Below are 57,671 nucleotides of genomic sequence, written 5' to 3' on the forward strand. Positions count from 1 at the left end.
TGGTCATCAAGAACTTGCCATTACGCGACATTGACACTATTGCGACCGACATTTTTTGATGAATACAACGCTTTATCTGCCCGCTTAAATATCTCTAAGAATGCTTTATCCTGAGAACGTAAGGTTGCAACGCCAATACTAATGGTTATCGAAGGAGTTTTTTGTTCTTCGTACTGTTGCTGAGCCTCTCTTAACCGTTCAGCCAGGACATAAGCAGAGTCAATATCAGTATCGGGTAATAAAATAGCAAACTCTTCACCACCAATTCGAGCCAATACATCTGCCTCCCTAACATGTTCATTGCATATATTGGCAACGCGCTTAATCACCTCATCCCCCACTAAATGGCCATAGGTATCATTCACTTTTTTGAATAAATCAATATCAATAATCATTAATGAGAATGGTTGAAAATAGCGAGTAGCACGAAAAAACTCATGTTCGCAAAAAGACGTAAATGAACGACGATTAAACAAACCCGTTAACGGATCGGTATTAGCAAGCCGCTCTAATTTTGAACGTAAATGATAAGCAGCAGTAATATCGGTAGAAATACCAATAAGGCCAATTAATGTGCCTTTGTGGTTATATAAGGGTTGTTTAACTTCGTGATATACAATTAGCGAGGCAGGGGTATCAACAATAATATCGTCAGATAGTTTGCTTTGAGAATTAAGCACTTTAGTGTCATTCACGTGCAATATATCTACAACATTCGCGGGAAAGTAATCGCTATCTGAAGTGCCCTTTAGCTTTTCAAGCGTCACGCCAAAGTAATCTAGCGTCAGTTGATTCGCATAAACATATTTGCATTGAGTGTCTTTTAAATAAATATAAGCATCAACTTGATCAAGGATAAGCTCATAGGTATCTAACATCATCTTTTTAGTTTGCTGCTGACGGTATCGGTTTAAGTTCACAAACAGCAACAAAACGATGGCTAACAATAAAATGAAAATTAATAATCCAACGATTTCAAGCGACATGAGCATTCCTTAGCTACCATCTATATCCATATACGCCATTGATGTTGATGACGCCGACCGAACAATATACTCTTATTACATACAGTTAACCATACCGTATGCGAATATGGGCAAGTATAAAAAGATCTATTGTGACAATCAAATAATGAATGCAAGATTCAATTTTGAAGTACGCTGTATATTATTGAAATATCACAATATAGATTCTAATTATCGGGCTGAAATCGACAATATAGGAGCTCAAGTCCATTTAACCTTAGTTCCGGATAATAAACAGCCATCAAACGGCCATCCATTTTGCTAACTAACCTCAACTCAAAACAAGCGTTAAGGTTAGATATTGTCGATACCACTGACTTAAAGTAATAAATAACATTAACGCTTATAAATAACTCCGTTCTTCATCACAAATGACACATCTAACAGCGCTTTAATTTGCTCAAGAGGACTTTTCTGCATCGCAATAATGTCGGCATATTTTCCAACCTGCAGCGTGCCAATCTTATCTGTCATATCAATCAGTTTTGCCGAATTAATCGTTGCACTGATTAAAATATCCTCATTGCTCATACCGGCTTCGCTCATCAATACTGCTTCTTTAGCATTGTCACCATGATGTGACACTCCACTGTCGGTGCCATAAGCAATGTTAACCCCAGCTTTATAAGCCGCACTGAAGTTGTTCATCATGTCACCACCAACACGTATTGCTTTAGCTTTAATGGCTGGAGACATAAAGTCAGCCCCTGCGGTATTAGCCATTTTCACTACCGTGTCGCCCGCCAACAATGTTGGCACTAAAAACGCGCCACTTTTCTTCATTAATTTAATACTTTCTTTATCGGCGTAACTGCCATGTTCAATACTGTCGACGCCGGCGCGCAACGCTGCATTAATGCCTTGGGCAGCATGGGCATGGCTGGCCACTTTACGGCCTAAAGCATGCGCAGTATCAATAACTTCCTTAAGTTCGTCATCGTCCATTTGCTGACCAGTACCCGTATTGGTGTCAGATAACACTCCTCCGGTAGAGGTGATTTTAATCACATCAGCGCCAAACTTAATCGCCCGACGAGTCGCGCGGCGGCAATCATAAGGTCCGTCACAAATAGTCTTAGAGGTAAATTTATCAAGTAAATCAGGGCTCATGCCATCCACATCACCATGACCTCCCGTTACCGACACGCCACCAGATGCAATAATTCTCGGGCCATCAACCCAGCCTTTATTAATGCCGTCGCGTAATGCATAAATCTGTTCCGGTTTCGCGCCTAAGTCTCGTACCGTTGTGAAACCTGCTAACAAGGTTTTCTTGGCAAAATAAGCACTGTGCATCGCCACGTCAGCATCCGACATTCGCAAAACCTCGCTATCATTATTTGGCCCTAACTCACCCTGTAAATGAACATGCATATCCATCAGCCCTGGCATAACAAAGCTGTTTTTTAAATCAATAATCTCAATATTGTCATTCTCGTCCACCACCGGTGCAGACTGATAGCCTGAAGTGATAGAAGTGATAACCCCATCTTTTATCACTACAGTTTGCTGAGTTAAAGGAGACTCACCTGGCGTAGTTAATAATGTACCAGCATAAATAACGTTAATATCGGCAGCCTCTACCGCCGTAGATGCCATCGTTAATCCGAATACCGCTAAGGCGATAGTGGTAATAGTATTATTATTCATGGAAACTCTTTTTTTAATTTTAATTGGTTAAGTTTTCTACACTGCCAAAAATGCTGTTATGTTACAAGAGAGTAAAATATCGTGTTACATAACGATTAAAAAATCGTTTCGTCATTAACAAACAGTGAATGAATATAGAATGAATATTGCAATTTTTGGCGCGGGTTCAACAGGCTGTTATTTAGCGGGTCAGTTATGTATATCAGAGTTACAAGTCAGCTTAATTTGTCGCCAAGCAATTAAGCAAAAAATCATCGCCAATAACGGCATTACCTTGACCGATTATAACGGCTTTAAACAAACTATTATGCCGCAAGCGTTGATCACCGATATCAACCAAGAATCGTCAATCAATGGCAAATTTGATGTAGTATTCGTCACCTTAAAATGTCATCAAGTTAGCAGTATTGCCAATCAATTAATGGCGATTACTCACGACAACAGCAGCATTATATTTATGCAAAATGGCTTAGGCAGTTTTGACAGCATTAAAGACTCGCTCGATCATTACAGCTTACTCCAAGGGATCACGCCATTTAATGTGCTGCAACTGCCCAATGCTGTGTTTCACAAAGGCACAGAGGGTGTGTTTACCTTGCAAGCAAACCCTCATACCATAGCAATTCAATCCGCACTGGTTAACCACGAATTTGGTTGCGACATTGAAGCAGACTTTACCCCGATGATTTACGGAAAATTACTGTTAAATCTCAATAATGCGTTAAATGCGGTCACCGACTTGCCAATTAAACAGCAATTAAGTCATTACAAAAATCGCCGAATATTGGCTAAAGCAATGAAAGAGTGGTTAGCGGTGTGCGAGGCGGCAGATATCCAATTACATCAATACACCAAGGTTAAACCCTCCTGGTTACCCACCATTTTATCGTTGCCAAATGTACTCTTTACTGTTTTAGCTAAACAGATGCTCGACATCGATCCCAAAGCACGCTCATCAATGTGGGAAGACATTCAAGCAAAACGAAAAACGGAAGTTGATTACATCAATGGCGCGGTGGTCAGTATGGGCAAAAAATACGGTATAAAAACACCAGTCAATCAAGCGATAGTAGAACAAATAAAACTGCTAGAACAACGACATTAACCAAATGCCGTACGCGATATCGTTGTCGAGAAAAATGTAAATTTATTGTAAGATTTTACAACAACAATATAATTGACGTAATCGCACGATACAATAAAACATGCAGAAGTAGTACGCCCAAAGATGGCTCTCAATAAAAGTCATCGTGACGTAATCTTTATTGCTTATAACTTAACGCGATTAACCAATCGGAAATTAATTACAGATGAATGACAGCACTTTCTTTTTTGGCGATTGGCAAATTAATCCACAAAGTAATAGCGTTCAGTCTGGCGATGTTATTCGCAGTCTTGAACCCAAAGCCATGGATGTGTTGCGTTTACTGTGCCAACACCAAGGGGAAGTGCTAGCAGCAGACGATATTATTAACCACTGCTGGAACAGCATCGCCATTGGTGATAATCCGCTGCATAAAGTCATTACCCAGCTGCGTAAAGCATTAGGCGATCAAGCATCTAATCCGCAGTACATAGAAACCATTCGCAAACGCGGTTATCGCACCATTGCCAGTATTGAATTCCCTGTAGGTCACCATGCCAAAGCCGTAACCCAGCAGTGGCAAGGCGCCTCGCCTTTTCCGGGTTTACGCGCATTTGACACCAACGACTCCAACGTATTTTTTGGCCGAAGCGAGCAAGTTGACACCTTATTAAATCGTATCACTAAACAAGTTGAATTTGGCCGAGCCTTCTGTTTAATCCTCGGCCCCAGCGGTACAGGTAAATCATCGCTCATTAACGCCGGCATCATGCCTAATTTGATGTCCAAAAATGGCTTTAACGGTGTTGGCGTAATTGATAATGCCAACCTAGATTTAGCCGATGTCACTAAAGGCAGGTTAATTATCGATATCGCCAGTGCGATGCTCGACTGGGAAATCAATGACCAAGCGGTGTTTACCGACTGTAGTGCCGATATGCTGGCAAACAAACTGCAAAACGACATCAACGCCGTTATTGAATATTGTCAGCTAGCTTTAGCCAAATACTCATCAATCAATGATGACCATGCCCCCAAATACAGTCGCCCCCATTTTTCATTGTTTATCGACCGTTTAGAAATCTTATTAGCGTCGCCATTATTTACCGAATCCGAACGTAACAATGTATTAGATATCCTCGAAACGCTTGCGGTTTCAGGGGTAGTATTAATGATTAGTGCTTGCCGCAATGACTTTTACCCCCAAGTCGTTAGCCACCCAAGCCTAATGGCAGGCAAAGCTAATGGCTCACATTTCGATTTATCGGCCCCAACCCGATCAGAGCTGATGCAAATGATCCGCTTGCCGGCCAATGCAGCTAACCTCACATGGACACTCGATCCCGATACGGCAATGCCGTTGGACGAAATACTTTGCAGTGAAGCCGCCTCAAACCCCGATGCTCTGCCCATGTTGCAATACACCTTGCAATCACTGTATTTAAACAAAGATGACAACAATCAATTATTGGTGTCGGTATACCATTCGCTTGGGGGGATTGAAGGCGCCATCGGTAAAAATGCCGAAGAAGTGCTCAACCAATTAAACAACAGCGAACGCGCCGCACTGCCTAAAATACTGTCGATGTTAGTCACCCTAACCGAAGATGAAAAATCAATCACCAGCAGCACCGCCCGCTGGAGCGATCTCAGTAGTGATGCCGAAATAAACCTCGTCAAAGCTATGGTTGATAACCGTTTATTTGTTTCCCATCTGCAACAAGATCAACCCTGCTTTAGTATTGCCCACGAAGCACTATTAAGGCGCTGGCCCCGCGCTACCCAATGGATAACCGAGCACAAGGACAGTTTAGCGATTAAAAGCCGTTTACAGCATCAATCCAACCGCTGGCTGGCGGAGTCAAAAAGTAATGCTTATTTACTGGCAGAAGGTAAACCATTGGCAGAAGCAAGCACATTGCTCAATAACCAATTGTTTAACCTGGAGCCTCAAGAACTCGCCCTCATCCAAGCGTCTAGCAAACAAGCCAACATCGGACGCTGGCGCCGCCGTGCAGTCATGCTAGCCCTTGTGGCACTGACATTGATTTCTGTCGCCATGAGTGTTCGCAGCATTGAGGCCGAAACCCAGGCACAACAAAAACGCCTAGCGGCAGAAAACTTACTCGGTTTTATGGTGGGTGAATTCGCCGACAAAATGCGCGGTATTGGCCGCATGGACTTGCTCGATGGTATCAGCAATAAAGCATTGGAATATTTCAGCGATTTTTCTGCCGACGATGCCAGCTATTTAAGCTTTGAAGCCCAGTTTCAACACAGCCAAACCTTAGAGGCCATGGGCGAAGTGGCCTATTCTCGCGGCAATACCGACGAAGCCCGCAGCGCCTTAATCGCCGCCCGTGAGCGCATGCAGCCGTTACTCGAAATACAACCTCAAAACCTTAGTTTACTTAAAACCTTAGGCGCTAATGCCTATTGGATCGGTCTGCTTGAGTACGATAAAAGTGATTGGCTTGCCACTCAACCTTGGTTTGAACAATATTTAACATACAGCCAAGCCATGTATCAATACGCGCCAGACGATGACGATGCGTTAATGGAGTTGTCGTACGCGCAAAACTCTCTTGGCTCGATACATATGAAGCAGCAAAACTTTGCTGCTGCACGAGAGGCATTTGAGCAATCATTACAGTTAAAACAAAAAGCACTAGTTCAAGACCCAAGTAATAGCAAAATGATTGCTGATGTGGCCAATGCACAATCATGGATTGCCAGTGCAGCCACCGCCCAAGGCGACATTACCGCGGCGATACAAATACACCAACAAATTCAACAGCAGCTGTCCAATCAAGCATTAGAAAAACAACCTTATTTACTTGACAGGTTATCGAGCAGCTATCAAATACTGGCTAATTTATTAAATTACCAAGGCCACCAACAACAGGCTTTTGAAAAAGCACAGCTTAGTTTAGTCGCAATTACCGATGCCCTAAAACAAGATCCTGATAATGATATTTGGAAGATCCAACAATATTACGCCTACTTGAATATGCTGGCATTCAGTACTAAACCCATTGAACACACCATGGGTCACAGTATTGACTCATTAGCTACCATGCTTGATGAAGACATCACCTTAAAAACATCTGCTAAAAAAATGGATGTGTGGGCAACCTATCAACTGGCTACAGCAAATTATTTAGCATCACAAGGATTATTGTCAGATAGCCTAAACTATGCCCAACAGGCAACAACCTCTTTTAATCAATTAATCAATGAGTTTAAACAAAATTCTTATTACTTGGCTCGTTTAGCCCAAAGCAATATGTTAACAGCAACATTGCTGACTCAATTAGGCCAGCCACAACAAGCCAACTCTCTGTGTCTGCAAACTAAAAAACAATTGGCACTGATTGCCGACAAAAATAATGAGCCCAAATTTACCGTGCCCTTCGCTAAGGCCCTCGATTGCCTCGGTGAGCTAACACAACACCCCAATTTAGTTCAACTGCTAGAAAGCTCAGCCATAACCGATTTTAGGTTTAATCCTAAAACTAAAAAACCTAACCTCTAACCCAACAAAATGGAAAATATAATGTCAAATACCCAAAACACAACAACATTTTTTAACCTCACCGTTACCTTAGAAAACGGCGAGCCGTTTTTCAGTTATACCAATCACGATGGCACCCCTAAAAGCGGTGATGTTATCATTACCAAAAACTGTACTATCACGTACCAACTTATTGATCAAACGGGCAAAGGCCTTAAATTTGTCGGCGCGGCGTTTATGACCCCATTTGACGGCATTATTGATGCAGTCAGTACTGATGGCAGCTTAATACACTTAACCGACTTAGATGAAGTATCGGGCAACACCCAATTTCAATTTGTGTTGTCGAACACCAGCAATACCTTATTGGTACTCAGCCCAGACCCTGAAGTGATCAACCGCGAACATAATTAAATAAGTAGAAAAATGATAAAAGCTCAGACTTGCCCTGAGCTTTTATCTTGTTCAGCATAATTAAAACAACCAATAATTAAACCTTGATAAAACTGCTGGTGTTATCTATTAACATAACCCGAGGTTGGACTTACCTTTTACCCGTTAACCGAACTCAAAAACCAATCATTTCTCAACAGACCGATGAGCAAACGCCTGTAAAATAACGGTCTCGCTACCTCCTAATAACGGCTCAACATCTGTCAACGATGCAACCAAATACAGCTGCACAAAAAGCTATTTAAGCTAAGAACACTATCGATTTTAGTGAGACAAATCCTAAAAACCAGCAACAAAATCAGCTTGTATCCAAGGTACATGCAATAGAGTCAACTCAATCACAACAAATTCACACAATAAATAGCAACTTTAAACAGTTTAAAATCAACAATTTAAAAGCAGAAGGTTACCGAAAGGTAAATAAGCCTTATTCCTAATAAAGTGTTTGACATCAACAAGGGGTTACCAATACCAAACGCTTAAGGGAATGCACCATGTTTACCAATGATAAATTAACAGAACTCAATGCCACGATTTCTCGTGTGACTAAATTAACAGACTCATTTGCTAAATTTCCCCGTTCAATAAAAATACCATTGCGTCTTGATGATGAAATCCTATCCGACTCATCATTTACGGATGTCGCTTTTGATGCCACTTCAGCAAGTCATAATGGCAAAATGGCAGTAGCAGATAACCTACAAATTAGCACCTTGCTCAATGTGATCACGGCGATTTCAGAAGCGATTTTTGTGATTAACTCTGCCGGTGTGATTGAGATGATCAATCCGTTAGGCGCTAAATTATTCGGTGCCCCAGCCGAAATGTTAATAGGTCAAACTTGGACCGATTATCTACAAAGCCCTTTTAAAGATGAGTATCAATCTTTATTTTCCTTGTGGAATAGCGCCAGCGATGAAGCCAATAAAGTGACTCAGTTTAATCATGGTCCTAAAGAAATTATTATTAATCGCGCCGACAGCACGTTACTCGAAGCAGACTTATCATTGTCATGTTTACCGTCGATGCAGATAGGATCTGAGCCGTTATTTATAGGCATCATGCATAATCTCACTACGCATAAAGCCGAGTACAACAAACTGCGCCACTTAGCCCATACAGACAAATTAACCGGCCTTGCCAACCGTCACGCTTTTGATGATGCCCTGCAAACCAACTGGAACGACAGTATTAACCACGACCAACCGCTGTGTTTAATCATTATCGATGTCGATTATTTTAAAATGTTTAATGACCAGTATGGTCATGTTAACGGTGATAAATGTTTGCAAAAAATTGCTCAAGTACTGGCAGAGGTGCTCCCGTCTAACAATGCGATGGCTGCCCGTTATGGTGGTGAAGAGTTTGTGGTCATTTTGCCCAACAGTAATCCGTTAACAGCAGAATACATTGCTAAAAATATTCAACGTCGTATTAACCAGTTAAGCTTTACCGATATAGGGTTACCTGCACAAACCAAAATCAGTGTCAGCCAGGGCATTGCCTGTGAACGCAGTGGCCAATACCGCACGCCAACCGCACTGGTTTGCGCAGCAGACACAGCACTTTACCGTGCCAAATCAACTGGCCGTAACCGCATCAATATGAGTAGCTAATAACGAATGTGAGAAAACCGCTTAATAACAGGTTTAATGAGTGGCTATAACGCGGTTTAGATTGGTAAGTTAAATAAAGTGATACTCGGTTACAGTGTTAAAGTTCACTGAGTATTTAGGTACTGGCAAGGCCAACACCGAAGTGAAGACCAGCAGCAATAATCGTTAATGTAGATGTTAGTGTTAAGTTAGTACTAGCACGAGGCTAATGTGAGTCAGTAGGTTGAATGACAGGATTACGATTGGAATTGCTGTAACTGGCATAAAGGACCAATAACCCAGCCCCTAAATACATCGTTAAACTATACACTCCAGCTACCACAGCATAACTGGGCATATGCAGTAAACTGATGCAAATAAGCATTGCCATAGTGGAGTTTTGTAAACCTATTTCAATGGCCAACGTTAGACTATCTTTATGGCTTAATTTGAATAGTTTGGCAGTAATTACGCCCACCATCATGGCAAGCAAATTTAACAACATGCACGCAATAAACACCTCGTTAAAAGCGTCGCTGATAATGTCACGTTCTTGAATCACCCCCCCTGTAATCATCAACAATAAAAACACTAATGCAAAGCGCCTAAAATACACCTCCACCTTAACAGCCCAATCGCGATAATAACGCCGCACAATCATGCCAAACATAATCGGTAGCAAGGTAATCACCAATAAACCTAATGAAATACTGCTTAATGACACTTCAATATCATGGCTATCACTAAAATAGCTAACCGCAAATTGGATGATAAACGGTGCGGTAAAAACACATACAATACTACTCAGTGCAGTCAAACTCACCGACAAAGCCAAATTAGCCTTAGCAAGATGACTTACAACATTTGAGGTTGTGCCACCGGGGCAGGCAGCCAAAATCATTAACCCTATCGACATCGCTGGCGATAAGTCCATCAACAAACAAAGCGTAAAAGCCAACAAGGGCAACACGATAATTTGGCCAATAAAGCCGCCAATAATCGGCATTGGAGTTTGCCATAAACGTAAAAATTCAAATTGAGTTAAACTTAAGCCCATGCCAAACATAATGAAGGCGAGCGACAATGGCAGCAGTATTTCGGTAATAATCGAACCTGTCATAGGGAATTGCATCCTTGCTCGCTAAGCAGACTTAGCGAGTATCATAAGCATCAGTACAGAATACGTTCTTGCGAAATATAGCTGCATGAATACGGTTTTATCAAAATCAAACCGCCCTTTGGCGTCGTTAACAGGCTTAATCTAAAAAGCTGTTATCTTGCGCCAACATGACCTGATACAAAGGTTGAAAATTACCCCATGTCACTAAATCTGAGCCATTAATTTGGCGAGTTTTAGTCGCAATTTCATGGCCAATCAATTTAAGTTCACCCGCCGCCTGTGCCAATAACTGGCTATGGCAGCAACTGTCTAACATGACAAAATTAGCCGTTGCCGCATCAACAGACTTGCCTACGGTAAGCAAACCATGATTTTGCAATATCACCGCAGCATGACCTTGTAGCGCCACTGCGATCATGTCGCCTTCAGATAAATCGGCGACCACGCCGGTAAAAGTGTCAAACACACTGTGGTTTTCATAAAACATGCATGCGTCTTGAGAAATAGGTTTAAGTAACTCACCTAGTGATGAAAATGCACGCCCATAAGTAGTATGGGCGTGAGCCACTGCGTTGACATCGGGGCGCGCATGGTGAATACGCGAATGAATCGCAAATGCGGCATTATTGATTGGGTGCTTACCCTCCAAAATATTGCCTTTATGGTCAACTCGCACTAAATCAGAAGCCCTAATTTTAGAAAAATGCACCGCTAATGGATTAACCCAAAACGACTCAGGATCAATACAATCACGCAAGGTGATATGCCCTGCTAATCCTTCGTCGAATCGGTAATGGGCAAATACTCTAAATGCCGCCGCTAGACGCTGTTTTTCATATTGTTGTTGCTGCTGTTTATTATCAAATTTTGGCGGTAACGGCATTGGATATTTATCTGTGCCAATGGTCATCTTTTGAATTTGCTGTGCTTGAGTGTCATTTATAGCGGTCATGTTGAGTCTGCTTTTATTGGTTTAGTTTGACTTTAATTTAACCAAGCCTAAAATAAATTCAAATGATACTAAATCATAGATAACTATTAATATGCTGCATAGTAAGATTGATTTAAACTTATTCCTCATTATGAGCACGGTATATCAGCACGGCAGCATTACTGCTGCGGCCAGTAAGCTACACCTTACACAACCGGCTGTGAGCCATGCTATTGCTCGGTTGCGCGACAAATTTAACGATCCGTTATTTGTCCGTCATGGTCGTAAAATGGTACCGACAGCACTGTGCCAAAAAATGATTCCCGACGTGCAACAAGCGCTGCTGTTACTCAATAATACTGTAAGCCAGCCCGCTACATTTGACATACAACAGCACAAACGCGAGATAAAACTGGGCTTAAGAGACATATTAGAGTCAATGTTCTTTCCTATTCTTATGCCTGATTTACTCAATAACACTCCCAACATCACCTTAAACAGTCGTCAAATTAAACGCACTGAACTTGAGCCGTCACTGGCGCAGCAAAGTTTAGATATTGTTATCGATGTACTGATGCCAACCCATAAAGATATTTGCAATACTCTAATATGCAGCGAACGATTTTCATTAGTGTGTCGCCAAAACCATCCGATTTTACAGCAGCTCACCCTCGCTAATTATGCCGCCGCATCTCATGCATTAGTGAGCTTAAAAGACTTCAGCATCGACACCGTCGACATGGCGCTTGCCCATCAAGGCGTTAGCCGCAATATTGCATTACGTTGCGAGCATTACTTTGCCGCCATCAGCGTGATCTGCAAATCAGATTTGATCATGACCATGCCAAACACCTACGCCATGTTGTTACAACAAACCATGCCAATTGTAGTATCACCATTACCCTTTGATGTGCCAGAACTGGCGGTACACATGTATTGGCATCAACAAGCCCAAGACGATCCGGTAAATCAATGGTTCAGAAACAAACTGCTTAATATCTCAGCACAGTTGTTTTAGCACTATTGAAAATAGGTAATAAACAACGAGAAATAAATAAACCGTAAACATAAGCAAAAATAAAAACCCTTTTTTATATTTGCACCGTTTACACTCATAACAGACCCACTTTACCTGTGTGAAAACAGTATTTAGCTAACCATTAGCGGAGTTATCAATGAACAAAATATTACTCACAAGCATCATTTCTGCTTCATTATTTACCTTAACCGCCACCAGCAGTTTATCGACAGTGCAAGCGGCCGAGCTCAGTTTTGCTCATATTGAAACAGTGGGAACAAGCACCATTGAAGCTGCAGCAGACATGGCTATTATCAATGTTCAAGTATCTATAGAAGCCGATAGCGCTAAAGCAGCTAAAGACAAAGCCGACGAAGCCATCAGCCAATTTATGCAACGATTACTCAAGGCTGGAGTCGACAAAAAACACATTCAAAGTGCTAACTTACAACTTAATCCGCAATATATGTATGTGCAAAATGAACCGCGTAAACTCACGGGTTATAACGCTAGTCGTCAAATGACCATTACCGTAATTGACCTTAACAGCTTAAATGAATTACTCGACAGCGCTTTGGTTGAAGGGATTAATAACGTTAATAATATCGAACTAAAGTCGAGCCAAGAAACCAAAATCATTGCTCAAGCTCGCCAAGCCGCGATTGATGATGCCAAGCAAAAAGCTCAATCTTTAGCAAAAGGCTTTGGTGAACAAATTGCAGGGGTTTGGCAAGTAAGATACTTTCCGCAACAAGCCAATCAGCCAGAAATGTACCGCGCCAGCATGAAAATGAATGCCGATGTAGCGCAAACCTATCAACAAGGCCAAGTCGCGATTAGCGACAGAGTTGAAGTGGTTTTTAGATTGAAGTAACAATAAACAAGCGGGTTGAATATCATTTATTCAGCCTGCTTTTTTGTAACAGCAATGGTTGTAACAGCAATGGTTGTAACAGCAATGGTTGCAACAGTAATGAATCCTCTCACCACAACCAACTGTCCGCAATCGTGAACAATGACAACAAATCATCACTCTCCTAGCAATAATTACGAGATAAAACCACAAGTAGTTAATTGTTTATTATAACATTAATATAAAATACACATTTAATCGCAATAAAAATGATCTAAGTCACATCTGAAAATCACTCCTCAAATTAAACTTGATACATAGACTGTGGATGCCAGAGCAAGGTTATCAGCTTAATCTGCCATTGCTTACATTAACCCCATTTTAGGTTTAGTTGTTTATCCCTATTGACGCCCTACTCGTCCCATCCTCAAAGGCATTAGACTTTGCCCGTAACTCAAAAAATGAAAAGGCTTTGCAATGATTGATATCACTATCGACGGAACAACACTTTCGCTTCCTAAAGCTGACAGCTTGTTACAGGCAGCAAAAAACGCCGGTATTAACATCCCTAGCTTATGTGATTATTCTCATCGCCAAGAGAGACAACACTGCAATTTGTGCCAAGTACAAATCAAAAACCATGATGGTAGTTTACGATGTGTTCGCGCCTGTGAAACACCGCTAGAAACTGGTTTAGAGGTCATTACTCAGTCGAGCCACTTAAGCCATCTTCGTCAACAAGCACTCAAAGATATTCTGAGTGATCACTTTGCGGATTGTGAAGCACCTTGCCAAACTGCCTGTCCTGCCGGCGTTGACGTGCAATCGTATCTGTATCATATCGGCAGAGGCGATCATAAAGAAGCCGTCAAAGTCATCAAGCAAACCTTACCTTTACCCTTGTCTATTGGCCGTGTTTGCCCCGCTTTTTGTGAAGCCCAGTGTCGCCGCGGGCTCGTTGATGAACCTGTGGCGATTCGTCAATTAAAACGTCATGCAGCAGACTTAGATTTACAAGATGCAGAGTCTTATGTTCCTCCAAAAGCACCCGCTACCAACAAGCGCATTGCCATTATCGGCAGTGGCCCTGCAGGACTCACCGCGGGCTATTATTTGTCTAATAATGGCCACGATGTGACGATTATGGAGTCGGCTCCTAAAGCAGGAGGCTGGTTACGTTACGGCATCCCAGAGTACCGCTTACCTAAAGATATACTGGATAAAGAGATTGAACTGCTCACCCGTAATGGACTTAAGATTGAAACGGGAGTTGAACTGGGTCGTGATACCAACTTAACCGAATTAGTGGCCAATTATGATGCGGTTTGCCTCGCGATTGGGGCGCAAAAAGCCGTGCCAATGAATTACCCTGGCAGTGATTTAATCGGCTGTTATTTAGGTGTGGACTATTTACGCGATTATTGCACGGAAAAAAAATTCATTACAGGCAAAAAAGTGGCCGTCATTGGTGGCGGTAACACTGCGATTGATTGCGCCCGTACCGCTGTGCGCGATGGCGCTGATGTGACCTTAATCTATCGCCGTAGCCGTGATGAAATGCCAGCTGAACCCTATGAAATACATGAAGCAGAAGTCGAAGGGGTTAAGTTTCATTTTCTCACTAATCCTCTGGAAAACCACAGTGATGACCAAGGCCGGGTTAAATCCGTCACCTTTGCTAAAATGGCGCTCGGCGAACCCGATGAATCTGGTCGCCGCTCTCCCAAAGCGACTGGAGAAACCTTTGAAGAAGCATTCGACACCGTAATACCTGCGGTATCTCAACAAGTGGATTTAGCCTTTTTAGACCAGCCAGAAAATCAAATAGACACTGGTCATATTGCCCTCACCCGCTGGCATACCTTCCTTGGCTGCGAGCAAACCATGTCTGCAGGGGTAGAAAAACTATTTGTTATCGGTGATTCCCGCACTGGCCCTGGTACTGCTGTTGGTGCGGTGGCAGATGGCCGCAAAGCCGCTGAAGCCATTGAAGGATTGTTAACTGAAGGCTTAACTTGTCATTTAGAACCTGGACTATTTAACTCACGAAAGGCCAACAAAACAGCCTCGTTATCTGCTGAGATATACCCAGAGACAGCCAAGCGTCGCCGCTTAAAAATGCCAGAGCTAAACCAGCTCAATCGAGCGCTTAACTTTGCCGAGGTAGAACTAGGATTCATTCCCGATGAGGCAATGAAAGAAGCGATGCGCTGTTTGGAGTGCGCTTGCCAAGCCAATACCGATTGTAAATTACGCGATTATGCCACCGAATATAAAGTCGACGGCAAAACACTGGATCAAACTCAGGCGCGTAAATTTAAAGTCGATAACAGTGCGCCTTTTATTACTTTCGATGCTAATCGCTGTATCAGTTGCGCCGCTTGTATTGATGCTTGCCATCAACAAAGTGGTCATAACGTTATCAGCTTTGAAGCCAATAGTTATCAAGCACTACCCGATGCTGCAACAACAGGCATTAGCCGCAACGCCCCTCGTGTTGGCTTTACTGCGTCGATGAATGACAGCGATTGTGTGCAATGCGGTAACTGTGTTCAAGTTTGCCCTACTGGCGCTTTGGTTGATGCCCGCGATAAAACCCAAGGTAGCGACAGAGCGTTAACCAAAACCTCAACCGTGTGCACATATTGTGGCGTTGGTTGCCGGGTTGAACTGCATGTCGACCAGGACAAAAATCATGTAATGCGAGTATCTGGCGATACTCAATCAGTGGTCAATGAAGGCATGTTATGTGTTAAAGGGCGCTCTGGTTTTGATTTTTTAAACAGTCCTAAACGCCTTACAACGCCATTAATTCGCAAAAATGGTCAGCTGCAACCCGCCACTTGGTCTGAAGCCATTAGTTATATAGCACAGCAACTTCAACCGATTAAATATGCCGCTGGGCCAAGCAAGTTTGCTGCATTGTCTTCAGCTAAATGCACCAATGAAGAAAACTATTTAATGCAAAAGTTCACCCGTAGCATTATGGGCACCAACAGCATTGATCACTGCGCACGATTATGTCATTCATCGTCTGTCGCAGGGCTATCCGATACCATTGGCGGCGGGGCCATGACCAATGATATTCCCAGCATTAAAGACTCAGATGTGATTTTTATCATCGGCTCCGATACCACCAGCGCCCATCCTATTATTGCCTCGCATATTAAACGAGCCGTTAGCCAACACGGCGCGCGCTTAATTGTCGCGGACCCAAAGAGAACGGCTATTGCAGACAGTGCCCATTTATATGTATCACATAAGCCGGGCACAGATGTGATGCTACTGAATGCCATCATGCAGCAAATTATCATCAATAACTGGCAAGACATGCACTACATCAATAGCCGTATTGAAGACTATGAATTGCTCAAGCAAGAAGTGATGAAACCCGATTACAGCTTAGCCAATGCAGCCCTAATAACTGGCGTGAGTGCCGAAGATATTGCCACTATGGCAAAAATGATTGGTACGGCGAATAAAACCGCATTGTATTACGCCATGGGGATTACTCAACATACTTCGGGTTATGACAATGTGGTGTCCACCTCCAACTTACAGTTACTGTGTGGCAACATTGGCGTAACGGGCGCCGGACTAAACCCACTGCGCGGCCAAAGTAATGTTCAAGGCGCTTGTGATATGGGCGCGTTACCCAATTATTATCCCGGTTACCAAAAAATCAATCCGACTAATAACGCTAAATTTGCCAAAGCTTGGGGCAACACATCGCTAAATTCAGAGATAGGATTAGCAGCAACTGAAATCATGCAGGCGATTGTGAAAGGTAAACTCGATGCTCTGTATGTTTTGGGAGAAAACCCAGTGCTAAGCGATCCGGACCAAGCTCACGTAATCGCTGCACTATCCAAAATTAAATTTATGCTGGTGCAAGATATCTTTTTAACCGAAACCGCGCAGATGGCTCATGTGGTATTACCCGCAACCGCCTTTGCCGAAAAAGATGGCCATTTCACCAATACAGAACGTCGGGTACAACAATTACGTGTCGCGTTAACCCCTCCGGGGGATGCGATTGTAGACTGGAAAATTATCCAAATGATTGCCAACAGCCTTGATGCTAATTGGCATTACCACAGCACCAAAGATATTTGGCAAGAAATTAACCACGTCACCCCGCAATATCAAGGCCTTACCTGGCAACGACTTGAACACAAGGTAGATGGTATACAGTGGCCATGCTTTGATGAAAACCATCCTGGCACACCGATTTTGCATACCGAAACATTTTTACGCGGTAAAGGCAGAATGATGCCAGTGAGTTATCGACTACCTGCCGAAATGCCCGATAGCGAATATCCATTAACCCTTTCAACAGGCCGTTTACTGGAACAATTCCATACTGGCACTATGACGCGCAAAACCCCGGAACTGGATATTAAAGGCTCGCCCAGAGTAATGATTTCGATTTTTGATGCCGAGCAATTGGGAGTCAATAACGGTGATATGTTGAAACTGAGTACTCGCCGCGGAGAAATAGATATAGCCGCCTTTGTGACTAAGCGGGCTCAGGTAGGAGTATTATTTTTACCATTCCACTTTGCCGAAGCCGCAGCCAATAAGCTGACCATTAATGCATTGGATCCCATTGCAAAAATTCCAGAATATAAGGTGTGTGCTGTTAAAGCAGAAAAGTCACTGCTGCCAAGTGTTGGATGACAAGCGGTAACGAGCGATATCAAGCGATGACAAACGTCTAGGTGCTAGATCCTTCTATCCGTGAGCGCAGCGTTCGCGTGTTATCGCTTGTTATCATTTCTTAAACTATCCCTGTCCCAGAGATAATGAGCGGTATCAAGCCAAGCGCCTAGGTGCTAGATCCTTCTATCCGTAAGCGCAGCGTTCGCTTGTTATCGCTTGTTATCATTTCTTAAACTATCCCTATCCCAGAGATAATGAGCGGTATCAAGCGATAACAAGCCAATCGCCTAGGTGCTAGATCCTTCTATCCGTAAGCGCAGCGTTCGCTTGTCACCGCTTGTTATCATTTTTTAAGCTATCCCTATCCCAGAGATAATGAGCGGTATCAAGCGATAACAAGCCAAGCGCCTAGGTGCTAGATCCTTCTATCCGTAAGCGCAGCGTTCGCTTGTCACCGCTTGTTATCATTTTTTAAGCTATCCCTAGTAGGTTTAGCGCAACAATAACAATGGGATGTGGCTTTTACTGATCATCCGTGTCGTGTTACTACCAACAAAAAACTCACGAATACGTGAATGACCATAAGCACCCATTACCATTAAATCAATTTGGTGTGCTAGCTGGTAAGCCTCTAGAGCAGTTTGCACTTCGCCCTGACAAACCGCAGTTGTTACCTCAAAACCAGCTTCAGTAAGAGAGTCTGCAACCGAGGTCAATTCGGTTAGCGCTTGAGACTGATTGTCAGACACCATCACTAAATGACATCCGAGCCCTTTAAGTAGTGGGCTGCTAATCACTCGTTCAAGCACTGTTTTCGAGGTGGCGCTGCCATCATAAGCGATCATAAAACGGCTTGGCATTGCAAACTCAGGCATCACCACTAAAATCGGCTGCTTAAGCGTGCGAATAACACTTTCTAAATGACTGCCAATCGCTTGCGCTTGATCTTGATGCTGCTCACCTTGACGACCAATAACCACCAGTCTGGCATCGGCTTCTTGCTCAAGCAGCGTTTCCACTAAATCCCCATGGCGCTGCAGTGTTTGCACCGTCACAGAAGGTTGCGCCGCTACAATGCTCGTTTGAGCATCTTGTAGCATATATTTACCTTGTTCGAGCGCGAGTTTACTCATGCGCCCTTCAAGTTCAACCATCTCAGCAAGTAAATGCTCTCGGCTACCAAGGCCAATATTTCCCGACAGATTTAACTCTGTAGGATAGGCAGACTTATCCAATACATGTAATAACGTCACAGGGGCGTTCAACTGCATAGCCGCCCACCCACTAGCATCAGATACCGCGCGTGTTGCTTTTGAACCGTCGATACAGGCAATCACATTTGTCATCATTATTATCCTTTTATGGTGTTACTAAGGGCTTAGTGACCTGACATCATTTTTTCAACGTCTTCGGGTTTATCATGCACACCAAATTTATCCACAATGGTAGCGCTGGCTTCGTTAAGACCAATTAACTCAACTTCAGTACCCTCGCGGCGGAATTTAATCACCACTTTATCGAGCGCCGATACCGCAGTAATATCCCAAAAATGCGCCAAAGATAAATCAATAGTGACTTTTTCAACCACTTCTCTGAAATCAAATGAGTTGCTGAACTTATCTGCTGAGGCAAAAAAGACTTGGCCAACAATTTGATAATGACGGCCGGCTTCTGCGGTGGTGTCGGTGCTTTTAACCACCATAAAACGACCCACTTTATTAGCAAAGAATAACGAGGCAAGTAACACACCTACAAATACCCCAATCGCTAAATTATGGGTAGCAACAACCACAACAACTGTGGCGACCATCACAAGATTGGTCGATAAAGGATGATGTTTAAGATTACGAATAGAATCCCAAGAGAAGGTTCCAATAGACACCATGATCATCACGGCAACAAGTGCAGCCATAGGGATCATTTTTAACCAATCACCTAAAAACACGATCAAGATAAGCAAAAACAAACCGGCAGAGAAGGTCGACAAACGCCCACGCCCGCCTGATTTAACGTTGATAATAGATTGACCAATCATGGCACAACCTGCCATGCCGCCCATTAAACCAGCACCGATATTAGCAATACCTTGGCCTTTACATTCGCGGTTTTTATCACTTGGCGTATCGGTTAAATCATCAACAATGGTCGCTGTCATCATTGATTCCAATAAACCAACAACAGCAAGACCCGCTGAATAAGGGAAGATGATCATTAACGTTTCAAGGGTTAATGGCACTTCTGGCCAAAGGAAGATTGGTAACGTATCAGGAAGTTGTCCCATGTCGCCTACGGTACGGATGTCTAATCCCATGTAAACCGCAAAAATGGTTAAGCCGACAATACAAATTAAAGGTGACGGCAACGATTTACCAATAACAGGGATTAATGGGAATAAATAAATAATACCCAGTCCTGCTGCGGTCATGGCATATACATGCCATGTCACATTAGTAAGCTCTGGCAACTGTGCCATAAAAATTAAAATGGCGAGTGCGTTCACAAAGCCAGTCACCACTGAACGCGAGACAAAACGCATCAAACTGCCAAGCTTTAAGTAACCTGCTGCAATTTGAAATATGCCGGTCAATAACGTTGCTGCTAATAAATACTCAAGACCATGCTCTTTAACTAAGGTCACCATCAATAGCGCCATAGCACCAGTGGCCGCAGAGATCATTCCAGGACGTCCACCCGTAAACGCGATGACCACAGCGATACAGAATGAAGCGTACAAACCCACTTTTGGATCAACCCCAGCAATAATAGAAAAGGCAATAGCCTCAGGAATTAACGCTAGCGCGACGACTATACCTGCTAACAGATCTCCACGGATGTTGGAAAACCATTCTTTTTTCATGTTTTGTATCATGTATTTTACTCTGTTTTAATGTTAGCCAATATGCCAATAACATATGTTAACGCCTGATATATCAGCGTGCGTCAGCGGTGAAATTAACTCATTAATGCGACAAAATGATATTGGATAGTGATATACAACAAAAACTACCAACATGGCAGCAATTACGGACGGATCTTAACGATCCAAATAGGGAGGGAAAACTAATGCGGCTTAATATTCATTATGGAAAAACGACCTCGGCAATATGTGTAAATTAGGCTTAAAATTTATTAAACGCGCAGTGCATAAAAATGCAGCGGCAAGTATAAAGGGTTGCATAAGTAAAATCAAAGCGTTTAAACAGTAACACCGCGGACACGTTTGCTGGTTTAGAGCCTTGTCAGAGCAGTTAAAGTGGATATAAAACTCAGCTATCACCTTTTAATGCTCACAGTCTAATCCCTATACCCCCCCCCAGTAAACTTGCCATTTTGCACAATTATCGGTAGTTTTACTGTATTGAAAGACGTAAAAATAATAACAAAGGATTACGGATGGGAAACATACTTTGGGTGGCCTCTTACCCAAAATCGGGTAACACTTGGGTACGCGCATTTTTAGAAAACTATATTCAAAATCAAGATCAACCGATTGATATTAATACCATGCACACCATTTCGACGGCAGAGTCGGCCGCGCATCGTTACCAGCATTATTTACCAAAAGACAAAACGGCCACCACCGAACTGACTTTAGAAGAAGTCAGTGTACTAAGACCACAGGTTCAGGCTGATATTGCGCATCAAGCTAATGGCACCACATTTGTAAAAACCCACAACTACCTAGGCGAATACAACGGTCATCCACTGCATAACTCCTCTGTCACATCAGGAGCAATTTATGTGGTTCGTAACCCATTAGATGTGGCAATCTCAATGGCCAATTACTTTGGTTACAGCATCGATGAAGCCATAGCTTATATGGGTGAAGAAATGACAGGCACGCCAAATGAAGCACCGCATGTGCCGCAAATTATTACCTCTTGGTCTATGCATGTGTCTAGCTGGACTGCCGATGACGCATCAAAGCTGATTTTACGCTATGAGGATATGCTAGATGATCCTAAAAAGGTCTTCCGTAAAGTAGAATCCTTTTTAGGTTTGAAAAAAGATCCTGTCCGCCTGAAAAATGCCATTAAGCACTCTTCTTTTGCTCAATTGAAAGCCCAAGAAACTAAACTCGGCTTTGTTGAAAAACATGAAAATGCTAATGCCTTCTTTAGGAATGGTGGCAAGCATCAGTGGAAAACCAAACTGACACCAGAGCAAGTACAAAAAATTGTTGCTACCCATTACGAGCAAATGAAGCGCTTTAAGTATTTACCTGCTGGAATGTAATGCCAAATAAAAAGCATTAAAGCCTGGCTTAGATTGTTCATAAAAAAACGTCCTATTGCAGTAGCAATAGGACGTTTTTATTGGATATCACTTTCAGTTTTTCAGCATACTAAGTGCGTTTACGGTAAGCCATAACAAGCAACACAATGCCAGTAAATAGAAACGGTAAACTTAACCACTGGCCGGCACTGAGCATTGACTCATGATATGCAGCTTGACTAACTTTCACACTTTCAATCGCGATACGCGCGCTGAAGACCAGCACCAAAAACAGGCCAAATATAGCCCCGTGTTTTTGCTTCATATTGGTGTATTTATAAATGGCGTATAGGCCGATAAATATTAATAAATAGGCAAACGATTCATACAACTGCGCAGGATGGCGCGGCAACATATCGATGCGCTTAAAGATAATGCCCCATGGCTCAGTTGTTGGTTCGCCCAAAATTTCTGAATTAGCAAAGTTCGCCATACGCACAAAAAAGCCAAATATAGCCGTCGCGATAGCTAAACGATCAAGTAAAAATAAAAACGGTAACTTCACTTTTCGTTGGTAAAAATACAGACCTAATATCGCTCCTAACCCGCCGCCATGGCTGGCAAGCCCACCTTCCCAGATCGCAAATATCTTCAGCGGATGAGCAAAGTAGTATCCAGGGTCATAAAAAATACAATGAGCTAAACGCGCCCCAACAATAATGCCAATAACGCAATACACTAATAGATTATCAAGAGACTCAACATCTAAGCCTTCCTTTTTATAAAAGTGCTTCATCACCTGAAAACCAGTGGCTATAGCCAACGCAAAAAGCGCGCCGTACCAATGTACGGTTAATCCCATAAACGAGACTAATATAGGATCAAAATCCCAAACGATGTGTTCCAAGTTACCTACTCCAAATTGATATGGTGTTTTGTCGCGTTATGCTAAAACAACTTTACGACAGATGATACATAGATACTTAAGCGAAGAGAAAGTTTCATTAACTAATCAACATTGAAGCGCTAAATAAGGTAACATTTAGCGTTATTTACTGCTGATAAACTGCATTGTTAGAGTTAACCAAATGATGGCCGATAAAACCGAATACCATATTGATATTACCGAGCACAGAACTGACGCCATTGAGCTATTGGCGCAAGTCAGTAGCCTGAGTAAGCAAGTATTGAAAGATGCTATGCAAAAAGGCGCTATTTGGCACAGCCATGGTAAACAAACTAATCGTATTCGCCGTGCAAAAAAACCTTTGCAACCGGGTGACAAGCTGCATCTTTATTACAATCAATACATTCTAGATGAACAAGTCACACCCGCTGAGTTATTGTTTGATGAAGCTGAATACAGCATTTGGTACAAGCCCTATGGTATGCGTTGCCAGGGCTCAAAATGGAGCGATCACACCACCATTAATCGCTATGCTGAATTAAATATGCAGCCGCAGCGCAATGCCTTTATTATTCATCGCCTAGACCGTGCCGCCACCGGTTTATTAGTACTGGGACACAGCAAAAAAGCCACTGCCGCTATTGCTAAGCTGTTTGAAACTCGCGAATTGGAAAAGTACTATCAAGTGATTGTTGAAGGTGAGTTTCCGAGCAAACCCGTTACCATTAATACTCCAGTCGATAATAAACCGGCGTTATCACACGCCACCTTACTGACCTACAACTCAGAGTTGAATCAATCCAAAGTACAGGTAAAAATAGACACGGGTCGTAAGCATCAAATTCGTATTCATATGGCAAGCTTAGGCCACCCCGTTGTAGGCGACCGTTTGCATGGCAATGGCGACGAGCACTCGCCCGACCTTGCACTGACATCGTGTTTTTTCCGTTTTGTTTGCCCATTAAGCAACACGCTAAAAACCTTTGAACTGCCAGAGCATTACCGACCAGCATTTATTACCCATTAAGCAATGAAGTAAATAAGCAATTATTGTGCTTACACATAACAAACAATATTGTTCATCAACATCAATGGAACCACACACTATGCGTCATATCATCGCGTTACTTTGTCTTACTCTTAGCCCTATGGGCATCGCCGCTAGTTTACAACTGCCAGACAGAGCCGAAACGGTATTAGTTAATGGTAAAGCCTCACAACAGCAATCGAGTGTAAAACTGGACTTAAGCATGCCCGATAATATGCAACAAATCGCTTTTCGCTATCAAGCCCGTTATCGAGATAATGGCAGCCAAAATAATTTTATTTCTGATGTTGTTATTTTGCGTTTTCAGGCCAGCGAGCAAAACTATCAACTCACTTTGCCGACCATTAACTCTGCCTCACGCGCCAATCAATTTAATGATCAACCCACTATAACGTTAACCGACAATACGGGTAAAAGCATTGTATTTACTCAAGATAAACTGATGAAATCAGGCTTACAAATTGGCCGTGATTTTGCTCAAGAAATCGCGCAATATAATGGATCTGGTGCCATAGCTGCAATTGCATCAGCTAAACGTATCAACAAAAAAACAGCTACTGCAGCGCCCGTAGTACCAATAGCACCAGTAGTACCAGTAGTAATAGTACCAGTCGCAAAAACGACTGAGGTTACCGCAAGTAACAATACCGCCGACACTCAGGTTAATAAAACTGAAGATATCACCCAAGCAGAAGTCAGTAGAATGCTCGATTATTGGTATCAAAAAGCCAATCCTAATACCCAAGCAGAGTTTAAAGCCAAAATAAATTGATCATGATGGGTATTATCGAACGAAAGTAAAACCTAGAGTTTAAACTTGAATAGCTCGACACTCATTCTTTTGAGACTAATGATTTTGAGACTAATGATTTCGAGGCTCACTCTTTTGAGACGAACTCGTTCAAGAGCAAATGTTTTACGATTAAATGTTTGAGATGAATTGTTTGAGATGAATTATTTGAGATGAATTGTTTGCGGCAAAATGTATACGGCGAACTCTTTGTAGCAGATTGTTTGCTGTGAAATGCTTATTGCAAAATGTTGGCTGCGAAATGCTTGCTGCATATTGCTTGCTGCCAATGGTCATTAAGCTAACAATCTCATCGACTATTTTACGGCAAATATACGTTAGCGTTGGGCACAAATATCAGCAAACGTAGCTTTCAATAACCGTTGTAAATCAGCAGGACTTAGCGAGATATCTACGCCTCTTTTGCCGGCGCTAATGTAGATACGTTGATGCTGCTGTGCAGAAATATCGATAACTGTCGGCAAAGGCTTTTTTTGCCCTAATGGGCTCACACCACCCAGTACATAACCGCTAGAACGCTCAACGACTAACGCCTCTGCCATGTGGGCTTTTTTTGCGCCTGCGGCTTTGGCGATTAACTTCATACTCAGCATCGACGACACAGGCACAACCCCAACCACCAGCGCTTGGTTATCTAAGCTCACCACCAAGGTTTTAAACACTTGTTCCGTTGGCACGCCCAATTTTTGCGCTGCTTCTAAACCATAAGATTCACTATTAGTATCATGATGGTACTCATGCACTTCAAAATCTATTTTATGCTTTTTGGCTATCTCAATTGCTGGGGTCATGATAATGCGCTCATTTATGGATTCACCGCCAATACTTTGCTTGGCTGATAAAAATGCAGATATCGCAGACAAACATAACTGACAACCACGGTAGCGACAAGCAATTCAAATTCAGCTAATGCATTAATTTGCTGTACATATTCCGCTGCCATGCCAACACTTTGCATCCAAACAGACATTTTAAATAATGCCGTTGCCCCAATCACCATCGGAAACGTAAATGCGGCATAGCCGGGGCTAAAGGGTAAACGCATCAGTTTGAAAAAACACAAATAGATAATTGAGGTCATTAACACCCCAATACCAAATAATAGCCCAACAATTACCGGCGATGGTTGTTCAATTACCGTTAAATAGCCCGCCAAAGATAAACTTGCTGGCGCCGCTAAAATCGCTAAAGTAGGTTTGGCTGCATCTGGGATTTGTTCTGTAAATATAAGACGATAAATCATCATCGGTAACATTATGGCATAACTCAACATGCCAAAGATTAGCGCAGCATGAGCAACCCACGCTAGATGAATATTGCCTGAAAACGACACATCGGCCACCACAATACCAATGGGCGGAATAAACCAACTAGGCACCATATGATGCAGTGAAAATTGTTTACTGCGATGATAAATAAACCCGACCAAAAAGCTGATGTGCAGCAATACTGCAAATGACCATAATAAATCACCTGCGAGTGCAGAGGCATAACTCAGCGAATTCGACACCACCATTAACGCCATTGCAAAAGTAGGTACCACGCTGCCGACCACTGGATGAGCAAGATCCTGGCGTAATAAATCTGAATGTAATAAAAATTTAGCACTTAAAATCAGTAATAATACACTTGCGATGGCAGCCCCAACCCACTGACTATAATGATGTAAATCAACGAGGGTTTCCCAACTCCAACCTAAACTTGCAATTCCCAACGCTAATCCAGCCATAGGGGTTGGAACTGCCGTTAGTGTTTGTTTTACCGCTCGAATCATTACAACCTCAAAACAACCCATCAGAGAATAAGCTTATATTACGCTTGCACTTTGTTTATATATATCCAATTATATGAAACATACGTTCATAAAAATTGAACGAAATATTTATCATACCAATAACGATGAAAATAAAAATGAAACCGTTCACATTAACTTTATAACCATCAAACTCACTCTATATAAAACTAAGCGGCGCTATGCACATTTCATTAAAGCAGCTCAACGTGTTTACCAGTGTTACCCAACATAAAACCTTAACCGCTGCAGCTGAGGCACTGTATTTGTCTAAAGCCGCGGTGAGCATGGCACTGGCAGAACTCGAAAAACAATTGGGTCACCCGCTATTTGATCGGGTCAATAATCGCTTGGTGCTTAATCAAGAAGGACACAAGTTATTACCACTGGCCGATGAGCTGCTTAGTAGAGCAAATAATATCAGTCAATTGTTTGATGCAGACCACGCTTTTACGGGTCAATTGAAAATAGGTGCCAGTGACACCTTAGGTAATCATGTTGTACCTGGGTTATTGAGCCAATTTAGACAGCAACATCAACATTTCTCACAAAGCGTGGTGATTTCAAATTCACGCTTAATCTGCCAAAAGCTGCTGGATTACGAGTTAGACATTGGCTTGATTGAGGGTAAAAGTCATCACCCAGAGCTCATCGCCACTCAGTTTAGCCATGATGAAATGTGTATTATCGCTGCGCCTCATTTACCCATAAGTCAGCAAGCACAATGGACGTTTAACGATTTAGAACAAAGTGAATGGATATTACGTGAAGCAGGTTCTGGCTCGAGAGAGTTTTTTTTACGTACTATTGCACCGCAAATAGAGTCATGGCATGAAGTGTTTGAACTGAATACCACTGAAGCATTAATTAACAGTGTCGCCGCCGGACTTGGTTTAGGGTGTTTATCTGCTTTGGCGGCACAATATGCGATTAACGATGGCCGTGTGGCTCAGCTTGATTCTCCAATTAAGGGGAATCATATTAATATGCAACGACCGTTTTGGTTGGTGGTTCACAAAGATAAGTATCACAGCCCGCTGTTGAAAAGCTTTATTGAGTTTTGTCATCAATGGGATAATACATAAAACGATTCTTTTATGGGTTCTAGTTCTGCTATTTATGGCCTGCGGCCACTAACGTCGTGGCGCTTCACCCACACCAGACCTAGAGGAAACCAACGGCTGTTCCCTCTTGGAACTCCCAGCCGCCCCGCAACATTTTCGCTATTTACAAAACAAGAGCTGCGAAAAGTCGCCATGGGGATTGATCCAGCTTTTAACTTCATCTGTAACCGTCTTCGGCCTTATTCAAAAATGCTATCGCTTCCGATGGTACATCCTGTACCGCGAAAGCTAGCCTGACGTCCTGTCAGGCTCACGCTATTTTCTTCAACGGCCTCAAGTTCAGAGTTAAATTTAGACTTTTGCAAGCGTTACTAACTCGTTTGTGGACAGAAATCGTTTAGTGGTATTGCTCTAAACGACTTGTGCTAAATTAGAAAAAGTATCTTGGAACATCAAACCTATGTTATATGTATTCAAATAGCTTCGCTCTCAAATCAGTAGACTCTACACTAGAACCCATAAACGAGATTATTTGCTCGATATAATCTTTGTTAGTACCTACTAAATACTGATGGCACTGCTTGTATGTAGCCATTGCCAAGTAAGTTGTAAAGAGTGGTTCAAGATCCATTGTCTGATTAATAGTTGGTGAAAAGGTTATTAACTGATTATTTGACAAAGGCATAATAAACTTAGACTTAAAAGCAAACATTTCACTCGTTTCTTCAAAGATTAACGGGTTATCTCCCGTTAAAAAGTTATTCCACCCCCCATGCTCTGGCGAAACATGATGAACTTTCCATGACTCATAATCGCTATCGTGAACTCTGAGATCAAACGTCAGGAGTGGTAGCATAAAACTACGAAAGTAATGTCTGAAACCTGAATCTGTTTGAATTGCTGACTTTATTTCTTCAACTTCGCCAAGATTAACCCCATTGAATGTAATTCGATTTTCAAATTTAGTTAGGTCCAAATTCTTGATATAGCTTTCAGCTATAGGATCTAAAACAGGCATTCTCCAGAATTGAAATGCAATGAAGACCTTAAGTAAATATATTCCCTCTTCTGAGATCAACTCATCAGCCGATATTCCTCTGCGGACTAAGTTAAAAAATTGTCCGAGTGGAGCTTCTATTGTGCCATATGCTTTTTCCAAAGCATCAGTACGCACACCGTTTAGGTTGATCGTATTTCTATGCTTTTCAAATAATACTGTGCGAGGTGTTTGTTTATCTTTTTTGAACGAATTTAGTTTTTTATCAAATACTTGGATGCGTCCTGATTCTGTAGCAAAGCCTCGCAAATACAACTGTGGGACATAATGATGATTGATTGAACTCACAACTTACCTCATTCATATAAAGCTTTGTTATAGATCATCGCTACATCGGTATTTTTCAACTCGATGTTGCTCTGTAGTGGCAGAGTAGAGGATTAGCGTATTTTCCCACATCGTTAGATGTTATATGTATGAGGAAAAGTAAGTCAAATTAGCGAGTTCAAAAACAGGCTTAAACTCTAGCTGATACACTTTGGTACAAAAACGAGTTGGTTTTTGACTTAAAAATGTACAAATTTAACTCTGAACTTGAGGACGTTGAAGAAAATAGCGTGAAGCTCACATGGATGTGAGCTTAGCTTTCGCGGTACAGGATGTACCATCGGAAGCGTTAGCATTTTTGAATAAGACCGAAGAAGGATTCAAACGAGGCCAAAAGCTAGATTAATTTCCGTCGCGACCTTTTCGCTGTTCAGAAAATGTTGCCGGAACGCTGAGGGTTTGCAAAGGGGTACAAGCGCTTTACCCATTTGCTCTGGTGTGGGCGAAGCGCCACGACGTTAGTGGCCACAGGCCATACCTTAAATTCACTTTTAGCCAAAAACGTTTTAAAACAGACTCAAATCACATAGCCTGTAACTGATAACCCTGTATGTTTTTTAAATAAAATGCGCTCAAATCTTACCGAGTAACGGCTATGGCCTAATACAAATTCAACCATTGTTTGCCTAATCAATATAACCACCTATGCACCGGATAAAGCATAAAAAAAACAGGCCGTTTAGGCCTGTTTCGATTAATCACCCACCAAATATCACTTAGTAAGCAACGCTAATACGTTGATTAACATGCTTAGCATTTTCGGCTTCATCAAGCATTGCATTGGCATAATCCATTACTGATACTCGGCTTTGGCCTAGTGCATCGGTAAAAAATTCGTTGCCGCCTAAACGGTACGGGCCTTCTGACTCACCGGGGAAAATAATCGCTGCTGGGCTCACGTAAGTCCACTCGATAGCAGAATCTGTATCACGGAACACGGCTAGTGCTTCACCTTGGGCGATGGCTTCGGCTTTATAATCTTCAGGAAACTCTGGTGTTGACACTAACGTCACGCCTGGTGCGACTTCTAAACTACCTGCACCGCCAACCCATAACAAACGCGGTGTGCCAGCTTTAGGCAAGTGTTGCAATAATTGCTTAGCGGTTTGAGCCACTACGTTATGGTTTTGTGCGGCGCGACCACCGATTGACGCTATAACAACATCAACGTCGGCAAATGCGCTAGCGATGGCATCGCTTGTCATCGTGGTTAAATCAAGCGTACGTACGGCCACATCTTGAGTGACTTTACTGGCGTCGCGCACTACGGCAACCACTTCATGGCCTCGGCTTATCGCTTGTTGCATGATAGTGCTACCAATCCAACCTGTTGCGCCTAATACTGCTAATTTCATTTTGTGTCTCGCTCTATTAATTATCAATGGAGCTAGTTTAGTGGGTAATCTTTTAGAGATAAATATCGATTATTGCGCTTAATTGTATCATTTAAAGATACAAATTAAGGTGTAAAATCATTACGTAATAGTGTCCTTAAAAGCAATCTAAACGGCAGGCTAGTGCGTATCTAATGGCTCATTCATCATGAGATTTTGGCGCCATGCCCGACACAATCAAACAAGCTATTAATATTGTCTGGTTTAAACGCGACTTGCGCTTGTCTGATCATCAACCGCTCGTCGATGCGTTTAACCACAATTTACCCTGCTTGCTCATTTACACCTTTGAGCCATTTATGCTGGCTGACTCGCATTATAATGAACGCCATTGGCGCTTTGTGTGGCAGTCGCTGCAAGATATGAATCAACAACTGCTCCGATTTCACGGACAGGTGTATATGTTCAGTATGCCGATGATTGACTTACTAGATGAGATATCCCAAACATTTGAAATTAAAAATATTTATAGTCATCAAGAGATAGGTTTACACAACAGCTTTGAACGCGATAAAACGGTTGCTCGCTGGTGTAATCAACAGCAAGTTAATTGGCAGCAGTCGCCTACTGGAGCTGTAGTTCGTGGCCGAAAAAATCGTCAGTCATGGGATCTGCACTGGCAACAAGTAATGAACAGCCCTATTGCCATCCCCAACTGGCAACAATGTCAGTTGCAAAAACTCGATAATCATCAAGACCCGACTCTTGATCATGCCATCATGGCACACAATGATCAGTTTCAAATAGGTGGCCCCAAAGCAGCCAGAACAATACTGAGCAGTTTTTTAACCCTTCGGGGTAAAGACTATCAACGCAGTATTTCTAGCCCGAGCTTAAGTCGGACCCATTGTTCACGCTTATCGCCTTATTTAGCGTGGGGAAACATCAGTCTAAAGCAGGTATATCAAGCAACATTAACACGTTATAACGAGGTGCAAACCAGCAATAAAGCGTGGAAAAAACCGTTATTGGCGATGATGTCTCGTTTACATTGGCATTGCCATTTTATGCAAAAATTTGAAAGCCAATGCAGCATGGAATTTACCCCGGTTAACCCTGGGTATGTTGATTATCCCTACCGTACCGACGACAAAGTGCAGCAAGATATTCAACGCTGGGCTGACGGCCAAACGGGGATCCCTATTATCGATGCCTGTATGCGTTGTTTAAAAAAAACCGGCTATATCAACTTTAGAATGCGCGCCATGCTAGTCAGCTTTGTGACTCACCATCTCAATATTGCCTGGCAGCATGCCAGCTTACCGCTAGCCAATTATTTTCTCGATTTCGAACCCGGGATCCATTATCCGCAACTGCAAATGCAAGCCTCGGTCACAGGTATTAACACCATAAGGTTATATAACCCCGTAAAGCAGTCACAGGACCAAGACCCACGCGGTGAGTTTATTCGATTGTGGTGCCCAGAGCTCACCAATTTACCCAATGAGTATATTCATCAACCTTGGCAACAACCGCCTATGGAAGCGATTTTTAACGACATTATCTTAGGTCGTGACTATCCAGAGCCAATGATTGATTTAACTCAAGCATCACAAACTGCCCGCGATCGTTTATGGTCGTATCGCGAACAACCTCAAGTTAAACAGCACATTGTTGCGGTATTAGCCCGTCATGTACGCCCAAAGCCCAAACAGAAGAAGGCTCGCCATGACACATAAAAAACCACATTTAGCCCATAAAATCTGTTTGGTATGCCAACGCCCTTTTGCATGGCGTAAAAAATGGGCCAAAGATTGGGACAACGTTAAATATTGTTCTGAACGCTGTCGCCGACATAAATCTGAATAAAGGTAATCACCATGACGACGCTTTACACCCATGCTTCACCAACATTATTGCCGGAAACCAGCACATTGAGACTCATCTTGGGCGATCAACTCAATGCGTCACACTCCTGGTTTAAACAAGTCGATCCTAATGTGGTGTATTTGATTGCCGAGTTGGGACAAGAAGCAAGCTACGTCACTCATCATGTGCAAAAGGTCTGCGCCTTTTTTGCCTCTATGGCGCAATTTGCACAGGCCTTAGCCAAGAGTGGTCATCAAGTGATGTACCTAACATTAGATGACACACAGCACTATGCAGATCTCCCTGCATTACTTGAACACATAACCACAACCCAGCAACTGACGATATTTGAATATCAACAGCCTGATGAATATCGCTTAGCGCAACAATTGAGTGAACTCGCACTGCCAAAGGTGAGTAAAAACAGCTACGACACAGAACATTTCTTACTGCCATTTGCCGATATTCAGCTCGAATTTACACCGAATAAACACGTGAAAATGGAGTTTTTTTATCGACGCATGCGCAAACGCTTTAATCTATTAATGCAAGAGGGTGAACCATTAGGTGGCCAATGGAATTTTGACCAGCAAAACCGTGCGAGCTTTAAAAAGAATGACCTTGCTGATGTTCCTGCGCCCTTGGTATTTGCTAACGATGTCAGTGATATTTTAGCCCGCCTTAAGCGCCATAACATCAACACCATAGGTAAGGCAGAAAGCCAATTATTATGGCCAGTAAATCGACGCCAATCGCGTGAGTTACTCGACTTTTTTTGCCAGCATTTATTGATCCGCTTTGGTCATTTCCAAGATGCGATGACCGAAAATAGCCGTGCGGATTGGAGCTTATATCATTCAAGGCTATCGTTTGCGCTTAACGCTAAAATTATTTCCCCCAGTGAAGTGATTAATAAAGTCATCGCGCATTGGCAAGCGCATCAACATGATATTTCACTGGCTCAAGTTGAAGGTTTTGTTAGGCAAATACTTGGCTGGCGTGAATATGTCCGCGGTATTTATTGGTGCAATATGCCCAACTACGCCACTAAAAATACCTTACAAGCACAGCGGCCGCTGCCAGGGTATTTTTGGACCGCCAACACCAAGATGAATTGCATGCACCACGCCATAAAACAGTCGCTCGATTATGCCTATGCCCACCATATTCAAAGATTGATGGTGACTGGCTGCTTTAGTTTACTCGCGGGTATCAATCCAGATGAAGTCGACCACTGGTATTTAGGCATTTACATTGATGCCATCGAATGGGTCGAAATGCCCAATACGCGCGGAATGACCCAATTTGCCGATGGCGGAATTGTGGCTACAAAACCTTATGCCGCCAGCGGTAACTATTTGAACAAGATGAGCGACTATTGCAAAACTTGCCATTACAATGTCAAACTCAAGACAGAACATAACGCCTGCCCATTCAACAGTTTATATTGGCATTTTATTCAACGCCATCAAGACCAATTTAAACGCAACCCTCGCATGGCAATGGTATATAAAAACTGGCAAAAAATGGATGTGCACATGCAACAGGCCATTATTGACAAAGCCGATAATTTATTGGAAAAGATAGAAAGCTTATAACCTTTAACTGTCGCGATAGGATAATCTTATGGACAAAATATCTGCTATGCGCAGCTTTGTAGAAGTCGCCAGTTGTGGCAGCTTTACCCAAGCCGCTGAGCAACTCGGTTTAAGCCGTTTACAAGTATCACGGCACATTAAAGAAGTTGAACAGTGGTTAGCGTTACGATTATTACACCGCACCACTCGCCGAGTAAGCCTAACCTTACAGGGCGAAGAAGCGCTTAATTACTGCCAGCGTATTTTAAGTGAAGTCACCGCCATGGAAAGCCGTGCAATTAGTCATAATAACGAACTAGTGGGCACTATCCGTATCGCTTCGCCCATTGGCCTTGGGCAACAAAAACTGTATGACGTGGTTGAGGCTTTTTGCCAACAAAATCCGCAAGTGAATATTCAATTGTTACTGTCGGATAATGTCTCGCAATTGGTGAACGACAGAGTCGATATCGCCCTGCGTTACACCCACCAGCCTGATGAAAGCTTAATCGCCAGACGCTTAATGCATATCGACAGTGTCATTTGCGCCTCCCCCGACTACCTAGCCAAACATTCGACCATATTGTCAGCCAGTGACTTATTACAACACAACTGTTTACGCCACTCGAGCCAACCACGTTGGGAGATAATCGATGAGTCTCGAACCTGTTTACTTGATGTGAGCGGTAATTTACAAGCCAATGACATGGGCGTATTGATCAATGCGGCATTACGTGGCAACGGCATTTTGTGCTTGCCGACTGATTTAGCTAACCACTATCTTGAACAAGGTGAATTGCTTGAAGTGCTGCCCAACATCACTGCGCCGGGTAAAACGTTGTGGGCGGTTTATTTGTCGCGTAGTTATCAGCAAACCGTCGTCAGAGCCTTTATCGACTTTACCGCTAATGCTTGGCAGCAAGACATTAAAAAATGGCAAGCAAGCTAGAATGACTGATTGAATGATTGAATGACTAATCGCTACTAAGTAATTTCTATTTTGCACACTCAATTTAGCATTCTCAATTTAGTACTCTCGACTCAGTACTTTCTATTCAAGAAGCAATATTCTATGAGCCTTGATGGAACCGTCTTAATGAATAAGCCCTAATGAATAGGCCCTAACGAATAAGCCCTAATGAATAATATCCAGCAATAGTTGTTGTAATTGTTGTGGTTGATCAAGGCTGGCATCGTGGCCGCAATCATCTATTTTATGTAATTGTGTTTGATAAAATACCGCTAACTGTTCGCTACATTTGGGATGAGCTAACTTATCTTGATTGGCGACAATCACGCTAACCGGTATGTCATTCAATATAGGACTGTGAAAACGGGCCGAGGCGTACAATTGGCGTAATCCATTAATAAATGATGTATGGCATTGCAACCTTAGTAAGCTCCAAGCATTAATCACTTCAATACTTTGACCCAAATGCCTGCTGGTAAAATCTAATACCGTTGCCTCTAGCCAATGGCTTTTGTCATTATCCACTTGATTCGACAAGCTGGCACGTAAAGCCCTCGCGAGCACAGCCACCGATGACCTCATTAACCCCAAACATTGGAATCGTTTATACCAAGGTGACAAGTTAGCCGCACTGCTGTTAATTAACACCACATGCTGAACTCGCGAGCGACACTGCGCCGCCATCGTTAGCGCCAGCATACCTCCCATAGACAACCCAACCAATACCACCTTAACTTTGCTTGGTAGCATGCCCTGTTTTAGTAATGCGTCATCGATTTGTTGCCACACCGCATCACAATAATCTTGCATTTCACCTGGGCTAGACTGATTAACTAACAGGCCATTACCCGGTAAATCGACGCTAATAACATTGACCGAGTGTTGAGCTAAACGCTGATCAAAACCATACCAATGGCGGCTGTCGCGCATTAATCCTCTAAGCAAAACTAAGGTGGTCATTGCTTATCCTCACATATCCTCATTTAGCTTTTTTAGACCAAAAGCGATTGGCTTGTTGAGTTAATTGTGTCAGCTGTTTAGGTTTGATTTGTTCAATAATTTGCGCATAAGCCGCATCGATAATGAACTGCATTAATACCACGTGACGTCGTAAAATGCGTTGATGTCGGTGTGTTTTCTGGGGATTAAAATAACCGGGAAAATTAAATAGCTGACGCGGATTTTTACGCACCCAAGCCCACGAGCCCATTTCTAACGTTAATGGAATAAACGGTTTTCCACTGAAATTAGTCGCGACTAAGTAATCCCAAATATCACCATGAGTGCGATAAAAATGACTTTGCGGCGCTAACCGATAATGGCTGTGGTGAGGGTAACCCTTTTCGAATAACTGCATTAAATGATAAATATAACCTATGTCAGCAAACGGTTGCCTGGTATGTGCATGAGGAAACCACACATGGTCTAGCAAACCAAAACCAGAATGAGCATCTAAGGCAATAACACTGCTACTCTGTTGCTGTAATTGTTGCACATAGTTTACCAATGCTTGGGTTTCTAGCTCCATGCCGTTTTGACCACGATACCAAGGCAAGCGTGGCGAAAGTCGCTGACCGCCAACAAGAAAGGTCACATCTTCATCTGAATCAATGGGTGCATTACGCATTAAATCAACATTGTTGCCATTGCCTCGGCTGCCTCGCAAAAAGCCAACCGGATTCACTACAGGTACAAAGGCTAAACGCACATGTTTGAGTAATTGCTGTAAATGAGTATCCCAAGGTAGCCGATTGAGTAGGCTGTCTAAAAAAGCCAACACAACTTGTGCACCAATGCGCTCAACACCATGTACCCCACCAACAAATAATACTGTTGGGCACGGTTGCTGTTGTTGCCCAATTTCAATGGCGGTTACCGATAATTTTTCGCCTCGATAATACAAATCAGCTAACGACTTATGCCTAAATTGGTGCTGATGTTGTGCAATTAAACGCTTTAACGTGTCTATCTCGAAAGAATGCTCAAATGAAAACTTAGCCATTAGCCACTTTTTACTGTCACCAAATGATCTTAATAAGTTAACCAATAATTAAGACAAGTTAATGACAATCGAGTGAAAAACCAAGTTCACACATTGCTTAACAATGTTTACATAAAGTAAACAAATCAATATAGATCATATATTTAGAAATCTATTATCCGCTTTGGCGACTCAACTCACATTCGCCACAATGCAGAGGTTTTATCATCATCTCAAGAAAGTAAAACAGCGCAGGCACTGGATAATGAGCACAATTGAATCAATCACCTTAATGTTAGCTTTGGTGTATAGCACCAGCTTACTGTATTGGAGTGGCAAAAAATGGGGGGCGCTCGTTAGCGCAGCATTATTACTTGGTGCGACCCTAGCAAGTTTTTTCTGGCCATTACTACTGATATTATTGGTAGCAGTATTAGTCGTCACCGCATTAGGACAATATCAACCTGGGTTTGCCAATGCAGAAGGCCGGCCCAATGCAGTACGTGAGATTTGCCAACATTTCTTTGCCCTTTCGATGTTATTGGTTGGAGTGCAATATGCCATCAATGCTGGATTATTGTATGCCGGAGAAACACCCTGGTTAATGAGGCCTGATGTCGGTGATGCATTTTTACCTATTGCGGGCGGCATAGAACTCAAAGCTATTTTAACCCTCAGATTGTGGGATCAAAACCATCCTGCTGCGGTAGTGATGCTGTGTGTAGTATTGCTCACCGGTGTAGTATGTAAGCGAGCATTTTGTGGTTGGGCTTGTCCGTTAGGATTAGCAGGTGAGTACCTTTATAAACTGAGAAAACGTGTTATTCATGCCGAGTTATTACCGCCGGCGTGGGTAGACTGGCCACTCAGAATGGTTAAATATTTATTATTAGCGGCACTGCTTTATTTGGTTATTTCGATGCCATCAGCAAGCATTCCAAACTACTTAGCGGGTAATTACCACAAAGTGGCTGACTTAAAAATGGCAGTGTTTTTTATGATGCCATCAATGGTGGCCTTAATCGGTTTTGGAATGATCTTTGCCTTAGCCGCATGGCGTCGCCAAGGTTTTTGCCGTTACATTTGCCCTTATGGCGCTCTGTTGGGTATTGTAAGTTTTTTAAGCCCGTTTAAAATTCGTCGTGATACTCAACATTGTTTAATTGAAACCAAAGGCATGAATTGTGATAAGTGCACTCGTGCCTGCCCTGCCAATATATCGGTGCATACTCAAAAAAATATCCGCTCAGACGAATGCCAAGCTTGCATGCGTTGTGTGTCTGCTTGCCCTAAAAAACAAGCGCTGCAATTTAGTACTCGTAATGGTATCCCGCTTTCGGCCAGAGGATTACTGATTGTGTTACTGACTATTATGTTTATGTTACCGCTGTTTGCTTACGTGAGTGGCTACTGGCACAGTCAAACACCTAGCGATATAAAAATGGAACTGATTCAGAAACTGGACCGTATTGGTCATTAATTTACGTTTTCAAATGGGCAACAAAAAGGGCTGCACAATGCAGCCCTTCAATTAACTAACAATTACCACAACCATTAACTTACTTAGTAGTAATCACTTTGCGTTTATTGTGCGCAATAATCAGCGCAATAAGACATATTACACCTACAACAATACCCACTGGCTGACTCAGAGCTTGCGGCAATCCAAAACCTATACCTGCGGTCATGATGTACGACACTGTCACACAAGTACCAATAATCGCTGGAATGCTGACAATCCAATGGAAGGTACCGCGATCAAACAGGTACTTAGTCGCAAGCCACAATACGCTAGTTGATAACAACATATTTGAGAATGCGAAATAACGCCAGATTAGAGTGAAATCAATCTTAGTCATAAAATAAGCAATAATCAGAATAGGAATGGCAACCAGTAAACGGTTTCTGACGCTTTGCGGAATTTTAAACGCATCAATAATGGTTAATCGCAATGCTCTAAACGCAGTGTCACCTGAGGTAATTGGGAAAACCGCAACCGCGATAATTGCCATAATACCACCCGCGACACCTAAGTAAGTGGTCGCCACTTGGTTAACAACCATACCAGGGCCACCAATATCGAGAACACTCTTAAGTTCGATATAACCACCAGGGAAAGCTGCGATACCTGCAGTAGCCCACACACATGCCACAACACCTTCCGCAACCATTGCACCATAGTACACAGGACGAACGTATTTTTCGTTAGTTAAACAACGCGCCATAATCGGTGCTTGAGTTGAATGGAATCCGCTGATTGCGCCACAAGTAATAGTGACAAACAACAATGGCCATACTGGTAATCCACTAGGATTAGGCTCCAATAAATCATTGTTATAGTGACTGTGATCGAAGTAAGCAAAGATACCGTCAACAGTAGGTAGCTGCGGTGCATGGATTAGCAATGCAACAGCAATTGATGTTGTCATTACAATCATTAGTAAACCAAATAATGGATACAGTTTTGTAATAATTTTATCTATCGGTAACAAAGTCGCGAGGAAGTAGTAACCTAAAATAAGTAATACCCAAAAGGTATTGTTACTCAAAAAGGTGTCTTTAAAATAATCTAAGTTACTTAGCAGCCCTGCTGGGCTCATGATAAATACAACACCAACGAAGAAGAGCAACATCGCGGTAAATATCAACATGGCACCTTTAAAGTACACATTGAAATAATGGCCGGCAATTTCAGGTAAGCTTTTACCGTCTTCTTTTATACTCATTACACCAGAGAAGTAATCGTGAACGGCGCCACCAAGTACGTTACCAATCACAATCCAAACCAGTGCTATAGGGCCATATAATGCACCTAAAATTGGCCCGAATATCGGTCCGACACCGGCGATATTAAGAAATTGAATTAAGAAAGCTTTAACTGGATGAACAGGAACATAGTCAACGCCATCAGTAAATCGTTCTTGAGGGGTTTTAGCAGTAGGGTCGATACCAGCTTGTCGCTCAACGAACGGACTGTAAAATTTGAATCCGAGCACGAGCAGCCCGATACAAATGAGGAAAATCAGCATATTATTATCATCCAATTATTTATAGGAATATATTCAATGTCGAGTTTGTTTCAGTTAGCTTTATAGGTCAAGCAACGGGGTGTTATACCAAAGTAGGGATTGCTACTAATCACTTTTCATGCATATATACTCGCTTTTACGATAAACTATAAGCCTGTTAATGGCTTACCCTTACTCCTTTATAATTAGCCATTTTATTAGCCATATTCATTCATCAAAAAAATTCAAGCATAATCACTTGTTCACATCGCTACTTCGGGTAGTGCTTCGTATTCCCACAAAAAAGTAGGGGCTAGCTAACCATTTAAACACCCAATATAATTAAGCCGCTGTAAATGCACTACCTAAAAAACATCCTTATAGGTGGCAAGCGGAGTAATACGTCTTACATTATTGCTAAATCAAGTGTTCCCCAATGCCTATTCATTCTGATGTGGGCAACCCAAACATTCTCCGTCGTAGCTGTTATTTATTCATTCGCTTATTAAAATGATAAAACCTCACCGACAAATATCAGTGAGGTTTTCGTTTTATGAACTAAAACAAAGTAAACCGATAGTCTATTTTTGTAGGGTGAGCTCGATGCTAGATTCAACTGATGCTTGGATTTCTGCCTCAGTAAATAGCAATGGACGTAATTGTTTTGTCGAAGAATACAATTCACTTTGATCGGAAAAACTTGGACTCAACACATTGCTAGACTCTGAATAGGTCAAAATGCCCTTTGCCTTAGGACCATCATCAGTAAAGCTCACTGTCATCATCCAACTTGAACCATAACGCACTTGGTAACCTTCAGCCGTTAATCCTGATGCTGTAGCATTACCAGAAACAACATCCATAACAGGGCTATATTTATGCTGAGGAATTAAGGTGTCATCGCCCGATAAACTGGTCGAGAATACGTTAAAGCCACCTTCCGCATTATGGCTACCAGGCCAAGGTAACTTAACCCCAGATGCAGTACCATCAGGAAGTGACTTTTCAACAAATTGCACATCTCCTAACGCAACATCAACCGCAAAACCTGCCGCTTCAAGATTCAAAGCTGCATGAGCTAAGGCCACTAATGCACTACCATCTGTGTTGAGCTTATTGGGCGTGGTTGCTGCACTCATATAATCAAAAGCTTCTGTTAACATGGTGCTTTGATTGAACTGATGGGCAAACTCACGAAGTAACGCCCCGCCTTTACTGTCGTTATCTTGTTTACCGTTCCACGCCTTTAGCGCGGCACATGATGCCGAGACATCTTTAGACAATGTTGCGCTGACCATCACCGGCGTAGCCCCTTGTTGCTCACACTGGCTAATTAAGTCGGGTAACACCAATTCAGCAAGATAAGCCCGATTGGATAATAAAGCCGCCTCTAATTCCTCAATATTAAATTTACCGTCATCACCCGCGGCATCTTCCATTAAGGTTAAGCCCATACGAGTACGTAACGATAATTGACCTCGTTCTGGACCGTATAAAGGAGAGTAGTTTTCGAGCGGTGCCGCTAAGTTAGTAGACCAAAAGGAGTTATTTGAGTTTTGCACAAAGTCTGTACGTTCAAGCTTAGGCGCACGTTCATAAGGCATTGGCGAATCATAACTAAATACCGAGGTATTACCGGGTAGAATAGTAAACCCTGCTTGGGCTCTCGCCGCTTGTATCGCTGGAGTCGTCTTAATAATATCGACCACTAAGTCAGAAAACCCCGGTACGGTTGAATCGTCAATATAAAACGCATTGCCTTCTTTATCCGCATACATGGTGTTATTAAAAATCACCCCATCATAGTTTTTAAACGCTTGTTGAAACTCATCTTTATTGGATGCAAGGTTCATGGCTAACCAATGATCGAGCGGGTCTTTATTGGCCATGTTGGCATCTTGAATAAAGAAAGCCTGGCCATCGTCCCATCCAAATGGCGCTAATGTTGGTGGTGCTTCAACCATTGGACCTTTGGCTGTGGTGTAAATATCCTTCTGTGCTACCAACATGCCAGCGGGGCCTGCATTAACTAATACCGAAACCGTTTCTTTGTTGATTGGCATCGGTGAATTATCGTACATATATTGCAATCTATCACCAGCAACTAACTCAAGGTTATACATTACAAAATGTTCTGCGGTTGAAAAGGTATGGGTCCAGGCTACATCTTTATTAAAACCAATGTTAACCAAGCCAGGCATACCGGCTAATGAGCCACCCATCACATCCATTTGCCCTGGTATAGTCAAATGCGACTGCCAAAAACGTAAATTACCAGTATGCGGAAAATGCGGGTTGCCCAACACCATGCCTTTACCATTTTCGGTTTTATCCTTTCCTAAACCCCAACCATTAGAGCCCAAATTTCGCGGATTAGTTTCCGGTGTGGTAATGGTTGTAGACCGTGCGATTAATTTGTTGTTCATATCCTGCACAAACGCAGTTTGCGCAGTGGACGGGGCAGGTCCAATAATTCGCGGTAAATATTCTTGAGCATCACCAGGGTTGGCGTAAAAAATTAAATCTAAAAAGTTTGCCGCCCCAGGTAATAGCGCGATGGAAAATAGATAGCTTGCTACATCGACACCGCTAATAGGTTTAACCCACGGTTGACCAGCACAAAATGGCTCACCGGTTTGAGTGCCGGCTTCTACATCAGCTAGATACTGATTATAACCCGCACTAAAACCTTCCATTAATGCACGCGAATTATAACTAAATTGTGGGTATTGGTTTTCTGCAAGCTGCCTGATTTTCAATGCTTTGTAGGCAAAGTCAGAAATTAAGTTACCGTTATCTTCACTGGTTGGAAGTCCGGTTGTAAAGTCAATCGATGCATGGGGGCCAAAGTACATCGACCGTTCAGAATTGGCTTTAATAAAGCCATCCGCTATTACACATAAATTATCTTGTGCTTGGGCATAACCATTACCGAAACCAAGACTCTCTAAATTGTCGGCAGTAATGTGTGGTACACCATATTGAGTTCGGCGAATTTGAACTTTTAAGCTGCCATTAGGAGCAAAAGCTTGTAAAGGAGGAGTAACGACTTCGGGTTGTGGATCTGGTTGAGGGGTTTTGCCGTATTGAGTGTCATCACCGCAACCCACCATCGCAACGCTAGAAGCCATACCGATAGCGAGTAGAATTTTATTCAGTTTCATTATTATTATCCTTGTTGTATCCCAATGCTAATCAGCAAAATGGATGAGGTTCTTAGTCCTTTATGCCTCAATTTAAGCTAACAGCACCGCCAAAGTAATCCCAATCACCTTGAAACGAATGCGCTGTTGTTAAATACAACAAAGACATGCATTGCTATTTAAGCAATCATTCTCTCGTGTGTCTACATCTTGATAGAAATTGCCTCAATAAACTTGAGTACACTATTAACTCTATGTAGTTAAACAATAAACTCTAAGTAGTTAAAAATAATAATTATAGTTTTTTAGCCATAAAAAAACGCAACCCAACAATAATATAATTATCGTTGGGTTGCGCCGACGTTGGCATGAGATCAGTCTAGTGGTTATTTATTCCACGGATTGTTTGGATCAAATGTAGGCTGCGGCTTATTTTGATTACTACGCTGTGTCGCTGCATCGCTGTCATTTGAACGACTCGATGAGGAATATGAAGGTGATGACGAAGAAGCATATGAACGACTTTGATTATGTTTCATTTGTTCATAATCAGCAGTTGCTTTGGCTTTCATTTCTGCAACTAACTCAACCGTTAAAGGCTGCGGCTTACGCGGTAAAATACCGTCAGCAAAACCACGTTCACGAGGTTTTAATTCAAATTGTGCAGAGTTACCTTTTGGCATACGCTTGAAACGGTACAAATAAAAATTTTCAACACGCTCTCTCGCCCATTCCGTCTTTTTTAGGAACTTAACACAAGCGTCCATATTAGGGTTGGTATTGAAGCACTCTAAACGCAAAGCTGCGTAGAGAATTTTCCAATCATAAAATGCCACTAACTCAGATATCATCGTTTCTGATTTTAAACCGTGAAGTGGATTATTTTGCTGCAGTTCTACCATGCTATCTCATGACCTCAAAAAGCTGTCTCTATAATATGTATAGTTTACCGTTAAAATGCCCCATCGTCTTTATGCATATTTCACACTAGAGGTAATGAGTTAACTAAAACTCATTACCTCTAGTGTGGCGGTTAACATCGTTTTCTGATTTATTTATGACGATACTCACAGATGTGAACTAAAAAATAACGACTTAGTCGTTAACAGAAGGTAAATTAATCCGTATATTGAAAGAGATAGACTGACATTTAGTTAACAGCGTGTGTTAAAATAATACAAATAAAAAATATCATCATTATCAAAGATTTTTGGGGACATTGGCGTGAAGTTATCACCTGCATTATTGTACTTATTTATGTTGATTTCGCCTTGGGTTGTAGCTGAAGAATCTCTTAGCGACCTTGATTTGGATTTAGATTCACTGATGGCGATGGATGTACAAGTAACTTCGGCGATGAAAAGAACCCAATCAGCCTTTGAAACCGCCTCATCTATATACGTATTAACCAAAGAACAAATTACTCGTTCAGGCGTAACTTCTGTGCCAGAAGCGCTGAAAATGGTCCCCGGATTAGCCGTTAGGCAACTTGATAATAATCAATGGGCGATTTCATCACGTGGTGTTGCTTCGCGATTTTCAAGCAAATTATTGGTTATGATCGACGGTCAAAGTTTATATACACCTGAGTTTGCCGCTGTGTATTGGGAAACCCTGAATGTGCCGTTATACGATATTGAACGTATCGAAATTATCCGCGGGCAAGGTGGGTTACTGTGGGGCAGCAATGCCACTAATGGCGTTATTAATATCATTACTAAAAACAGCATTGATACTCGGGGCCTATATGCTGATGTCAGCAGTGGTAGCCAGCTTAATGTTGATACCAACCTTCGTTATGGTGGCGATATCGGTAATAACGGCAGCTTTAGAGTCTATGGTCATGTGAAAGATGGCCAGACATCGGACAAAGGCATTAAGATGGCGCCGGCTGACTTTACTGAGCAACAATCAGCTGGAGTACGGTTTGATTTCACACCTAACGATCAATGGTCTGGTCTTATTCAAGGTGATATCACTCAGTCAACATTAGGCCAAAATTTTAATGGTGTCGTTGACAGCAGTAACCGCAATATCTCATTTACCGGTAGCTTAGATCGTACCGATGCTCGCATCATGGCAAGATTGGAAAATCGCATTTCACCTTCCGCCAACCAAATGCTACAAACATCTTGGTTAAAGCAAAGTGGTGAGCAAACTTATATTCAAGAAGAGTTCGAATCATTTGATCTTGATTACCAAATTAATTTTTTGTACCAAGACTTGCAGTTTGATTGGGGACTAAATTATCGTTACAACGCTATTTCATTTGCACAAAGTACTTTTATACAAAGTGGCGGTGGTTTTGATAATCTTCAGCAGTATGGAACATTAGCACAAGCTCAATATAACGTGATTGCAGATAAATTAGACTTTATTGTGGGTGTCAAAGTTGACCATAACGATTTGACTGGCTGGGAAAGCCAACCGTTAGCAAGGTTAGTATGGAAACCACAGAATAACCAAGTCGTATGGTTATCTGTATCAAAAAGTGTTCTCGTGCCGTCGTTACTGATGTTTAACGACAACTACATTATTGATGGTCAAAGAGTCGAAGAAGTATCACCTATCACTACAGGCATACCCGAAATTGATCGTTATTACATCCGAACTTATCTAAATGGTAATAACAAGGTGAAGTCAGAAAAGTCGGTATCCTATGAAATGGGCTATCGTTTATCTGATACTACATGGGCGCTGGATTTATCAGTTTATCATACCGACACGGATAATGTTGCCGTGATCGAAATCGATCCTAATATCGATCAATTTATCCCCGTTTTTACAATGTTACAAGCTGGACAAATTGATGCTGCAGTACAAGCATTAACGACAACATCAATTAACTTTAACTTAGTATCTAATGCCGGGCTTACCACTGAAGGTGGTGATGTGGTTTTATCATGGCAACCGGTAGACAACTTTACTGCCGAAGTAGGTTATAGCTATAACACCTTTAATTACGATTTAGTGGACAATACTTTTCCCGCAATTGGCTATGACTCAACCAGTCGCCAACTCTTTACTAAAGCTGATATACATTTTTTTGAACAACATAATATCTTTGCTTCACTCAGAGTTGAAAATAGTGATGCCTATCGAACAGATAATTATACCGCTCTCGATATAACCTGGAATTGGGCTTTTCAGCCTAATTGGGCCTTCGCCATTATGGGCAAAAACCTGTTCGCAGGCACGCATCTTGAGTATGGCAATCATGGTGAAACGTACACGCAATCAACCTTTATAGATGAAAGTGTCACTTTTAAAATTACGGCGAAATTCTAACTGACTTGATGTTAACCATTAAACGTATTCTGTTTGGATCATTAATAACGCTTTTGCTTTCCATAAGCCAAGGCGCGATTGCTGTTGAAAAAGAATATGCACTAAAAGCTGGTTTTTTATTTAACTTTGCCCGTTACGGCGAATGGAATAACCACGCTAATACGGCCAGTTCTTTTACACTGTGCAGCCCTGATAATAGCTTTATCAGTGTCTCGCGCTCAATTCTCAAGGGTCGTAAAGTCAATAATTTACCGATAGAGAATGTCGAAGTGAGCCTCACAGAAACGAATTTAGCCCAGTGCAATATCTTGTTTATCACAACCGACACCCTTGAATCTTGGCAACAATTGAATAATAAATATCTTGCAGATGTCATGATCGTCGGTGAAACTGACAACTTTATAGAGCAAGGTGGCCATATTCGTTTCTTTTTATCCGGTGGTAAAATTCGTTTTGAAGTCTCACCCGACAAGTTAAAATTGTCTGGTATCACGATGAGTTCAAAAGTATTGCGCCTAGGTCGAGTAGTGAACAATTAATGCTATGAAACAATTTTTCGCACTCAATACTATCAGTAAAAAATTGCAGTTCATTTTAATGAGCGTTGCCCTAATTTCTACACTGACAGTGACATCAATATTTAGCGCCTTCGAGCTGTCTTCCGCTAAAAGAGAACAAGTTGAAAGCCTACACAGCTTGTCGCAAATGCTGTCACCTAATATCACTGCGGCCTTATTATTTGATGATCAAGACGCTATTCAAGAACTGATTAATCCTATTTTGTTAAGATCAGATGTATTGTCAGTCTGTGTCACTAATGTTGAAGGCGCAGTTTTAGCTCAAGCATTATCAAAGCGCCCTTCTATGACTCTGACTGATGACGACCTCAATGACATCACCCAAGTAATAACACCATTAACACTCGACAACCAAAACTATGGTGATTTACACATATCGGTAGATGACAGCATTATTACTGATAGGATTTCGTTTTACGGCCAATTTATTGTGCTATTACTCTTATCATCCCTTTGTGCCAGCTTTTTTCTATCATTATTTTTACGTCGTAAATTTTTAAGTCCGATGTTATACCTCGCTAAAATTTCGCAAAAAATAACCGAATCACAAGATTACAGTTTACGTGCTCAAATTCAGTCTGAAGATGAAATTGGCCAATTAACCACATGTTTTAATAGCATGTTAGATAATATTGAACAGCGTGAGAGTTCCCTTGAAACTGAAGTAAAACTGCGTACTGGAGAACTTGAAAATGCCAATAGCCAGTTACACGAATATGCCTATCAAGATGGATTAACTCTGTTACCTAATCGACGTTATTTCTATGAAAAACTTCAATCGCTCATTGATACTGACCACATGGTTTTTGCGTTAATTTTTATCGATCTTGATGGTTTCAAAGAGATCAACGATTCCTTAGGCCATGAATATGGGGATAGGTTGCTGCATCAAGTTGCTAAACGTTTACGCGGGTGCGTTCGAGATCATGATACGGTTGCGCGTCTAGGCGGAGACGAATTCACTTTAATTATTGAAGATGTGAGTGACTTAGAACACGCTGCCTCAATTGCTGAAAAAGTGAAAAGTAGCCTGATGCAATGCATTAGCATTGAAGAGGTACAAGTTAACGTGACGGGTAGCATCGGACTCACGTTTTATCCTGCTGATGGCCAAAATGTTGAAGCGTTAGTTAAACATGCCGACCAAGCCATGTACTTATCTAAAAGCAAAGGCCGCAATCGATATGAGTTTTTCTCTCATGCTATTGAAGAACAAGCCATTGAAAAACGTCGCCTTATCGAAGAAATCCGCATCGCACTCAAACTCGGTCAATTTGTGTTGTTTTATCAACCTATTTTTGATCAATGCGGCGTTACAGTTACTAAGGCAGAAGCGCTCATCCGTTGGGATCATCCACAACGCGGCCTTATTGGACCCAATGAATTTATTCCGGTGGCCGAACAAAATGGTTTAATAGAAGAAATTGGTAACTGGGTAAGAAATCAAGCGATTGAAGATGCCGCTCATTTTTATCAGTTGTCGGGCAACAAAATGCAAGTGAGCGTTAATACCTCACCGCTACAAATTGATCATGAGGGTTTGTGGGTCGATGAATGGATATTAGCGTGCAATAAATTCAATTTACCTCGCGATACCATGATTATTGAAGTGACAGAAAATACCTTGATGGACCCAGACTCACCCATTCAACAACAAATGCTGCGACTCAACAATTACGGTATTGATATCGCCATTGATGATTTTGGGGTCGGATATTCATCATTAGCCTATTTGCAGCGGCTCGATATTGATATTTTAAAAATTGACCGATCATTTATTAAGCATATGGAAAGCAATGAAAATAGTATTGCGTTGGTGCGAGCCATTATCACCATGGCACATCATTTAAAGGTTAAAGTGGTCGCTGAGGGCGTTGAAACCATAGGGCAGCATCAGTTACTTCAACAACTTTCATGCGATTACTTACAAGGCTATTTATTTGCCAAACCTATGCCGACACAAAATTTTATTGACCGTTATGTCAGATCATCAACACTTGCCGCAGAGTAATAACACAACTGAAAATAGTGATGTAAAAATAGTATTCTGAATATCTTACTTCTGCATTAAATCTTCGAATAAAGGCATTCATAAACCTTGCTGTGGCAGGAGATTATCGAGACGGCTTACTGTTATAAAGTACTAGATGGTACAGCCAATAGTGCTAGAAATTAATCGGCCTGCTATGCACAGACCGACAAAGTATTTAGATAAATACCTTCTATTAAAATCATTCGATTAACGATTTACATCAACAACCACACGGCCACGAACCTTACCTGCTAACAAATCACTTGCCACATCAATCGCTTCAGTCAAGCTGATCTCGTGAACAATGTCATCGAAAACACCAACATCCAGGATATCACCTAAACGTTGCCATGCCTCAATACGGTCAGATAAAGGTCGCATTACACTGTCAACACCCGCTAGGGTCACACAACGTAAAATAAATGGCGCTACGCTGGCAGGAAAATCCATTCCCTGTGCCAAACCACAAGCGGCAACCGTTCCACCATACTTGGTACTGGCACACACATTGGCTAAAGTATGGCTGCCGACAGAGTCAACAGCACCAGCCCAACGCTCTTTTGCCAATGGACGACCCGCTTCTGACAAAGTTGTGCGATCGATAATGTCTTTAGCACCTAATTTTCTTAGGTAGTCACTTTCATCCATTCGGCCAGTCGAAGCGACGACGTGATAGCCCAACTTAGCTAAAATAGCGATAGCAAAACTGCCTACTCCGCCATTAGCACCAGTGACAAGCACCTCACCTTTATCTGGCGTTACGCCATTTTTCTCAAGAGCTATCACACATAACATTGCGGTATAGCCTGCTGTGCCTATCGCCATTGCTTGTTGCGGTAAAAATGCCTTTGGCAGTGGGATAAGCCATTCACTTTTTAAACGGGCTTTAGTGGCCAAGCCACCACAATGGGTTTCGCCTACCCCAAAACCATTTAATAATACCGTATCACCCGTAACGAATTTGTCGCTATCGCTATGTTCGACAATGCCTACTAGATCAATGCCTGGCACCATAGGGAATGATCTCACTACCGGCGCTTTACCGGTAATCGCGAGCGCATCTTTATAATTGAGGGTGCTATAAAGCACATTTACCGTCACATCACCTTCAGGTAGCACGCTTTCATCAATGCTTTTCACTGTGGTGCGGTAACCTTGGTCATCTTTCTCGATCAACATGCCATTAAACATTCTGCACTCCTAATTTAGACTGATCGTCTATTAATGATTAAAAAATTTTACTTTGGTAACGCTGCCATAAAATGATCATAGTAGTTATCAAGCGGTCGTTCATCTTGAACTAACTTTGCGCGGCTTACCGCCCCTTCCCAGCCAACCCAAAAACTTTCCGCTAGGGCATCACAATCTGCTGTTTCAGCGATTTGTCCAAGTAATTGTGCGGCCTTGAGGCAGCGAGCTAAACAAGCTTGCCAACTCAAAAAAATCTCGATAATAAGCGGTCTAAAGCTCTCTGGTAAAACGCCCACTTCTTGCCCCAAATTACCCACTAAACAACCACGTTTAAATTGGTATCGAATCATTCCTGCTTTAGCATCTTCAACAAAGTGTCTAATTCGCGTTAACGGCAAATAAGCTTCATCGAGCAAATGGATCTCAAGTTTATGTAAAAAGTATTCAGCATAGTTCTGCAATACCGCTTGGCCAAAGGCTTCTTTACTCGCAAAATAATGATAAAAAGAGCCTTTCGGTACGCCAACCTTTTTCAAAATAGGTTCTATACCCGATGAGGCAAAACCTTGCTCTGTCAATTGTTCAAGACCACTACGAATAAGCTCAGCCCGAGTATCAGGATTATCTCGCGATACTTTAGGTGGTCTACCTCTGCGCGGTTTAGGGTTTGAACTAGTATGTGGACTCGTCATTATATCTAAGCTTAAATTGTTCATAGGCCAATATTAGACCGAACGTCTATTTAAATGCAATAACATTGTATTAAATCGCGGTTTGAAGCCCAGTTTCCCACTAATATCAGGGGGAAGACAACATTAACATAAGCCAGTAAGGTCCAATCTCACAGAAATGTTATCACTAAACTAGCACACTAACTTAACCCACTATTGCTACTGAAGTCGCCAATAGATATTCCACCATATCCATGGCGTGAAGTATGAGTATTTTGAAACAGTCGCCTTACTAATGTTTGAAAATGAAGCGGTCATTCATCACATGTCACCCGGTAAGATCAAATATTTCCGGCATAGTTACTTGAGCTAAAACCATTTGAATTCAAATCATTTGAACTGTAATCACTTGCGTAAAAACACCTTATTAATAGCAAAATAATGTGTCATGTCCTCTTACGAATAACACCATATTGGTAACGTTTACACTGCACCATACGCACTCTATAGCATCTATATCAAGCTAATATCCTGCTAAATCGATGAAGCACACACTACACAATAAATATATAAAACATTTAATACAGCAACTTAACTTAGCCCCATCAAAATTTAAAAGATGAGCTACACATAAGGAAATTATTATCACAACCCAACTAGCCAGCGTGGCATCGACATAATTATTGTCGCTGGCTATATATCGATATGACGTTAAATAGTTGTTAAAAAAACATTTATTACTGACTTAACTGAGATTGGATTGGAAATTTTACCTAAAATGATGTTAATATAGTTAGACCACTAACTAGTTTGGTGGTTTTTTATTGTTGAATGAAAAATAAATTAACAATAAGCCGATTAGCCCGCACCCAGGAGGACATTATGTCAACGGACACGTCAAACGAAGAAAATCTCATTACCACTATGTTGAATACCGCTACACTAAAGCTGAAAGAGGCTTCACAATTATTTTGTTTATGTGCCCTTCTAAGCACCTATCTCTTTGTTATGTTGAAACCTAGCGGGATTCAAAATCACAAAGCGTTAGGAGGAAAATAATTCATGCATTACTTAACCTATGTCTCATTAGCAATATATTTCCTGGTAATGCTAGGCATTGGATTGTTCGCGTATAAACAATCAACAAGCGATGTATCGGGTTACATTTTGGGTGGCCGTAAAGTCAGCCCACAAGTTACCGCGCTGTCAGCAGGTGCCTCCGATATGAGTGGCTGGATGCTAATGGGCTTACCTGGGGCTATGTTCTTAGTTGGCTTTGAAACCATCTACATTGCGATCGGCCTATTAGCTGGGGCATTGATTAATTATCTGATCGTGGCACCTAAATTACGGGTTTATACTGAAGTCGCGGGTGACTCCCTAACGATCCCTGAGTTTTTTGCTAAACGCTTCCACGCACCTAACAGTAATGTGCGGATTATCGCGGCAGTGATCATTGTGATCTTCTTTACCTTATATACCTCGGCAGGATTAGTCGCTGGCGGGAAATTATTTGTCTCTGCATTTGATTTAAGTTATGAACTAGGGTTAATCGTCACCCTTGCTGTAGTAGTGTCTTATACCCTACTCGGTGGCTTTTTAGCCGTCAGTATGACTGACTTTGTGCAAGGCTGTATCATGTTTGTTGCCTTGATTCTGGTACCCGTTGTGGCATATCAAGAGTTTAGCAGTGCTGATAAAATGATGGGCTTTGCTTATGAGTCGATCCCACATTTTTCTGATGCGATGCAAAATGTCACTATGCTCGGGTTAATTTCCAGTCTTTCTTGGGGATTAGGTTATTTTGGCCAACCACATATTATTGTACGTTTTATGGCTATCCGCTCAGTTTCTGATATCAAAACTGCACGAAGAATTGGCATGAGTTGGATGACGGTCACCATTACTGGTGCGCTGGCAACAGGTCTAGTGGGTATTGCCTACGCTAATAAATTCGATATGACAATAAGCGATCCTGAAACCATCTTTATTGTATTTTCTGAATTGTTGTTCCATCCACTGATCAGTGGTTTCCTCTTAGCAGCCATTTTAGCCGCTATTATGAGCACGATTTCTTCACAGTTATTAGTGTCGTCAAGTTCATTGACCGAAGACATTTATCGAGTCATTTCGAAAAAAGAGTCAACTGAGAAAGAAATGGTCAGAATGGGACGTTATGGTGTAGCCGGTGTCGGTATTGTCGCCAGCTTACTGGCGCTAGATCGCTCAAATAGCATCTTATCGATAGTTAGCAATGCATGGGCTGGATTTGGTGCGGCCTTTGGTCCACTGGTACTGTGTTGCCTATATAAAAAGAACCTGACCCATAAAGCCGCTGTAGCCGGTATTGTTTCAGGTGCTGCTACCGTCCTCTTTTGGATATATGCTCCTGTGCTTGCCGACGGAAAAGCATTAACCAGCGTGGTTTATGAAATGATCCCAGGCTTTATTGTTAGTAGTGTAGTGATTTGGATTGCCAGTGCTCTTGACTCGGATCCTTGTAATAAAACAGTTGATACCTTCCATGAAGCGAATCGTGTTTTAACCGAGCAACAGTAATGGAGAACAATACTATGTCAACTTCACATTGGAAACGGATTGTCGTTAAAGTGGGAAGCGCATTAATTGCGCCTCATCAACAAGGTTGTAGCAGCCACTATTTATTAGGTATTGCACAGTTTATTGCTACCTGTCGCGCTCAAGGATGCCAAGTTGTATTGGTATCTTCAGGTTCAGTTGCCGCTGGTAGACATCGATTCCCTGATACGGCAGAACCAAGCATTTCGCTTAAAAAAGCCATGGCAGCAGCAGGCCAGGCCGATATGATGGCCACTTGGGATAAGTTATTTGATTTCCCTTCGGCGCAGTTACTACTTACCCATGGTGATTTACGCGATCGCGACCGTTATATCAGTATTAAAAATACTATTTTTACGCTGTTAGACAATGGCTTACTTCCCATTATCAACGAAAACGATGCTGTTACCGCAGCTAAGTTACGTGTGGGTGATAATGACAATTTATCAGCTATGGTTGCCGCCGCAGCGGATGCAGATGCGTTAATTATCTGCTCTGACGTAAAAGGGCTTTATACTAAAAACCCTAATTTACATGAAGATGCCACGCTAATTAAGCAAGTCAGTGAAATCAATGCTGAGATTTATGCTATGGCTGGCGGTGCTACGAGCAGCGTAGGTACTGGTGGCATGTTAACCAAGATTGAAGCCGCTGAGAAAGCGATTTCACACGGAATTGAAACCATGATTGTAGATGGTTTTGACGCGGACACATTCAATCAACTTTTAAAGGGCCAAAATCCAGGCACTTTATTCACCCCGTATGATGTACCGATGCAAGAACACTTGCATTGGATGATGCATACCTCACAAATTCAAGGTGAGTTAATTGTCGAAAATGACTTTAGCGCTGACCTTGAAGAACATGATACTCAACTAACCACAGACGATGTAGTGGCCGTAAGAGGCAACTTTTCCGTCGGTGATACTGTTTTAGTGCGCAAAGGCGATGGTACTAAATTGGCTAAAGCCAAATCAAACTACAGTAGTTGTTTATTACATTTTATTGCAGACCAGGAAGATCGTGAATTTGCCAACAATGCCCAGCAAAAAACGGGCCCACTGATCTCTGACAAAAACATCGCCATTTTGGAGCAACTATGAGTTTAATTAAAGATTTATCGCAAGCAGCAGCCACAGCGGCACAAACTCTAGCCCTATTAGATGAAAAAGTTAAAAATACTATTTTAGTTGATATGGCCCGTGCACTTAGAGCACACAGCGACGATATTATTAAAGCGAATTTATTGGATCTTGACCATGCCGAAAAAGCTGAATTAAGCGCGGCAATGATAGACCGACTAACACTGACACCTGAACGTATTGAATCTATGGCTGCGGGCATTGAAACCGTCGCATCATTACCCGATCCGGTCGGCATGGTACGTGAAATATGTGAGCGACCAAATGGTCTAAACATTCAAAAAATGCGCGTACCTTTAGGTGTTGTTTGTATGATTTATGAAGCACGCCCTAATGTTACCGCTGATGCGGGTGCATTGTGCTTTAAATCAGGTAATGCTGTAATATTGCGTGGCGGTAAAGAAGCACTACATTCAAGTAAAATCATTGCTTCTATTTTACAAAATGTATTGCAAGCATATCAGTTACCACCAGCACTGATCACTGTGATACCCGATCCAGATCGCGCCTTACTACTAGAGCTTATGCAGCAACGTGACTTTATTGATGTCATTATTCCACGTGGTGGCGAAGGCTTAATCAATTTTGTTACGGATAATAGTAAAATCCCTGTTATTCAACACTTTAAAGGTGTTTGTCATTTGTATGTTGATAAAGATGCCGATCTCGATATTGCGATGTCTTTATTGCTCAATGGTAAAACCCAACGCACTGGAGTATGTAATGCTCTAGAGGGATTACTGGTACATCAAGATGTAGCAGCAGAATTTTTACCTAAAGTGGCAGCCCAACTTGCTGCACATAAAGTGCGTATTAATGTCAGCAAAAATGCCCAGCAATACTTTGAGCATGCTAACGTTATTAGCGATGATGATTTCGGCCAAGAATATTTGGATTTAGAAATAGCCATTCGCCAAGTCACTGATTTTGACCATGCGATCAATCATATTCGCCGCTTTGGTAGCCATCATACTGAAGTGATTTGTACCCAAAATGAATTAACGGCTACGCGTTTTCAACGTACCGTGGATGCCTCGGTAGTAATGGTGAATGCATCGTCTCGTTTTTCTGATGGTAGCGAGCTCGGTTTAGGTGCTGAAATTGGTATTGCCACGAGCAAATTGCATGCCTACGGACCTATGGGCCTTGAGTCACTTACCACTGAGAAATACTTAGTCAGCGGTGTAGGTCAAGTTCGCGCATAATTAAATAGGTACCACAATTCAAAGGCCAAGCGAAAGCGTGGCCTTTTCTTTTTTAGCGACATTTTCGGAGGTTGTCATCTCTCAACATGAATCATTAGATCCCAATACCTGTATCGCCTTTATCGGTGGTGGCAACATGGCAAGAGCCATAATCAGCGGCCTACTTAAACAAGGTCATAACAGTGCCAATATTCTAGTGTGCGCCCCCAGCCAAACCACCCGACACGACTTGATCGATAAATTCAATGTTAAAGTACATCAAGACAACACCGCTGCCGTTGCGTTTGCTGATGTCATCATTGTTGCCGTTAAGCCTTTTGTAGTACCTGTAGTGTGTGAGCAGTTGAGTGAAGTAATGCAGTACGATAACCGTAAACTCGTTATCTCGATTGCCGCGGGTGTCAAACATGCAACACTCCGCCAAAAACTGCATTTTTCACCTAAAGTCATTTGCGCTATGCCAAACTTACCAACCGCCATTGGTGAAGGATTAACAGGTTTATATGCAGGCCCAGACACTCACGCTAATGACATTGCGCTAGCAGAAAGACTCATGCGCGCTGTAGGTGAAACCGTATGGTTAAAAGAAGAAAGCCAAATGTCGACCATCGTGGCGGCTGCGGGTAGCTCACCGGCGTATTTATTCTTATTTTTAGAAGCCATGGAAAAAGCCGCAATTGAACAAGGATTGCCGCCAGAAATAGCCGCTAAAGCTGTGCTGCAGAGTGCCATGGGAGCTATATCAATGGCGATGAACAGCCAGCATAATTTGGCAAGTTTACGTCACCAGGTGACCTCACCTAAAGGCACGACGGAACAGGCAATATTGGCATTTCAGGATGGTGATCTTGATGAGCTAGTTGCCAGCGCAATGGCGTGCGCAACGACAAGAGCCAAAGAATTATCTATAGGCTAACGGAGCTGTGAGGGGGCTGCAGACCTTAGTTGATGTTAATACCATCCACTTGGCTATGTGATAAGCCATATAGCGCTTTGCTAAGCCACAATGGCTTAAGGCTAGCTCAGTAACTCTTGTTTAATCAATTTCAGCAAAAAGGTTTCTCGTTCAATCGATAAGCCTTTTTTGCTGCTGTTGGCGATAGTGTCAAGGTTATGCCCAATAGCCTCATCGATATCAATCCATACTGGTATCATGCCGTTATTAATTTCGTGAGCTTCAAATTGGGTTTCCCCCAGCTGGCTGTCAATATCACAAGTGAAACAATAAGACAGCATATTAACCGATGTATAACCATCTCGTTGCCAAGGGCGATATTCTTCATATAAGCCGAATGGATTAATATTGCGAATTTGTTGAGCGCCAGTTTCTTCTTGTAACTCACGGATCAGCCCTTGCTCTATCTCCTCACCTACATCAACGCCACCACCAGGCAATGAATAGTCATGATAACGCTGGGTGTAAAGCATTAATATTTGATTATTACGCATCACAATGGCACGAGCAGCAAGCCGCGTTAGCATCGTTTGGTGATTCGCGGCAACAAAATCTGCTGGGGTGTCGGAATGATAACGAGTGGTTAAGTGGCGCATTATAGAAGGGCTCATCGCAATAAAAAGCGCATGATACGTTGCCAAACTATATGCTTCAAGTTTGGCGTATAAGTTAAAATCACTTGTAGGGCGGCATATCAGTGCTTGTAATGACAACTTGAGTGCAAATAATAACAATCAATTATGAAGCTGATTATTCACAACAAGCGACTTTGGTACTCTTAGCTCAATACTTATAGCGCAAAACGTCTAATTCAATTCTGCTAGCTCAATGCTTCCAGTCAAATACTCTTCGCTAGGTACTTTCAGTTAAATAACCAAAGTTTGAAAACCACAGTTTAAAAGCCACTGTTAAATACCCATTTGACAAAATTTGGCATTGCACGTAGCAACACTTGGTAGCTCATCGATACGGTGCTGGGTTTAGCATGTTAACTCAAGACAACCAAAAGATAGATAACCTAAAA

At 42.2% G+C, this 57,671-nt stretch carries 42 protein-coding genes; 23 read left to right on the plus strand and 19 right to left on the minus strand.

Features of this window, described 5'->3' with window-relative positions; all coding sequences use genetic code 11:
* Positions 1–20: 20 nt before the first annotated feature.
* Complete coding sequence (locus EGC86_RS08910; RefSeq protein WP_165872367.1) at positions 21–986, minus strand: sensor domain-containing diguanylate cyclase; 966 nt, start codon at positions 984–986, stop codon at positions 21–23.
* Between the two features lie 375 nt (positions 987–1,361).
* Complete coding sequence (locus EGC86_RS08915) at positions 1,362–2,675, minus strand: metal-dependent hydrolase family protein (RefSeq protein ID WP_123777281.1); 1,314 nt, start codon at positions 2,673–2,675, stop codon at positions 1,362–1,364.
* A 139-nt stretch (positions 2,676–2,814) separates the two neighbouring features.
* On the opposite strand from EGC86_RS08915, the gene EGC86_RS08920 reads away from it, so the two are divergent.
* The 4 genes from EGC86_RS08920 (at position 2,815) to EGC86_RS08935 (ending at position 9,342) form a co-directional block, all read left to right on the plus strand.
* Positions 2,815–3,780: a 2-dehydropantoate 2-reductase gene (locus EGC86_RS08920; RefSeq protein ID WP_123777282.1), complete on the plus strand. Its 966-nt coding sequence runs from the start codon at positions 2,815–2,817 to the stop codon at positions 3,778–3,780.
* A gap of 205 nt (positions 3,781–3,985) precedes the next feature.
* Positions 3,986–7,294, plus strand: coding sequence for an nSTAND1 domain-containing NTPase (locus EGC86_RS08925; protein ID WP_123777283.1), 3,309 nt, complete (start codon positions 3,986–3,988; stop codon positions 7,292–7,294).
* Between the two features lie 21 nt (positions 7,295–7,315).
* Positions 7,316–7,687 carry a DP-EP family protein gene (locus EGC86_RS08930; RefSeq protein WP_041412792.1) on the plus strand — a complete coding sequence of 124 codons (372 nt, stop codon included), beginning with the start codon at positions 7,316–7,318 and terminating at the stop codon, positions 7,685–7,687.
* A gap of 533 nt (positions 7,688–8,220) precedes the next feature.
* Entirely contained in the window at positions 8,221–9,342 is a 1,122-nt protein-coding gene (locus tag EGC86_RS08935) for a sensor domain-containing diguanylate cyclase (RefSeq protein ID WP_180957078.1), read from the plus strand.
* Positions 9,343–9,547: 205 nt separating this feature from the next.
* Here the strand turns inward: EGC86_RS08935 and EGC86_RS08940 are convergent, their stop codons facing one another.
* Both EGC86_RS08940 and EGC86_RS08945 read right to left on the minus strand, forming a co-directional pair.
* On the minus strand, positions 9,548–10,441 hold the full coding sequence (locus EGC86_RS08940; RefSeq protein ID WP_123777284.1) for a bile acid:sodium symporter family protein: 894 nt from the start codon (positions 10,439–10,441) through the stop codon (positions 9,548–9,550).
* Positions 10,442–10,577: 136 nt separating this feature from the next.
* Positions 10,578–11,384, minus strand: coding sequence for a class II aldolase/adducin family protein (locus tag EGC86_RS08945; protein WP_425376026.1), 807 nt, complete (start codon positions 11,382–11,384; stop codon positions 10,578–10,580).
* A gap of 100 nt (positions 11,385–11,484) precedes the next feature.
* Here EGC86_RS08945 and EGC86_RS08950 point away from each other — a divergent pair, with 100 nt between their 5' ends.
* From EGC86_RS08950 to fdhF, 3 genes are all read left to right on the plus strand, one after another.
* Positions 11,485–12,390, plus strand: a complete 906-nt coding sequence (locus EGC86_RS08950) for a LysR family transcriptional regulator (protein WP_123777286.1) — start codon at positions 11,485–11,487, stop codon at positions 12,388–12,390.
* Between the two features lie 157 nt (positions 12,391–12,547).
* Positions 12,548–13,264: an oxidative stress defense protein gene (locus EGC86_RS08955; protein ID WP_123777287.1), complete on the plus strand. Its 717-nt coding sequence runs from the start codon at positions 12,548–12,550 to the stop codon at positions 13,262–13,264.
* 456 nt (positions 13,265–13,720) lie between these two features.
* Entirely contained in the window at positions 13,721–17,923 is a 4,203-nt protein-coding gene (fdhF, locus tag EGC86_RS08960; RefSeq protein ID WP_123777288.1) for a formate dehydrogenase subunit alpha, read from the plus strand.
* 473 nt (positions 17,924–18,396) lie between these two features.
* Here fdhF and EGC86_RS08965 read toward each other — a convergent pair whose 3' ends face one another.
* Positions 18,397–19,254, minus strand: a complete 858-nt coding sequence (locus EGC86_RS08965; protein WP_245423121.1) for a universal stress protein — start codon at positions 19,252–19,254, stop codon at positions 18,397–18,399.
* A gap of 29 nt (positions 19,255–19,283) precedes the next feature.
* Positions 19,284–20,774 (minus strand): SulP family inorganic anion transporter, encoded by a 1,491-nt coding sequence (locus EGC86_RS08970; protein ID WP_011636268.1) that lies wholly within the window; start codon positions 20,772–20,774, stop codon positions 19,284–19,286.
* A 524-nt stretch (positions 20,775–21,298) separates the two neighbouring features.
* Between EGC86_RS08970 and EGC86_RS08975 the strand changes: the two genes are divergently transcribed.
* The gene (locus EGC86_RS08975) at positions 21,299–22,141 is read left to right on the plus strand and encodes a sulfotransferase domain-containing protein (RefSeq protein WP_123777289.1); all 843 of its coding nucleotides are present in this window, start codon (positions 21,299–21,301) and stop codon (positions 22,139–22,141) included.
* A 109-nt stretch (positions 22,142–22,250) separates the two neighbouring features.
* On the opposite strand, the gene lgt is transcribed toward EGC86_RS08975, so the two are convergent.
* Complete coding sequence (gene lgt, locus EGC86_RS08980; RefSeq protein ID WP_011636266.1) at positions 22,251–23,027, minus strand: prolipoprotein diacylglyceryl transferase; 777 nt, start codon at positions 23,025–23,027, stop codon at positions 22,251–22,253.
* A gap of 181 nt (positions 23,028–23,208) precedes the next feature.
* On the opposite strand from lgt, the gene EGC86_RS08985 reads away from it, so the two are divergent.
* Positions 23,209–24,054, plus strand: coding sequence for a pseudouridine synthase family protein (locus EGC86_RS08985; RefSeq protein WP_123777290.1), 846 nt, complete (start codon positions 23,209–23,211; stop codon positions 24,052–24,054).
* 79 nt (positions 24,055–24,133) lie between these two features.
* A complete protein-coding gene (locus tag EGC86_RS08990) occupies positions 24,134–24,847 on the plus strand; it encodes a DUF2057 domain-containing protein (RefSeq protein ID WP_165872368.1) in 714 nt (237 codons plus the stop codon).
* 356 nt (positions 24,848–25,203) lie between these two features.
* Here EGC86_RS08990 and ybaK read toward each other — a convergent pair whose 3' ends face one another.
* A complete protein-coding gene (gene ybaK / locus EGC86_RS08995; RefSeq protein WP_123777292.1) occupies positions 25,204–25,677 on the minus strand; it encodes a Cys-tRNA(Pro) deacylase in 474 nt (157 codons plus the stop codon).
* 14 nt (positions 25,678–25,691) lie between these two features.
* Positions 25,692–26,660 carry a TDT family transporter gene (locus EGC86_RS09000; protein WP_123777293.1) on the minus strand — a complete coding sequence of 323 codons (969 nt, stop codon included), beginning with the start codon at positions 26,658–26,660 and terminating at the stop codon, positions 25,692–25,694.
* 200 nt (positions 26,661–26,860) lie between these two features.
* On the opposite strand from EGC86_RS09000, the gene EGC86_RS09005 reads away from it, so the two are divergent.
* Positions 26,861–27,763: a LysR substrate-binding domain-containing protein gene (locus tag EGC86_RS09005; protein ID WP_123777294.1), complete on the plus strand. Its 903-nt coding sequence runs from the start codon at positions 26,861–26,863 to the stop codon at positions 27,761–27,763.
* 442 nt (positions 27,764–28,205) lie between these two features.
* On the opposite strand, the gene EGC86_RS09010 is transcribed toward EGC86_RS09005, so the two are convergent.
* Both EGC86_RS09010 and EGC86_RS09015 read right to left on the minus strand, forming a co-directional pair.
* Positions 28,206–29,087 (minus strand): DUF4238 domain-containing protein, encoded by an 882-nt coding sequence (locus EGC86_RS09010; RefSeq protein ID WP_123777295.1) that lies wholly within the window; start codon positions 29,085–29,087, stop codon positions 28,206–28,208.
* Between the two features lie 755 nt (positions 29,088–29,842).
* A complete protein-coding gene (locus EGC86_RS09015; RefSeq protein WP_123777296.1) occupies positions 29,843–30,481 on the minus strand; it encodes an NAD(P)-dependent oxidoreductase in 639 nt (212 codons plus the stop codon).
* A gap of 203 nt (positions 30,482–30,684) precedes the next feature.
* Between EGC86_RS09015 and EGC86_RS09020 the strand changes: the two genes are divergently transcribed.
* From EGC86_RS09020 to EGC86_RS09035, 4 genes are read left to right on the plus strand one after another with little or no spacing between them, the layout of a single operon-like run.
* Positions 30,685–32,199 (plus strand): cryptochrome/deoxyribodipyrimidine photo-lyase family protein, encoded by a 1,515-nt coding sequence (locus tag EGC86_RS09020; protein WP_207893038.1) that lies wholly within the window; start codon positions 30,685–30,687, stop codon positions 32,197–32,199.
* Positions 32,189–32,329 carry a DUF2256 domain-containing protein gene (locus EGC86_RS09025; RefSeq protein WP_011636257.1) on the plus strand — a complete coding sequence of 47 codons (141 nt, stop codon included), beginning with the start codon at positions 32,189–32,191 and terminating at the stop codon, positions 32,327–32,329. Before EGC86_RS09020 ends, EGC86_RS09025 begins: the two co-directional genes overlap by 11 nt.
* Before the next feature lie 11 nt (positions 32,330–32,340).
* Positions 32,341–33,927 (plus strand): cryptochrome/photolyase family protein, encoded by a 1,587-nt coding sequence (locus EGC86_RS09030; RefSeq protein WP_123777297.1) that lies wholly within the window; start codon positions 32,341–32,343, stop codon positions 33,925–33,927.
* Positions 33,928–33,955: 28 nt separating this feature from the next.
* Positions 33,956–34,855 (plus strand): LysR family transcriptional regulator, encoded by a 900-nt coding sequence (locus EGC86_RS09035; protein WP_123777298.1) that lies wholly within the window; start codon positions 33,956–33,958, stop codon positions 34,853–34,855.
* Between the two features lie 186 nt (positions 34,856–35,041).
* Here the strand turns inward: EGC86_RS09035 and EGC86_RS09040 are convergent, their stop codons facing one another.
* Both EGC86_RS09040 and EGC86_RS09045 read right to left on the minus strand, forming a co-directional pair.
* On the minus strand, positions 35,042–35,836 hold the full coding sequence (locus EGC86_RS09040) for an alpha/beta fold hydrolase (protein WP_123777299.1): 795 nt from the start codon (positions 35,834–35,836) through the stop codon (positions 35,042–35,044).
* Positions 35,837–35,855: 19 nt separating this feature from the next.
* Entirely contained in the window at positions 35,856–36,878 is a 1,023-nt protein-coding gene (locus EGC86_RS09045; protein WP_123777300.1) for a DUF2817 domain-containing protein, read from the minus strand.
* Between the two features lie 244 nt (positions 36,879–37,122).
* Between EGC86_RS09045 and EGC86_RS09050 the strand changes: the two genes are divergently transcribed.
* Complete coding sequence (locus tag EGC86_RS09050) at positions 37,123–38,337, plus strand: 4Fe-4S binding protein (RefSeq protein WP_123777301.1); 1,215 nt, start codon at positions 37,123–37,125, stop codon at positions 38,335–38,337.
* 79 nt (positions 38,338–38,416) lie between these two features.
* Here EGC86_RS09050 and EGC86_RS09055 read toward each other — a convergent pair whose 3' ends face one another.
* From EGC86_RS09055 to EGC86_RS09065, 3 genes are all read right to left on the minus strand, one after another.
* Positions 38,417–39,886, minus strand: a complete 1,470-nt coding sequence (locus EGC86_RS09055; RefSeq protein WP_123777302.1) for a carbon starvation CstA family protein — start codon at positions 39,884–39,886, stop codon at positions 38,417–38,419.
* Positions 39,887–40,446: 560 nt separating this feature from the next.
* Positions 40,447–43,029: an acylase gene (locus EGC86_RS09060; protein WP_123777303.1), complete on the minus strand. Its 2,583-nt coding sequence runs from the start codon at positions 43,027–43,029 to the stop codon at positions 40,447–40,449.
* Positions 43,030–43,394: 365 nt separating this feature from the next.
* Positions 43,395–43,910, minus strand: a complete 516-nt coding sequence (locus EGC86_RS09065; RefSeq protein ID WP_011636249.1) for a VF530 family protein — start codon at positions 43,908–43,910, stop codon at positions 43,395–43,397.
* Positions 43,911–44,232: 322 nt separating this feature from the next.
* On the opposite strand from EGC86_RS09065, the gene EGC86_RS09070 reads away from it, so the two are divergent.
* From EGC86_RS09070 to EGC86_RS09080, 3 genes are read left to right on the plus strand one after another with little or no spacing between them, the layout of a single operon-like run.
* A complete protein-coding gene (locus EGC86_RS09070; RefSeq protein ID WP_011636248.1) occupies positions 44,233–46,296 on the plus strand; it encodes a TonB-dependent receptor plug domain-containing protein in 2,064 nt (687 codons plus the stop codon).
* An 8-nt stretch (positions 46,297–46,304) separates the two neighbouring features.
* Complete coding sequence (locus EGC86_RS09075; protein ID WP_123777304.1) at positions 46,305–46,835, plus strand: YfiR family protein; 531 nt, start codon at positions 46,305–46,307, stop codon at positions 46,833–46,835.
* 4 nt (positions 46,836–46,839) lie between these two features.
* Entirely contained in the window at positions 46,840–48,885 is a 2,046-nt protein-coding gene (locus tag EGC86_RS09080) for an EAL domain-containing protein (RefSeq protein ID WP_123777305.1), read from the plus strand.
* Between the two features lie 228 nt (positions 48,886–49,113).
* Here EGC86_RS09080 and acuI read toward each other — a convergent pair whose 3' ends face one another.
* Together acuI and acuR are read right to left on the minus strand one after the other, a co-directional pair.
* Positions 49,114–50,097 (minus strand): acrylyl-CoA reductase (NADPH), encoded by a 984-nt coding sequence (acuI, locus tag EGC86_RS09085; protein ID WP_123777306.1) that lies wholly within the window; start codon positions 50,095–50,097, stop codon positions 49,114–49,116.
* A 47-nt stretch (positions 50,098–50,144) separates the two neighbouring features.
* Positions 50,145–50,789, minus strand: a complete 645-nt coding sequence (gene acuR, locus EGC86_RS09090; protein ID WP_165871023.1) for an acrylate utilization transcriptional regulator AcuR — start codon at positions 50,787–50,789, stop codon at positions 50,145–50,147.
* 1,041 nt (positions 50,790–51,830) lie between these two features.
* Between acuR and putP the strand changes: the two genes are divergently transcribed.
* The 4 genes from putP to proC are packed head-to-tail and all read left to right on the plus strand — an operon-like array spanning position 51,831 to position 56,608.
* Positions 51,831–53,327, plus strand: a complete 1,497-nt coding sequence (gene putP, locus EGC86_RS09095) for a sodium/proline symporter PutP (protein WP_123777308.1) — start codon at positions 51,831–51,833, stop codon at positions 53,325–53,327.
* Between the two features lie 14 nt (positions 53,328–53,341).
* Positions 53,342–54,448: a glutamate 5-kinase gene (proB, locus tag EGC86_RS09100; RefSeq protein ID WP_011636242.1), complete on the plus strand. Its 1,107-nt coding sequence runs from the start codon at positions 53,342–53,344 to the stop codon at positions 54,446–54,448.
* A complete protein-coding gene (locus EGC86_RS09105) occupies positions 54,445–55,692 on the plus strand; it encodes a glutamate-5-semialdehyde dehydrogenase (protein ID WP_123777309.1) in 1,248 nt (415 codons plus the stop codon). The genes proB and EGC86_RS09105 overlap by 4 nt, the downstream gene beginning before the upstream one ends.
* 37 nt (positions 55,693–55,729) lie before the next feature.
* Positions 55,730–56,608: a pyrroline-5-carboxylate reductase gene (proC, locus tag EGC86_RS09110; protein WP_102037121.1), complete on the plus strand. Its 879-nt coding sequence runs from the start codon at positions 55,730–55,732 to the stop codon at positions 56,606–56,608.
* Positions 56,609–56,709: 101 nt separating this feature from the next.
* Here proC and EGC86_RS09115 read toward each other — a convergent pair whose 3' ends face one another.
* Entirely contained in the window at positions 56,710–57,243 is a 534-nt protein-coding gene (locus EGC86_RS09115; protein WP_059745629.1) for an NUDIX hydrolase, read from the minus strand.
* Positions 57,244–57,671: the final 428 nt, after the last annotated feature.

The organism is Shewanella frigidimarina, from assembly GCF_003797125.1.
Lineage (GTDB): Bacteria > Pseudomonadota > Gammaproteobacteria > Enterobacterales > Shewanellaceae > Shewanella > Shewanella frigidimarina.

Coding starts and splice junctions, on each gene's coding strand:
- EGC86_RS08910 (WP_165872367.1), bottom strand. CDS start 986: ATGTCGCTTGAAATCGTTGGATTATTAATTTTCATTTTATTGTTAGCC.
- EGC86_RS08915 (WP_123777281.1), bottom strand. CDS start 2,675: ATGAATAATAATACTATTACCACTATCGCCTTAGCGGTATTCGGATTA.
- EGC86_RS08920 (WP_123777282.1), top strand. CDS start 2,815: ATGAATATTGCAATTTTTGGCGCGGGTTCAACAGGCTGTTATTTAGCG.
- EGC86_RS08925 (WP_123777283.1), top strand. CDS start 3,986: ATGAATGACAGCACTTTCTTTTTTGGCGATTGGCAAATTAATCCACAA.
- EGC86_RS08930 (WP_041412792.1), top strand. CDS start 7,316: ATGTCAAATACCCAAAACACAACAACATTTTTTAACCTCACCGTTACC.
- EGC86_RS08935 (WP_180957078.1), top strand. CDS start 8,221: ATGTTTACCAATGATAAATTAACAGAACTCAATGCCACGATTTCTCGT.
- EGC86_RS08940 (WP_123777284.1), bottom strand. CDS start 10,441: ATGACAGGTTCGATTATTACCGAAATACTGCTGCCATTGTCGCTCGCC.
- EGC86_RS08950 (WP_123777286.1), top strand. CDS start 11,485: ATGCTGCATAGTAAGATTGATTTAAACTTATTCCTCATTATGAGCACG.
- EGC86_RS08955 (WP_123777287.1), top strand. CDS start 12,548: ATGAACAAAATATTACTCACAAGCATCATTTCTGCTTCATTATTTACC.
- fdhF (WP_123777288.1), top strand. CDS start 13,721: ATGATTGATATCACTATCGACGGAACAACACTTTCGCTTCCTAAAGCT.
- EGC86_RS08965 (WP_245423121.1), bottom strand. CDS start 19,254: ATGATGACAAATGTGATTGCCTGTATCGACGGTTCAAAAGCAACACGC.
- EGC86_RS08970 (WP_011636268.1), bottom strand. CDS start 20,774: ATGATACAAAACATGAAAAAAGAATGGTTTTCCAACATCCGTGGAGAT.
- EGC86_RS08975 (WP_123777289.1), top strand. CDS start 21,299: ATGGGAAACATACTTTGGGTGGCCTCTTACCCAAAATCGGGTAACACT.
- EGC86_RS08985 (WP_123777290.1), top strand. CDS start 23,209: ATGATGGCCGATAAAACCGAATACCATATTGATATTACCGAGCACAGA.
- EGC86_RS08990 (WP_165872368.1), top strand. CDS start 24,134: ATGCGTCATATCATCGCGTTACTTTGTCTTACTCTTAGCCCTATGGGC.
- ybaK (WP_123777292.1), bottom strand. CDS start 25,677: ATGACCCCAGCAATTGAGATAGCCAAAAAGCATAAAATAGATTTTGAA.
- EGC86_RS09000 (WP_123777293.1), bottom strand. CDS start 26,660: ATGATTCGAGCGGTAAAACAAACACTAACGGCAGTTCCAACCCCTATG.
- EGC86_RS09005 (WP_123777294.1), top strand. CDS start 26,861: ATGCACATTTCATTAAAGCAGCTCAACGTGTTTACCAGTGTTACCCAA.
- EGC86_RS09015 (WP_123777296.1), bottom strand. CDS start 30,481: ATGAAATTAGCAGTATTAGGCGCAACAGGTTGGATTGGTAGCACTATC.
- EGC86_RS09020 (WP_207893038.1), top strand. CDS start 30,685: ATGCCCGACACAATCAAACAAGCTATTAATATTGTCTGGTTTAAACGC.
- EGC86_RS09025 (WP_011636257.1), top strand. CDS start 32,189: ATGACACATAAAAAACCACATTTAGCCCATAAAATCTGTTTGGTATGC.
- EGC86_RS09030 (WP_123777297.1), top strand. CDS start 32,341: ATGACGACGCTTTACACCCATGCTTCACCAACATTATTGCCGGAAACC.
- EGC86_RS09035 (WP_123777298.1), top strand. CDS start 33,956: ATGGACAAAATATCTGCTATGCGCAGCTTTGTAGAAGTCGCCAGTTGT.
- EGC86_RS09040 (WP_123777299.1), bottom strand. CDS start 35,836: ATGACCACCTTAGTTTTGCTTAGAGGATTAATGCGCGACAGCCGCCAT.
- EGC86_RS09045 (WP_123777300.1), bottom strand. CDS start 36,878: ATGGCTAAGTTTTCATTTGAGCATTCTTTCGAGATAGACACGTTAAAG.
- EGC86_RS09050 (WP_123777301.1), top strand. CDS start 37,123: ATGAGCACAATTGAATCAATCACCTTAATGTTAGCTTTGGTGTATAGC.
- EGC86_RS09055 (WP_123777302.1), bottom strand. CDS start 39,886: ATGCTGATTTTCCTCATTTGTATCGGGCTGCTCGTGCTCGGATTCAAA.
- EGC86_RS09060 (WP_123777303.1), bottom strand. CDS start 43,029: ATGAAACTGAATAAAATTCTACTCGCTATCGGTATGGCTTCTAGCGTT.
- EGC86_RS09065 (WP_011636249.1), bottom strand. CDS start 43,910: ATGGTAGAACTGCAGCAAAATAATCCACTTCACGGTTTAAAATCAGAA.
- EGC86_RS09075 (WP_123777304.1), top strand. CDS start 46,305: ATGTTAACCATTAAACGTATTCTGTTTGGATCATTAATAACGCTTTTG.
- EGC86_RS09080 (WP_123777305.1), top strand. CDS start 46,840: ATGAAACAATTTTTCGCACTCAATACTATCAGTAAAAAATTGCAGTTC.
- acuI (WP_123777306.1), bottom strand. CDS start 50,097: ATGTTTAATGGCATGTTGATCGAGAAAGATGACCAAGGTTACCGCACC.
- acuR (WP_165871023.1), bottom strand. CDS start 50,789: ATGACGAGTCCACATACTAGTTCAAACCCTAAACCGCGCAGAGGTAGA.
- putP (WP_123777308.1), top strand. CDS start 51,831: ATGCATTACTTAACCTATGTCTCATTAGCAATATATTTCCTGGTAATG.
- proB (WP_011636242.1), top strand. CDS start 53,342: ATGTCAACTTCACATTGGAAACGGATTGTCGTTAAAGTGGGAAGCGCA.
- EGC86_RS09105 (WP_123777309.1), top strand. CDS start 54,445: ATGAGTTTAATTAAAGATTTATCGCAAGCAGCAGCCACAGCGGCACAA.
- EGC86_RS09115 (WP_059745629.1), bottom strand. CDS start 57,243: ATGCGCCACTTAACCACTCGTTATCATTCCGACACCCCAGCAGATTTT.